We start from the raw sequence: 54,301 nt of genomic DNA, 5'->3' as shown, positions 1-54,301 counted from the left end.
CAGGCCGGTATTCTAACCAACTGAACTACCACTCCGCAGTGGTATGTGCATGGGGTAATGCACTTACAAATTTTAATCATGATATCAAATGGCGGAGTGGACGGGACTCGAACCCGCGACCCCCGGCGTGACAGGCCGGTATTCTAACCAACTGAACTACCACTCCGCAGAGATATCATTATACTTGTTATTACTTAATTTGTTGGCGGAGTGGACGGGACTCGAACCCGCGACCCCCGGCGTGACAGGCCGGTATTCTAACCAACTGAACTACCACTCCAGCATACAAATTTTGTAATATAACATTGTTTAAATAGTTGGCGGAGTGGACGGGACTCGAACCCGCGACCCCCGGCGTGACAGGCCGGTATTCTAACCAACTGAACTACCACTCCAGCGCATATTTAAACTGTTATTTTTTCTTATTGGCGGAGTGGACGGGACTCGAACCCGCGACCCCCGGCGTGACAGGCCGGTATTCTAACCAACTGAACTACCACTCCATAATAAGAATATGTTTTACAACCATACGTTGTGTAAGTGTTGGCGGAGTGGACGGGACTCGAACCCGCGACCCCCGGCGTGACAGGCCGGTATTCTAACCAACTGAACTACCACTCCAGCTTTTACTTACAAGTTTTACGAAAATGGCGGAGTGGACGGGACTCGAACCCGCGACCCCCGGCGTGACAGGCCGGTATTCTAACCAACTGAACTACCACTCCATATTTTCGTTGCTGTTTAGGTCTCCCTGACAGCGGCGTGAATAATACGAACCAACCCCTATTTCGTCAAGGGCTTTTTTGTTTTTTTATAGGTTTTTTAGTCATCTGTCATCGAAAGGTTTAAAATTTCACCTGATCTGTCATTTTTTGAGCCATTTTTACCGACTTGATTTTTTTCTGTGTCGGCAACACCACCTTCACTTGTTTTCTTTTTCTTTAAAAAAGGCAGCTTCACTTTAAATTTAATCGGTTTTTTCTGAACAAATATACGAATTAACAACCAACCGAGTAATAAAATGAGCGTATTGCAGCCTACAATTAAACTAATAATTGCCGATGTGGCCATTTTTTCTTCAACAGGCTCACTCTCAATCATTTTATCTGGCGTAATAATTGTTGCCGAATCAATTTCGGGCACCGCTTCTATGGGTCGTTCTATCTCAAATTTATACGTTGGTAGCGTTGCCATAAATTCACGGCCATTAATATTAGTGCCAAAAACAGACAGTTCAACACTATATCTACCCCAATCATAATTTTTAACACTAAGCTGACGTGAGTCTTTAGCTGCAGCATCTATGGTAAACATTTGCTCTTCGTTATTGGGATAGTAGATTTTTCCCTGGATGATGACTGTCTCTGGCTTAACAATACTTGGGTCTATATTTATAGTTAACAGATGCTCGTCTGTGTCTTGTTCTGCTAACGCGACTTCGGTTATAAAAGGTGGCTCGTGCACTTCTATTGTATTTTGCACAATGCGGCGCTGCAGCAGAGGTGTTGCCACGTAAAGCTCTGGTGTCCATTCACCCGCAGGAAAATCTAAAGTAAACTCGCCGGTAAACACACCATCTTTAGGACGCTCATCAAATCCACGTCCATCGTCTTTAAATTCCGCTACTTCTTGAATGCCTGCGCCAAAGTTAGCAAAGTTTTCATTGTTGGTACTTACAAAGTCAACATTAAGGCTCACAACATCCCTAAATAGGTTTGTGTTAATTGGCTCACCGTCGTTTAGTATTTTCCCGGTGATTTTTATTGTCTCCCCCCTAAACAACATTGAAGGAAGAGGCTCTGCCTCAAGAGATATTTCGCCTAATACAACTATTCTGCTGTCGGGTAAAATACTGCCTATTACTTGCCAAGGACCCGCCATAGGTTTTTTTATGGTAACTAAATCGTAGCTGAGTTCGTCAAACCAATCTAAGTTAGGGTTTTTAACTGAGTCAGTAGCAAAGTACTTACTGCCATCGGGCCGCACTAAAATAACAGCAGGTGCACCTGATTTTCTAAAAAACAGCAGTGTTATTTCATCTATTTTGCTATCTATGCGAAAACGATTATCAAGTAAAGGGATCTCATTTTGATGCCCATCGCGCTTGAGCACTTCTACTTGCTTTACGCCATATGCATTGCCAGTAAATAAACTAGCGGCACATAACGCTGTTACAAAATACATCGTTTTCATTAAATCGCCTTATTCTGCGCGCCATATACATTGGCCGCCTTCTTTGTTTACAAGATCTAATCGTGCTTCGTGTGCGCTTTGCTCAGCGTCGCTTGCTCGCAATACAACTAATGGGGCTCTATCGCTATTTAAACGCTTTATACCGCCTTTCTGTTGCTCGCTGCCGTCATCTTTGTTTTGATTCAAATTCAGCTTTGTTTGACCACCCGTCATGGCAAGGTAAACATCGGCTAAAATTTCAGAATCCAGTAGCGCGCCGTGAAGTGTTCGCTTTGCGTTATCTACATCGTAACGACGACATAATGCATCAAGATTGTTCTTTTGACCTGGATGCAAGTCACGCGCCATTTTAAGCGTGTCGAGAACTTGACAAAAAGTCTCTGTTTTAGGATAGCCCTGATTAAGTAGTGCAAATTCATTATCCATATGGCCAATATCGAACGGCGCGTTATGAATAACTAACTCTGCCCCTTCAATATAGTCGAAAAACTCTTGGGCAATTTGATGAAATAACGGTTTATCACGTAAAAATTCGTTAGTGATACCGTGAACGTCGATTGCTTCTTCTTCGCTTGGGCGTTGTGGGTTTATATAAACGTGAAAGTTATTGCCTGTTAAACGGCGATTTACTAACTCCACACAACCAATTTCTATAATACGGTGCCCTTGTTTAGGGTCGATGCCGGTGGTTTCTGTATCTAAAACTATTTGTCTACGTGCCATATCGAATTTAGCCTGATTCTGGTATCTTTCTATAATCACTTTATTGTACATAAGATCAAGGTAAAACAGTGCAAAAAACCGTAGAGATTTACACCGACGGCTCATGTTTAGGTAATCCAGGCCCCGGCGGTTATGGTATTTTTATGATTTATAACGGCCACGAAAAAGAAATGAGCCAAGGTTATAAACTCACAACAAATAACCGAATGGAAATGCTCGCGGCTATTGTAGCCCTAGAATCACTCACTCGAGAATGCGATGTAAACCTAACAACCGATAGCCAATATGTTAAGCAAGGCATTGAATCGTGGATCACTAACTGGAAAAAACGTGGCTGGTTAACATCAGCTAAAAAGCCGGTTAAAAACGTCGATTTATGGAAACGCTTAGATAAAGCCTGTAGCGAGCACAATGTAACTTGGAAGTGGGTTAAAGGGCATAGCGGCAATAAATACAACGAAATAGTTGACGATTTAGCGCGCGATGCCGCTGGCAGTAAAGATTTACTAGAAGATGTAGGCTACCAGCCTTAAATTTATTCTAAGCTAGTTGTTATACCAATTTTATTAAAAACATGTTCATTCTATCGCATTAAATAACTCACTAACTGCGTTAAAAATTATTCATATAGAACAACTATATGTCACAATTTTCGCCTTGTTAATGTGCTATTTTCTTAGCGCTATGATAGATCACTTATTTAATGCAATTGGTATTATTTTTTTGCTCGCACGATTTAAAGTGTTGCTTTGACGTTTGTCTAAGCCCTGCCCCTTTTACTGGTGCAAACTGCGGCCTAGCATGCCACTTAGGTTTTATCGGCGTAAGTGGCGCAACTCTTTTTCGTGCCACCAGCATATAAACACTGCCCATTGGTTTTAAATACTGTTTTGCAAAAGTCCGCCAAAACTCAAATCTTGATAACCTGTTACCTCTTGCCAGTGATGAATAAATAAAACGTTCGTCACTTACAATTTCAAAACCCAATAAATTTAGCCAATCTTTAACCCTCGCAGGGGTAAAAAAGCGCCCCGTCCATGGTAACTTCTGACCACTAAAAGGCAGCATTTGTGCAAGCCCACACAAACTAAACGGATTAAAACCAGTCACTAGTATATAACCGCCCGGAATAAGCGTGCGATGTGCTTCTCGTAAAATGTGATGTGGGTCTGAATGATACTCTAAGCAGTGGCTTAGTATACAAGCATCAATACTGTGCTCGTAAAATGGCAATTCATCTATGTCAGCAACTACCCCAGTGTAAGGCCCAGGCTCTGCAACACACACTTGGTGTTTAATCGTACTTATACTTGTGTTTAATTCGCCACTTAAATTACCCAACTTAAGCATATGATAGCCAAACATACGCGGAAGCCATTGCTCCATTTTACGTTCAATATCTGTGCGTAAATAATCCCCATGAGGAAACTGCTGCCACGACAGTGGTTTGGGTCCTTCTTGAAAACTAAGGGCTGGTTTCATTTTTTGAGCTCGTTATACTATGCGATAAGTGTCACTTTATAGAGCAATTTACCATGGTGCAAGTCAAAGCAATTAAAGCCTTTTCTGATAATTACATTTGGTGTTTAACTACCGATAACAGTAACCAAGCATGGGTAGTCGATCCAGGCCAAGCACATCCCGTATTAACGTACTTAGCTGAGCACAAACTAACGCTTGGTGGCATTTTAATTACGCATCATCACTACGACCACACTGATGGCGTAGCTGAATTAGTTGACGCCTATCCAGATATATCGGTTTATGGCCCTGCAAATAGTCCATTTAAAGGCGTCACTCACGCACTCACTGATGGACAAAGCATCAGTGTGCTTAATATTAACTTTACTATTTTAGCAACTCCTGGGCACACGCTTGATCATATTTGTTACACAAATGATGAACTTGCTTTTACAGGCGATACATTATTTAGCGGCGGATGTGGGCGCTTATTTGAAGGCACGCCAGAGCAAATGTGGAAATCTTTTAATAAACTAAGAGAGCTGCCTGCAAGCTGTGTTGTTTATTGCACGCACGAATACACGCAAGCTAATCTTGCCTTTGCCGAAGCAGTTGAACCACGCAACCCAGAACTCCTTGCGTACAGTAAAAAAGTAGATGAATTACGCAGTAATAATCAAATTTCTCTACCGACCTCTATTGGACAGGAGCTAAAAATAAATCCATTTATGCGTAGCGATTTGCCAACCATTATAGAGTTAGTGCCAGAGAAATTTATCTCGGTTACAAAAAACAATGAACCTTGGGGAAACTTTGCGAGTCTGAGACAGTTCAAAGACAATTTTTAATGCAAAAACTAATACTTTAATATTTATTTCATTAGAATCATTAACTTAAGATATAGTGATGATTCTATTTCTGCGTTTTAAAAAGTCATTAAGTGGCAATGTTAACTCATAACAGGTAGTATTCGCCGAGTTTTTTACCCGATGTATTGGTATTTATGAATAAATCTCCCCTATTAGTAGCCTTGGCGTTAGCGCTAAGTGGTTGTCAAACTGTGACAACATTAGAGTCAGACTCTCAAGTTGCCACACAAGCAAACCAACAACTCGAAGGCGCAAGTCCTAACGACATTAACAATGCATTGATGGTAAACGCACAATATCAGCAAGTTGACTCTGATGAGCAAGAAGCGCCCGTGTTTGATGATGTGTGGGAGCGAATTCGCTACCAACTTTCTATCGAAATACCGCAAAACCGCCCTGTTGTTACTGAACGTAACTATTACGCTCGCCACCAAGCCTATTTAGATCGTATTTCTAAACGTGCAGAACCTTACTTACACTTTATTGTTGAAGAAGTAGAAAAGCGCGAAATGCCAATCGAAATTGCACTACTGCCTATTGTAGAAAGCGCATTTGACCCATTTGGTTATTCTAATCGCAGCGCATCGGGCATTTGGCAGTTTATGCCTGCAACCGGTGAGCGATTCGATTTAAAACAAAACTGGTGGTACGACGGTCGTCGCGACATAGTGCAGTCGACTCGCGCAGCACTTGACTACTTGTCGTATTTACATAAAACACTTGAAGGCGATTGGCTAAATGCGATTGCTGCTTATAATTCAGGTGAAGGGCGCTTGATGCGCGCTATTAAAAAGAATCGTAAAAAGCATTTACCTACCGATTTTTGGTCTCTTGATTTACCTAGCGAAACAACAGCCTACGTACCAAAGTTATTAGCACTTGCCGATTTATTAAAACGCTCAGATGATTTTAACGTTACATGGCAACCAGTAATTAATGCACAAGTGGTTGAAGTGGTTGATGTTGGCTCGCAAATAGATTTAGCACTTGCTGCTGATATGGCCGATATGACGCTTACTGAGCTATACAGATTAAACCCTGGTTTTAACCGCTGGGCAACTGATCCTAATGGCCCACATTCTTTATTACTGCCAGTAGATAAAGCAGAGCAATTTAGCCAAAAACTAGCAAACACTGATGTTAAAAACAGATTACGCTGGCAACGTTATATTGTGGCTCGAGGCGACAGCTTATCAGTAATTGCCAAAAAGTTTACAACGAGCTCAAGTGCAATCCGATCGCTTAATAAACTCAAATCAAATACGATTAAAGTAGGCCAAGAGTTACTAGTCCCGCTTACTGATGGCGCTATAAATAGCGAACATTTACCAAAGCAGATGCGTTTAGCTGCTAATAAAGCAACTCGCACAAAGCTTTCGCACACAGTAAAAAGTGGCGACACGTTATGGGACATTAGCCGCGAATATGACGTAACTATGGATGAGTTGGCTAAATGGAATAAGCTAAAGAAAAACTCTGTACTGCGCCTAAATCAAAAACTTACTGTGTATAAGTCAGCTAATAAACCACAAGCAACGGCAAGTACCAACCGTACTATTACATACAAAGTACGCCGTGGTGACTCACTTGCACGTATTGCGTCTAAGTTTAATCTAAGCGTTAACGAAATTATTAAGTGGAATAATTTAGCCGGTCAAAAATACTTACAACCTGGCCAAAAGCTAAAACTTAAAGTAGATGTCAGAAGTAGTTAATTTATAAAACTATATTAAAAGTAAAAAGGAGCGCATGCGCTCCTTTTTTAATACTTTAAAATTAAAGGATTAAGCAGGTAGTTTTTCTAGCCATACTTTTAACCAAGGCTCGGCTACCGGCCACGGTTCGAAATCTTCACATGCATCTATTTCTAGGCGGTTGCCCACAGGCTTTGCTTGTAAATCGCGAAGTAGCTCGTCAAAGCTTCGCCCTGCGCCACAAAATGTATCGCCGTAACATCTGTCACCCATTGCAATTACACCAAATGGTTTATCGGTAAGCATTGGGAAAGTGCTATTCATTGCAAAGTACAATCCGGCCAAATTACTCGGTACATCACCTTGGCCTGTTGTGGAGGTAACAATCAAAATATGCGATGCATTTTTTATATCATCTAGTGATGCTTCAGTAATTACTGTAGCAGTATGACCCGCTTGCTCTATTGTGGCTGCAACTTCATCGCTTAAACGCTCTGCACCGCCATTAACGCTGCCTACAAAAATACTAATATGTGCCATTAATAATCCTTTTCTTGCTCTGGCCAACCTAGCTGCTTACATATTTCAAGCATGTCTTCACCTAGTGGCGCTTTAATTGTTATTGATTCATTACTATAAGGGTGCACAAAACTAAGCTCTGTTGCAAATAACATTAGGCGTCTTAGCTCAAAATGCTCCCTAAAAAATTGATTATGCTGATTATCACCGTGATTTACATCACCAATGATAGGCAGTGATAAGTGCTTTAAGTGTCTGCGAATTTGATGCTTGCGCCCGGTTTTTGGAAAACACTCAACTAACGAGTAACGTACTGTTGGATACTTACCTATAGGGATAGGCAATACAGCTTGGTGCAAGCAATTAAACTGGGTTTGCGCTTCTTGCGGTGCTTTATCTTGATCTGCAAACTTATCGGCTATTTTATCAAGTTCTTCTTTAAGCGGTTTATCTAAAAATACTGACTCTGGCGCAAAACCGCGTACTAAAGCCAAATAGCGCTTAGCAATAGTACCTTCAATAAATAGCTGGTTCATATCGCGAGCTGCTTCAGAGCTCAGTGCGAACAGCAATACGCCCGACGTAGGTCTATCGAGCCTATGTACTGGAAATACATGTTGCCCTAGCTGGTCGCGCAACATTTGCATAGCAAACTGGGTTTCGTGTTTATCTAAAAACGAGCGATGCACTAATAAACCTGAAGGCTTATTTATAGCCACATAGTTTTCATCTTGATACAAAATAGTCAGCTCGCCATATTCAATAGGCGCTGGACGCTCACTCATTTGGTTCTCCTAAAAAGGTATCAAGGGCTGTTAGTAATTCAATAATTTCATCGCTTCCGGCTTTATTCACAAGTGTCATTTGCGCCATAGGGGCAATAGCAAAGTTACGCGGCAGTGGTTGCCTATGTGTTATTAATTGCTGTATTTTGTCAATAAATACAAACTGTAACCACTGCTCAAATGCCATTGTATCGTGACAAAAAGGAGTATTTGAAAGCAGTGCCTCAGCGTCTATTGGCTCACTTTGCCAAAGCGCGTGTTTTTGTAAAAGTGCCGTTAGCTGCACTAAATAAGTTTGGGTTTGCTGGTACATAACCACCCTCTTTTATATATGTAATGCAATTATACCCTGTTCCCTCACAAGCGGCTATGACGTATAATTAATGTAATTTTGCAGTAAAAACAGTTGAGAAAACAATGAGTGATCAAATAGCTACATTAGGTCAGCTTTTAGATGGTGCGGGTACTCAGTGGCGTGCTTTTGATATTGGCAGGCACATTACTAAGCTTGATAAAAAACAATTTTTAGCTATTGAACAAGCTCAAGTGCCTTACCCTTATCCACTTGCTGGTCATGCATGGCTCGCTATTCAATTTTGGGATACTAAAGCCAGTAAAGAACCGTATGTATGGTTTTTAAAATTCCCCCTTGATGAGCAAAGTATGCTGGTAAGTGCTAGTCGCGATCACTTTGCTGATATGGTTATTCAAGCGCTAGGCACTGAAATTACAGGCGAGCAAGCCGATGGAAAGCTTGATAATAACCCTTATGTTTTTACACCAAACGCAAATAAATTAGCGGCATTTAACGCCCAAGTAAAAGTACTATTAAAACAGCCTGCATCGCAGTATTACGAGCATGCACAATTGTACTTTAGCGGTAAAATTGGTTTTGATAATTGGCAAAGTGTTGCACTACAGGGTATTGCCGATTTTGCACTACGCTTAGACAGCGATACAAACTTAAGTAATCTGCAAAAAGCATGGGCGCATTTACCTATTGAAGTACTACAACCACTCAGTGCCATGCTTGAACACGTTGAAATACCAACATCAATGAGTGAGTTACTTGTTGATTACACCCAGGGTGCAATTAGTAACAACGACATAGTGGCTATAACCGCAGCACTAAGATCAGCTTCAAAAGGTCAAGCTCAAGGGTTATGCGCTCAATTAGTCGATACTGTACTAAGCTCACAGGTAAGACACGACTCTGACGTGTTACTAACAATAGCTGGGCGGTGTTTTAAACAATTAGAAAACCCTGAACGCTTACATGTATTTATGGATAATTGCGCACATCATCAAAAAATTGAAGAATTGTTTCCAAGTATTTTTGCTGACTTAGTTGCAATACCAACTATTCGCCCGCATTTACTAGGCTTATTACGTAAAGAAAATCGTAGCGAAACCCTCGCGCGTGCAATTGGAAGGTTATTCTCTTAAATGGCAAGTTTATGGACGTTCATACTTATTGGTAGTGTAATTTACTTATTTTGGCTTAACCGAAAGGTTGCTGAAGCGGCGAACGTTCATGCTAAACGTCAAAGTGAGCAACTGCAGGTGCAGCTAATGAGTGTTGCATGCACAAAACGCCGCTTTGGTTTTTTAAAGAACGGCAAGCCAGGCATTAAAAGTGAATTTATATTTGAGTTTTCAAGCGACGGTGAAAATGCTTATCAAGGTGTGTTAATTATGGAAAATGAGTTTTTGAAAAGTGTGGTTGTTCCACCCCATAAAATATAAAACTTAATATACTTTAGGAGTATGTGTCTTAAATTAATAAATTTAATTCAACACAAAAAACTAAGGCGTAACTAAAGTTACGCCCCAATTGGACTGCATCCTGCTAGATATCCATTATCTTAAATCCGTATTATCATCCCCTGAACGAGTAAACAACCTTGTTTACCCTCACATTGCATCCTGCAATATCCATGGCCACCTTGGCAAACCCACGAAATCTATCGTTTGGCTACATCCGCAGCATCATCCTTGGTAATCCTTTAAAGTAGCTCCTGCCCCTTTTGCATCCTGCAATATCCATAGCCATCTTGGCAAACCCACGAAATCTATCGTTTGGCTACGTCCCGTAGCATCATCCCTGGTAATCCTTTAAAGTAGCTCCTGCCACTTTTTGCATCCTGCAATGTCCACTTGCCATCTTGGCTGTCCTGCGTAAACTAACGCTCCTGCTACTTCCTGTAGCGTCATCCGTGATTATCCTAAAGTAACTCCTAGCTACTAAGTGCTTCATGCACTTCCTTATTCTTCCTTGTATCCGTTTTAGCTTGTCCTTTATGCTTCCTGCTAGCGTCTGCTATGTTGCCTATTCCGTATCCTTGGCAGTAACTCAATCATTGAGCTATGTCGTCTTGACGAAGAGAAGTTTAAAGCAATCAGGGGGGAGAAATAGGACTTAACATTAAATAAATAAACGTCACAAAAATGAAAAAACAAAATAAACACTGCAGAACAATAACTTAGAACAAAAAAGGCTGCTTATTAGCAGCCTTTAAGTGATAATGCTTACGATGATGTGAGATATATCTCACGGTCTTATGTCCGTTTGGGCGCATTGGCTTACATTATAATTCTAAATAGTTGGCTCAATTATTGGTTTAAACAGTAACTCGCCCTCTACTTGGTTAAAAGTAAGGTGTTTAAATGCTTCAAACTTTTCAGTTTTAAAAAATTCAATGTGCTCCTTACGTGTTACAAATACAGCCATCCCTGTTGACTCAGCGTTGCATTTAACTAAGTCGTCAAGCCCGCGTAGTAAGTAACGACCAAAGCCTTGTCCATGAAAATGCGGATCTACGGCAATAAAAGCTAAAAAATAGTAATTGCCTTTTTGTTTAAGGGCGTCTCTAATTGTTTGTTCTTTATCTATTAATTGATTTGTTTGTAAGTAGCCCGCACTCAGCATTAATTTTAAACGCCAGTGCCAATAACGCTGCGCTTGTAATTGGCTATTAGATTCAAATACACACGCTACTGCTTTTAATTTATCGTTGCGGTATAAACCAATTAATGGCTGTTTTTCTTGCCAAAAACTACTGAGTTCTTCGCGAATTAATGATCGTAATTTTTTTTCGTAAACTGATTTATTTTCGTCATTGTAGCTAAGCATGTTTAGTAATACAGGATCGTCATGATAAGCCTGATAAATTAGGCTCGCTGCAGTACTAATATCTTCTGCAGCTAAATACTGTACGCTGAACGTATCAGCTGGTGTGGTTACACTCATTGTATTTCCTTTATTATTTTAGCTATAGGCTGTTTAACTTTAAACCTAACTATATACCTAAAATTATTAACCGTAAATTCAGCGAGAGTTTAACTAGCAGGAGGTACAGTTAGGTACTAGTATGAATTTTCATTCATTTAAAGGAGCAATATCATGGATACGACAAAACACGACATTAACACACTTTTTGCACAGCTTGGATTACCAAATAGTGATGAGCAAATAGATGCATTTATTGCCTCACATGAATTAGAAGACACAACACTACTCCAAGAAGCTTCTTTTTGGGATGAGGCACAACAACACTTTTTAGCTGAATCCCTCGCACAAGACGGAGATTGGAGTGAAGTAATTGACGAGTTAGATGTACGCATTCGTCAAAGTAAGTAATTTTATTTAATGTACCCTCCCTTATTTATTGCTAACATAGCATCTGCGCAGCATTTATATGCTGCGTATTTATTTTATTAAAGAGTTATATATCTAATGAATTCAGTTGTATTTGATGCAATCAAAGCCCTTCTCGATGAAGGCAAAACCCCTACTGTAGCACTAACTAAAAGCCGTTTGGCGCAACCGGTTCCAATGCCGATGATTATTGCAGCAGTAAGCCAATATAAAAACAATCCTGATTCAATTAATAACTTCATGAGAAACCCACAGCAGTCAGATAATACTGAGCTTAAAACAAGTCAATTAGATAGAATTGAGCAAAAACTCGATAAACTTCTTGCGCTGCTAGAACAAAAATAATTTGAGACTATAAATGTTCGTTGTTGATTTAACTTTTGATTGCTACCAAGACACCACCCTAGAACAAGCCGAACAAGCAATAAATCGCTTAGTAAATGCACTGCGTTTTAATGGTCAAATAATGGGAGAAGAATTTCCAACCGTTTTAAAAGATGGATTTTTTATTACACGCGTAATGTGCCCTACTGAAGATGCAATGCACCCGCTAAATAACAGCCCGTTTGTTAAGCACAGTATCGAAAAGTTACATAGTGCTGGGCTACTTGCGCCAAAAGTAAAAGTGATCGGACAAGATATTCACTCCAACGGCGCTGATTGCTGCAAAGAACCATCAAGTTATATTTTATATACAACCTATGTGCATACGTGCAGCCCGCTTTATTGTGGTGATGACTTTTTGCCTGTGCCGCTATTTCGTATTCCGGCAATTGCTAATGGTGACTATAAAACGCTTATAAAATGGCAAGAAGATTGGCAAGCCTGCGATCAAATTCAAATTAACGGCGCAACCCGTTGTGAATTTCCGGCGCTTGAAGAAATATCGAGTATTAAAAGCGACTTATATAGACGCGGAAAAGACATAACAAAGCGAATTAGTTTTTTAACTAAAAAGCCAACCTATTATTATTTATACCGTGTAGGCGGCGTAGATAAAGCGTCTGAACTTGAACGAAAATGCCCTAGTTGTAATGGCGATTGGAAATTACCTGAATCGTGGTTTGGGTTATTCGACTTTAGGTGTGAGCCCTGTGGCTTAGTGTCTAATATATCGTGGGATTTTCAGTAGTTACACTAAATTAATGAGCAACAATAGCTTGGTGCTAACTGCACCAAGCTGATTGTTGAATAGACTCTAAACCTCTAATGCCTTTAAAAAAGCATTAATGTTGGGAGCAAGTACATGGTGTGTGTTTTTGCCAACATGCTCTAAACATACTTCACCAGTGTGCACCAAAACACTCACTAGTAAATCATCTTGATCTGTTAAACCAATAAATACTGTTTCTGGCTGCTTGAGCTTGCGTTTCATTAAAACGTGACCCGTTATATTTTGCTGTAACAAATTAAAGTCTTCTTCGTTCCATGCTTGTAGTAATTCAACCTGGTGCCCATCAATACTTGCTAAAATACTTCCACCGTACATATGTCCGTATAGCTCGCTAAGCGCTTTTGGAAACTCAAGCTCAAGTGCACTGGCTAAATCATTAAGCGAACCTGCAGGTTGATGACGCGCCCCCTGCCATTGAATGTTTCCTTGCTCGTCAACCTCACCAACTTCACATGGGCTTGGCCATTGCTCGTCGTGCGCAATAAGTGGGTACTTTGCAGTGTTTTTAAGGGTATTTTCGCTAAATTTTTGATGAAGTTGTTCTATAAGCAATGCAACAGACATACTGTGAAACTCATTTAAATTAGATATAATGTCCCCATTGTAACTATTTAAGAGCAAACATGACAGATTACAGCAATTCTCCAGACCTTAAAGGTAGCGTATTAGGCCAATCTACTGAGTATGTAGATGTGTACACGCCAAGCTTGCTTTTCCCTATTGCGCGCAAATTAAATCGTGATGCTTTAAATATTGACGAAGCAGAGCTGCCATTTAAAGGCCAAGACATTTGGACAGGTTACGAGCTTTCATGGCTAAATACTAAAGGTAAACCGCAAGTTGCCGTGGCCTTATTTACCTTTGAATGCCAAAGCAGCCATATTATTGAGTCAAAGTCGTTTAAACTTTATTTAAATAGCTTTAACCAAACCCGATTTGAAAGCATTGATGTAGTAAAACAGCATTTAATTGATGATTTATCAAACGCGGTTAACAGCCCTGTCAAAGTGACTTTATATAATCCTGATGATTACAATTGCTTACCGTGTACAGCGCTGCCAGGTGAATGTATTGATGATTTAGATATTGAGATTAATAATTACGATATTGATGCTAATTCACTTAAAGCAAAGAATGATAACGTAGTAACAGAAACGCTCTACAGCCACTTACTTAAGTCGAACTGTTTAATTACCTCCCAGCCTGACTGGGCAAGTGTGATCATAAGATACACAGGCGAGCAAATATGCCGTGAGTCGTTATTGCGTTATTTAATTTCATTCAGAACACATAACGAATTTCATGAGCAGTGTGTTGAGCGTATTTATAGCGATTTAACAACACAACTTAATATTAAAGAGTTAGAAGTTTACGCGCGTTATACTCGTCGCGGCGGGCTTGATATAAACCCGTATCGCTCTACACATTATAACGATACGCCATTTGCAGTTAAAATTAATCGTCAGTAGGTTATTTTAAACTGGAATATGAGTATAAAAAAAAGGAGCCAAGGCTCCTTTTTTCATTCTTTAATTAATACCAATTCCATTAAGTATGTGATCTAAATTTTACGCAGAAAAAATAATTCAGTTCTAGGCGTAAATTGATGTAAATGGTTGTTCCCTTTGCGAAATTTACAACAAAGAAATGGGTTGTTTTAGCAAGTAAAATAGATCAGCTATTTATTGGAATTGGTATAACTTCGCGCTTAGTGGGTATAGGCATACCACACACATCAACGTAATTATGTGCTTTAACAAACCATGGCTCAACACGGTTTTTACGAGCATTTATTAAGTTTTTAAACACCGATGAGTTTGTTTTCATCACTTTAAATATACTTTTATCGCTTTGTACATCGCCAAGCACTTGTATATTTGTAATTGGGTTAAATGCTTTTCCTTCAGTTGGTATGCGCGTTAAACGGTTAAAATGCTCTATACCCTCTAACACTCGACCAAACACCGTAATGTTTTTATCAAGGTAGCGCGGGCCTTGCCCTATTGTTACAAAAAACTCCGTACTCGCACTATTTATATCGTTGTCGCGCGCCATGGCAAACACGCCACTACAATGCACTTGCCATGTTTGCGTATGTGCTGAGTTTTGAGCTACTGCAAAGCCGTTTAAAAAGCCAGTAACTGGTGCATATCCGTCGCCATTTAGCTCAGTAATTAAAAGTGGTTTGTTTGTTGTTAAATAAAACTCAGCAGGGACTGTTTTATCTGCCGTTTTAATTAACTTTTTACCCGAGCTGTCCCCGCCTTGCGCTACAAAACCTTCAACAAACCGATAAACGCTGGTATTTTTATAAAACCCTTCTCGCGCTAACTTTTTAATATTTTGAACGTGCTTTGGGGCAAGTTGTTCATTAAGCTCAATATACGCATCGCCCGTTGGCAGCGTTACCTTTAAAATATTTTGAGCATCCACTACTCGCCAGTCATTATCTGTTGCACTAGCAATTACCTCACTCGCGCTCAATAAAGGTAGCTCTTGTTTAGCAACATCATCACCTAGTTGTTGAGCACAACCGCTCAATAAAACACTAAGCAGAGCTGGCAATATAATTTTTTTCATCGCTTATATCCTTATAATTATTATAGCTTTGGTTATTCCCAATCAAACTTATATAGCACATCAACATTTTGATATAGGCCGCTCGTTATTTCTATGTATAACTGTGAAAGTAACTGATAACGCACAGCCACTTCACTGAGCGAATCAAATACACCCACGCTATATTTAACTTGTAAGCTGGGTGCTACGTAACCAGATATTTCTACTTTGGTGCTATCACCACTACCTGATGAGCTTAAACTTACATCTGACAGCCCAAAGGTTTCACCTACCTTAGAAACAACCCCTTCGCTGCGGCTAACCCCTTGAGAGAGTAATAACTGTGTAAGCATAGCATCGCTTGACGAACTTTCTCCATCACCTAAAGGTTGGCCATTAAGTAAATATGCAAGTGCTTGTGCTTGATCCATCGCAGGCTCAGAAAATATTTTGAGCGTTGGTTGTTCAACATTACCCGTAAGCGTAACCCCTGCAATGACACCATTTGCAGTCGTATCGGGGTTACGTATTGCTTTAATATTTAAAAATGGTTGTTCAATTGAACCGCTAAAACCGACTTGCCCGGTGCTGATTATTAAATCTTGCCCAAAGGCTAAGTAAGTACCTTCAATTAAGTTAAGCTCACCTGTGGCTATAATTGGTGCTCCTTGACTCATTTTTATCGCTAAATCACCCGCAACTTTTGATTCCAAGCCAAACGATTCTACTTTTACATCGTTTTTGACAATCACTTTTAAATCTATGTCGTAATCAAACGGAACTGTTTCGGTGGCCTCGGTTTTTTGATCAACAATAATTTCATCATCGCTAACTTGCACTGCGCCCTCTGGGAGCTCTTCAATCATTATACGACCGTAAGGCACAACTACCTCACCAGCAAGCTTGAGTGCATTATTAGCCAAGCCTATTTTTAAATCCGGCGATACTTTAAAAGTAACCCCTTGCTGCGCACGTACATAAAACTGCTCGCCAACTACCGCCACATTTACAGCAGGTTGCGCACCTTGCCAATCAACGTCACCGGTGAGGTTTATTTTACCGCCCTGGTTGTCGTTTAAGTTGCCTTTTATTGTGGCTGTTGTTTTATCAAACAATACGTTTATATTTGATTTTTGCAGCGCTATAGGCAATTGCTCGCCCTCTAAACTAATATCGCTCACATTAAGCTCGCCATTTAATAATGGATCTTTTAACGTACCTGCTAACGCGACTTTTCCACTAATATCACCTTTTAACTGCTCAAGGGTTTCAAGAAATGGTTGTAAGTCTGAAAGGAGTATTTTATCAATATTAATAGTGCCGTTAAGCGCTTGCGTATTTTGTATGTCGTCAATATCAATTTGTGTGTTTATTTTACCAAGCACACTTGATTCTAAATTAGCTTCAAGCTTGCCAACTTGAGAGTCCGAAAATGCACTAACAGTTAGAGTTTCGATTGGTAATTTAAAACGATCTTCTTCCGAGGTAAGCACCGCTTCTAAGTCGCTAGAATCGATATTTGCGCGTAATGTTTTAAGCGCACCACTTTGCCAATTAAGCGCTACATCGCCAGTTATATTACCGCGAGTACGAATGCTATTAGGTAAAAAGTGCTTAAGCTCCTCAAGAGCTAAATTGCTTAGTTTAGCATTTAGCTGACCGAGGTTTTTTGATTGGGCTAAGGTGTCTATGCACAATTTACTTTGCTCAGATGCCCAACAATGTGCACTTACATCAAAGTCGCCACTTTGCGTATTAACCATAATGGCAATATTTTTAGTATTACTAAAACTAAGCTTTTTATCGCTGAGCGTTACATTACTAAGCTCGCCATTCCAAGTGGTATTATTAATTTTGCCATTAACTTCAAACTCTACACTGCCTTGCTCAGCATCTACAGATGCCGTAAGTTGGTGATCTGTTTTGTCGCCGCTAATATCAATTTTAACGCTATTAATTTGCTGTTCGGCTACAAGCGCCGAACCAACACTTACCGAAACATCGGTTTGCCAATCGGCTGCGGTATCTAACTGCCCTTTTACTGATAATTTATTAATGTTTATTTCATCAAAAATAAAGCGATCGAGTATTAGCGCTAAATCAACAGAGGGCGTTAACCTTTCCCCTCTCACTTTTAAATTTGCGTTGCCATCAGCAGTAAATGGAATATTAGCTTTTTCATCACTTTTAAGCGTTACTTTGCCATCAACCTGCCAAGTGTCATCAACTTGCCCGCTTAGTGCTAATTTATTGGTGCCGCTACTTAAATAAAAACTATCAATATTAGCTTTTAACGTGTTGTCGAGCTTAAAGTTTGAGGCAAATTCTAGTGGCACGTCGTTAAGTAATCCGTTTAACTTTGTATTATTCATTTGTAGCTGCCACTTGTCGTCAGCTGCATTAAACGAGCCTTTAAACTGTCCTGAAATATCACTGGTAGCGGCATCAGTTAAGTACTGCGCTTTTAAGTTAGCAAGCGTGCCATTAAAGTTAGCCTGTATGCCTTTTTGCCAATCAACATTGGCTTTTATAGTTGCACTGCTTTCGTTCGCTTTAATGCTTAGCGCTTGTAAAGTTGCTTTGGTGAGACTGCCTTTTAATTGGGTATTTAAGTCAACAGCTGGGTACGCGCCTAATTGGCTATTCCCCTGCAGGCTAAGCTGGTAATCGTCGGCATTACCTTGTGCATTGAGGCTTACATTTCGCACTTTAAGCTCATTACTTTGTGTATCAATAAGCCACTGTTTAATTTTGCCATTTAACTCAAACGGATAGTTTTTTTGCTTTAAATTTGCCGTTGCCGTTAAACTAAGTGGATATTGCCCCTGCGTTTCTAAATCTAAGTTTAGATTTGATAAGTCACCATTCAACTGCAAATTGGCTTGGTGCTCATCACTTTGTAAAACAACATCCCCTTTTACGGGCAAGTTCCCTGCAAGCTCAGCGTTAAGATGCGTATTAAGCTGCCACTGTTCATACTTTGCTGAGAATGACTCTAAATTAATAACCGCATCTTCCACACTTAATTGCAGCGAGATGTTTTCAATAACATGTTGGGCTTCGTTTTGCTCAATCGTAATGTTAGCTATTTCAAAGTCTTCAACAACTAAGTCAAGTGGCGAAGTAAATTCTATATTAGGTAATGCGGGTAGGTGCGTTAAAGGCGCTTGAGTATTTTGCGCCGTTTGTGTTTTCGCATCTTGTTCTTGCTCTTTTAAAGCAACAAGTATGGTGGGAATATTCAGGCTTTTAACCGTCAGCTTTGAACCCTCTGCTTTTGCTGAGAGTTTAAAGTGATTAACGCTTACGTTTGCACTTGGGTGCTCTAGAGTAAATTTATTGATCGCAATGTTTTTTACAGCAATATTAAAAGGTAAGCTGATTTTTTCAAGCGGCTCTGCAGCGGCTTCTTCTTGTGACTCTGCAGTTTTTGGTAATGTTAAATTTATAGATTTAGCACTTAAGTTATCTATACAAATTCCATCGCACTGCCACCAAAACAAATCAATTTTCAATTGTTGTGCATTAAAATCCAAGCCATTGCTAGTAAAGCGCACATTAAAGGCATCATTATAAATAAAACGGCCATCTTTAATTACGATATGTAGTCCATCTACCGCTTTGTTTGCACTATAAGCAATAAATTGATTACCGGGTGCGGTAAATAACAAACAAAATAGTGCAACAACTAACGTGACAAAAATAGCACTTACGGCGGCTGTTATCTTTTTTAATACTGACATTAAATTTCTGGCCCTATGGTAATACTTAAACGTGTGCTTTTACTTTCTTTTGTTAATCCCCAAGCGTGGTCTATACGCACTGGGCCAACGGGTGTTAAATAGCGAAAACCAAAACCAGCGCCTACTTCAAAGTCATCAGAAAAATCATTCGTTGCTGTACCACCGTCAACAAATAAAGCCGCGCGCCAGTTTTGAGCAAACTGATAGTTGTACTCTATTGTACTGGTTAGTAAGTATTTACCACCGATGAGGTCGCCATCATCATTTTCTGGCGATATTGATTGGTACGCAAAACCACGAACACTTTGATCGCCACCTGCGTAAAAACGCAGTGAGTAAGGTACGTTTTCAATATCATCAACAAGCATTGCACCAACATTTGCTTTTAAAAACACTAAATGCTTATCTAAGTATGTACGTAACCACGCATGTTGCATTTGCACCCTAATCAGATTAGTACTCGAAAGCACATCATCTAAACCAAACTCAGCAGATATAAGCCACTGCTCTCCCCAGTATGGAGTCGTGCCGCCTTTTGATTTTTTGCGGGCGTAGCTAATACCCGGCATTAACATTTCGGTACTTTCTTCCTCTTCATCACCGATGCGGTAGGTTTCTTGGTCGCGGCGTAAAAATGCAGTACGCACCCACTTATTTTCGGTTAACCATTGGCGCTGAATTTGCCCCGTGAGTATTTCACTGTAGGTATCGTTTGTTAGTTCATCCTCTAATTTATATCCAGCAGAAAAACGCCATAAATCATCATTCGGATCATCAACTGGAATGGTATAAGCCATGGAAATATCTTGCTGCTTTTGCGCCACATTTAAATTAGTTTCGAGATAATGACCGTCTTCTGTGATCCACGGTTTACTCCATTTAAAACGCACTTTGGGCCCTAAGTCAGTACTAAAACCGCCGCCAATTTCATAGCTATTTGCAGGCTTATGCAACACATCTACCTTAATAGGTACTTGGCTATTTTTACGCGCAGCAATATCGGCGTAAACGCGCACGCTTGCAAAATAAGGGGTGCTTGATAAATCCAAATTATAGTCAGCAATATGTGTTGATTTATAAGGTTGACCCTGAGTAAAAGGCGCAAGCGAGCGTATGTATTTTTCAGCAGGCGTATTACTAGCTATTTTTATATCACCAAACTGGTATCTAACCCCAGTATCAATTACAAAAGTAATAACAGCACTATTTTTATTAAGTGACACTTCTAATTTGCGCGCTGGCCACTTTGCATCAAAATAGCCAAGCTCCAATAGCATAGATTCTATTTTTTTATGAGCAGAGTCGTATCTACCATGATTTAAAACATCACCTTGTTTTAAGTTGGTATTTTTAATTAATGCCTGTAATTGTGGATCATTTTGGCCATCGCCGTTTAGCGTAATATTAATTGCTTCTATGCGAGTTGCAGGACCTCGCTCAACTTTAACAATTAACTCGCTGTCGTCTTTATCATAAATAACCTCGACGGTCGGGCTATAATAACCAAGTGCTTTAATGCTATTTTGTACTTGCTTTTGGGCATAACGACGAAGTGTACGGGTTGGTTTTTCACCAATTAATTGCTTGAGATAAAGGGCTACGTTATTTTCTAAATCACCACTTAACCCTTTAATTTCGTAATCTTCTATGATTTTTTCTGCCGCATAGCTATTTGTCGCAATTAAAGCGCTCACAACACATATGCAACGTAAAAACTTAATAAACAAGTAAATATCCTTACTTTTAATATCTTACATAAAACTGGCTGATTACGCGCATATTAGCATAGCCATAATGAGCAACACATTAACTTAATGACAATCTAACGCGTAAATTTAACTTTGAATAAGTATCAGCATAATTAAAATTAGTACGCGTTAAGACAATATTTTAGTTACAATAGTGCCTACGAATAAAAAATTAATTTTAAATGAGTTTTTAATGCAATTCCCTGATGATGATAACGGCCAACTTTTAGCCGAAATAGCCGCTGCTGGCATTGATTTAAATAAAATGCACCAAGTCGATTTTTTTATTTTATTTGAACAAGAAGCCGATGCTGAAAAATTTGCTAAAGAAATAGTCTCTGATGCATTAGTTCAAAATGCTGAACTTGAAAAATGTAAAGACACTGGCGTTTGGGAAGTAATCACTCAAGTACAAATGGTGCCAGAGCACACCCTTTTAGGCCAAGCTGAGCAATACATTGAAAGCATTGCAAATAGCTTTAATGGATACGGTGACGGCTGGGGATTAATGGACGGTGACGAAGCTTAGTTGCCTTTTAATTGTATTAGTTCAATGTACCCTATCAGTTAAGCTTAGCGGCTTAACTGATTTGCCTTCCTAAAATTGCCTTTATAGTCAAATAGCTTATCAGCCACTTTCCAACCATACTTTTTGCTTTTTCGTGCAATAACAAAATCTGGTGGTACTAATTCAAATTGTGCGCTTAGTACTTGCGCTGCAGTTTTAAAATTAATAGGTGTTTGTCCAAGCCCTACTCGTAGACCAAATTGCTTATTAAATATAAATTGCCCGCCTTTATTTGCGAGGTTATATACCTCATCGCAACTTGCGCCATCTTCATCAAAATACGTTACTTTAATAAGTTCATCTTTAATTTGAGTAACCGATAACCCACTACATCGAAGCACAAGTGCGTCTTTTAAGTTTAATGCATTACGTAACTTATCATCAGGGTCGGCCATTACCGCGCCGCAATCATGGCATTTACGTGCCGCAATGTCATTTTGGGCGCCGCACTGCTCACATTCTTTAAACCTAAAACGATAATCGCACTGCTCTTTTGTACCTTCATCATCTTCTAACAGGCCTTGGCAACGCCTGCCAAAGTGCTCTATTACTTTGCCAGTGGAGTCTGTTTTACCCCAAAATATATTTGCAAACCCACAACCTGGGCAAAGTACCTGCACAGGTTCATTATCACTATCGCCTTTTTTATCACCTACTTCTGGGTGAAATAAATTAAAACCATTGCCAGCATAATCTATTACTAAGCAATCTGTTTTCGATTCAGATAACCTTAAACCTCGCCCCACAATTTGTTGATATAAACTAACCGATTCTGTAGGTCTTAAAATAGCTATAAAGTCGACATGTGGCGCATCAAACCCTGTAGTTAATACCGAAACATTAACTAAATACTTTAATTGCTTAGCTTTAAATTGCTTAATGATTTTATCGCGCTCAGTGTTTGGCGTATCACCTGTGATTAGTGCACTTTGATGAGCTGGCAAGTAGCTTAATATTTCCTGGGCATGCATTACCGTGGCGGCAAAAACCATAACACCTTCGCGCTCTTCACTGTATTGAATTACTTGCTGTAATATAGCTTTCGTTGCGCGCTCACTGTTTTTTAAAAGCGCATTCATGTCATCAGTCGTGTATTGCCCAAATGCATTGCTATCTAATGACGAAAAATCATAATGGCTAATTGCTGCATCAACTTCGTTAGGGGGCGTTAAATAGTTTTGTTTGATCATATACCTGAGCGGCAATTCAAAAATACAACTTTTAAACGGACTTTCTTGAGTACCCTTAACAAAACCATGATAATGGTGGTGGTATATCCACCCCATTCCTAACCGATAAGGTGTTGCTGTTAAACCCAATACTTTTAACTGAGGGTTATACTCTTTTAAACTGTTTATTACTTTACCGTACTGACTTTTTTTATCCCCATTTACCCTGTGACATTCATCAATAATAAGTAATGAATAATGCTCATTTAATTTATTTAAATTACGAGAAAGTGATTGCACACTGGCAAAGGTTACTTGATGGTTTAATGATTTTTCTTTTAAGCCTGCTGAAAATATACTCGCCTCTAAGCCAAAACTTTTATATTTTTGTGAATTTTGCTCTACCAGCTCTTTTACATGAGCAAGCACTAATATTTTTTGCTTAGCTATACGGGCAAGTTCAGCAATAACCAAACTCTTACCTGCGCCGGTTGGTAGTACAATAACGGCAGGATCATTACTCTTTCTAAAGTGTAAAACGGTGCGTTCTACGGCTTCTTGTTGGTAAGGTCTTAGTTTATAGCTCATGGGAAAACAAATAGGTTCGAGTGAGGAGATTTTAGCAAATAATAGCTGGGAGTTTTAAACTTTAATTATATTTTATTGAGGGGTAAACAAAAAAGAGAAGCCGAAGCTTCTCTTATATTTAGCTTTAAGCTAAAAACTTTTCAAGCTCAACACCTTCAAACGCTTTAGGACGACGGCCACGCCCAGTCCATTCAATAGTCTCACCATTAAGTTCCATACGGTACTTAGGCTTAACTTTGGTGCGCTTGTCTGATGCTCCATCTTGTAAATCTTCTAGCGTAAGTCCTTTTTCTTTTAAAAGATCCAAAACTTCCTGTTTCGCTTTTTGCTGCTGGGTATATTTTGAAATTGCATCATTGATAAGCTGTTGAGCTTTTTCAAGCTCTGTTAATGATGCTGTTTTAATAAAAGATCGGACTTCTTTCATCTATATCTCGCTAAATTGTGTGATTGGAATTATTTAATTATTCCTACTTAGTATAATGCCAAGTAGTTATTTTTACCATTCAAAGACACCTGCTGCTTTAAGCTTTATAAAAAAATACTTTTACAATAGTATAATTATCAAATTTAGAGGCTATAAAATGACAATGCAATAATTTTAACCGAGTAGACTCAATAACTAGAGATTACCCTTTTTTACCGTGGCTAAAAACACTAAGTTCATATTTAGCCTATTTATTAAATCAGGCGACATTTGTAAACTTATTTATTAAATAGTCTAGCCCTAAATATATTTACACATTTAGGACTAGCTTTATGAAAACTACTAAAACTAAAGACGTTAAGTGTACTCAACGATACTAAATCGAAAGAAAACCCACCACAAAAAGTTAAACGTTTAGGCCGTGAGATAGAAGACTTACCCCTAAAGCAATTTTGGTATTTATAGGTGCAACATAGTTATAAAGTTGACATGTGGCGCATCAAACCCTGTAGTTAATACCAAAATATTAACTAAATACTTTAATTGCTTAGCTTTTAATTGCTTAATGATTTTATTGTGCTAAGTGTTTGGCGTATCACCTGTTACTAATGCACTTTGATGAGCTGGCAAGTAGCTTAATATTTCCTGGGCATGCATTACCGTGGCGGCAAAAACCATAACCCCTTCGCGCTCTTCACTGTATTGAATTACTTGCTGTAATATAGCCTGCGTTGCGCGCTCACTGTTTTTTAAAAGCGCATTCATGTCATCAGTCGTATATTGCCCAAATGCATTGCTATCTAAGGACGAAAAATCATAATGGCTAATTGCTGCATCAACTTCGTTAGGTGGCGTTAAATTATTATGTTTTATCATATACCTGAGCGGCAATTCAAAAATACAACTTTTAAACGGACTTTCTTGAGTACCCTTAACAAAACCATGATAATGGTGGTGGTATATCCACCCCGTTCCTAACCGATAAGGTGTTGCTGTTAAACCCAATACTTTTAACTGAGGGTTATACTCTTTTAAACTGTTTATTACTTTACCGTACTGACTTTTTATCTTCATTTACTGTGGCATTCTTCAATAATAAGTAATGCTCATTTAATTTATTTAAATTACGGGAAAGCGATTGCACACTGGCAAAGGTTACTTGATGGTTTAATGACTTTTCTTTTAACCCTGCTAAAAATATACTAGCCTCAAGACCAAAGCTTTTATATTTTTATGCGTTTTGCTCCACTAATTCTTTTACATTCGCCAGCACTAAAGTTTTTTGTTTGGCGATACGGGCAAGCTCAGCAATCACTAAACTTTTACCCGCACCTGTTTGTAAAACAATAACAGCAGATTCGTTAGTTTTTCTAAAGTGCAAAACCGTGCGTTCAACCGCCTCAATCTGGTAAGGTTTAAGGGTGTAGCTCATAAAACAATTTAGTCCTCAATAGAATAGGTAATTATTTGACAAAAATCACTATCATACTCCAACATAGAAATATTATCTCGACAGCATTAAGACTTATCTAACAATACCCTGATTTTATGGGAACTATATTATTTATATATAAAAAATACCCTTAACCGGAATGGTTAAGGGTATTTTATTGTTTGCTAAAATTCTCAGCTTTCTAAATAGTAGCTAAACTTAAAACTTATAAGTAGCCTGAAGGTAGGCAAAGCGACCGATATTGTCATAAATCGCTGAGCCTGCGCCTGTACCGGTTGTTGAGCCCGGTAATCCACGGTTAAACAAGTTATCAACACCTAGCTTAAATCCAACACCACTATCAAAGTTATAAGCAACTGATGCATCAGTTATGAAGTAAGAGCCATAACGCATTTCATTTGAAGGGTTAGGGTTTGCTTCTATTTGTGTCGGATTGTATAGCTCAACGCTGTTAATAAAACGAGTGCTGAAATCTACAACAAGGTTTTCATAAGTATAATCAACAGAAATACTACCCTGCCATGTTTCATTACCTAATACACCTTCATAATCTGTGTAATTTTCAGGCTCAGCTGAGAAAGGATAATCTTTTGCTTCAATCAAATAAGTACCGATAAAACTAGTACCAAAACTACCACCTAGGGCATCAAAATCATAACCCACCTCAAAGTCAACACCCGAGTTAAGACTACGTGCAATATTAAGTGCAAAGCCCTTTAGTAACGTAATTTCACTTGTATTTGGATCACGAGTTATAAGACCACAGAATTGGTTGTCAATACCAGTTGGTGAATCTACACAACGATCGATAATTGTTTGGAAACCAATACCACTAATTGTGTCATCGATATCAATTTCCCAGTAATCGGCTGTTACGCTGAAACCCTCTAACCATTCTGGCTGGTAAACAATACCTGCGGTAATAGATCTAGACTCTTCAGGTTGCAGATCTGGATTACCACCAACTAAAGTCTCAAGCGTTGCGCTATCATAACTTGAGTCAAAGTCAGCAGGTACACCAAGCGCTGCACAGTTAGCTGCACGAACAGCTCGGCCTGCATCACTTAATTGATCAAGCTCTGAAACCTTACAGCTATCGTCAACATTTGCGAAAGACTGGCTTTGGCCAGAGAATAATTCGTCGATATTTGGCGCACGCATTGCTTCAGATACTGTAAAGCGAGCACGTAATTCAGGCGTAATAGTCCAATCTAAGCCTAATTTCCAGCTTGTAGCATCGCCTATAGTTGAGTAATCAGCATAACGTACAGCTGTGTCAAAAACTAACGTATCAATTAAAAATACATCTTCAATTAATGGTACTGATAGTTCAAAAAATGCTTCTGTTACATCGTAACCGCCATCAGTCTCACCAAGTGCATTAAAGAATGTAGCCCCTGTTTTAGCAAATGGGTCCTCAATGGTCACACTTGTTTCATCACGGTACTCAACACCGCCTGCAAAACCAACCATACCCGCAGGTAGCTCATAAATTGCAGAGTTACTAAATGTTGCATTAAATACTGTTTGCTTGATTTCTGATGTGCCAATTGATGTTGTTGTAACATAGTCAATTGCTTCTTGGCTAATTGCGCCGTCACCCATTATATTTGCCGCAACACAACCATCAGCACGCGCAGCTTCACTACGACACACGATATTACCACTGTCATCAAACACAGCATCAATTGCATTAGCATAGTTGTCGTATATTACATTGGCGCCATTAATGCGCTCTATCTCAGACTTACCATGGACTAAAGAAATATCCATAGACCAGTCATCAGTAATATAACCTTGGATACCTGCAACAAACCGTGTAGTTTCACGTGTATTTTCTTCTAAACGGCGACCAACATCGTTGTACATTTTATTTACACCGATCATTGATAACCCTTCATCATCCATCAATGCCGCAGTGTCAGCCGATAAAAATGCATTATCTCGCTGTATCATATTTGCGCCACTAAAGAAGCGGAAGAAAGGTTGGCCTATATTTTCACCTTCTGTTTTAGAATATTTAGCTTGAAAATATGCGTTTAATTCATCTGTTACGTCATAATTTGTTTTAAAGTTAAAGTTAACGCGATCAAACTTAGGTTGTATTTCTGAATATTGGCGTAAGTTAATGAAATCACAACCAGCGCTTCCACAGAATTGGCCATCATCAATAGCACCTGTATAAACATCGTTTAATGAGCTATCACCATTAAATTTACCTAAAATACCACCTGTATTTGGATTCCAAACAGTTCCTTGATTTGAAATTAAATAATAACCTGCATTTGGCACTACGATTTTATCTGGATATGCTTCACTATCGAGTTGTCCGTCAGGTCGATCTTGACCTGTAACAACATCATATGGCATAGATGCATACGATGTTGCAGTCCAAGGGTTATCTAAAGCATTTAATGAGTTTTGTGTATTATATTCTACAGAGAATGCAGCATTACCACGTCCTTCAGCAAAATCTTTACCATAAGAAAAAGTATATTTTTCATTTTGATAAGAACTATTATCAGCAAAGCCTTTCGTTGCAGATACATTAAAACCTGTAATATCTTTCTTTAGTATAAAGTTAACAACACCTGTAACAGCATCTGCGCCATATACAGCAGACGCACCACCAGTAATAATCTCAACTTTTTCAATCCAAGAGCTTGGAATGGTATTCGTATCAACCGAAGATGTTCCTGGAGCACTAGAAACATGACGTTTACCGTCAACAAGTACTAATGTACGTTCACTCCCCATACCGCGTAAGTCTAGTAAACTAATACCCGCTGTGCCGATAAAACGGCCAGAGTTTGCAAGTGAATAAGTAGTAGCTAAGGCTGGCAGTTTATTTAATACTTCACCGATATTCATCGCACCAGTGCTAACCAAATCATCCCCTGTAATTACGGTCACTGGTGATGGTGAAATTGCACCTTCACGTAATATACGTGAGCCTGTAACTTCAATTCTTTCTACTTTTTCTGCATTTTCTTCTGCAGCAAATGAGCTTGCTGAGAAGGCAGCTGTTGATGCTGTGCCAAAAGCAATCGCTAAGCGAACTGCCTTTGAAATTTTATTGTTTAACATTTGATTCTCCCTAGAATACTATTTTATTATTTATGCTTAATTTTTAAAATTAATGCGCAATAAAGCCACTTAATAAGACTAAAAATGCCTATATGAAGGCACAGTAGGACTTTATTGTGTGACGGATGATAGTACTAGAGAAACAAAGAGGTCAACACATTATTAACTTTAAACCAGCAAAAATAACAAATGTATCTTTCACCACTACATTAAAATCAACAGTAAGGAGCTGATTTTATTGAAAAAGTAATATGTGTATATTTAAAGCTTATATCACCTTAAAATAAAATACTTTAATAACAATAACTTGAGTGTTTGTAAAGATTTGTAACAAAGCATCATTAAAATATATAAAAACATTCATATTTAGTAGACTTATCTAAAGCTGCAGGTTTAAAAAAGCGTCTCTTTTATTTAAGGTGAAATAAAAAATAACCTTACTATCAATTAGATAACCTCACTTTTATACCTTAACAATAAGATGTATATGACTTATAGTATGCTTGTAAAATTTATTATAGGAATGGACCCAATTAATGTGTAAACATACATAATTACTTACTCCTTCCTTATTTTGCAATCTGAGTTGTAAATTTTATGTTTTCTAACTTAGATATGTGGAAAAACCTTTTGAAGTAATCACTTAAATTTTATCCTGATCTTTTTAGGATAGGCAGATTATAACCAAGCTACCTGTGTAGCTTTTATGTAAATACCTACTACTGCCTGCATTTAATTTGTTTGAAAAATTCAGTTTAGAACTATTGGTACACATGTCAGATTATAAGTTTGGTTATATTATTTTGTAATTTGGCCTACATCGTGTTTAACCTGATTTATTGAGCTAGCCAGCTGCAAATCATAAATAAACTTTCTTTGATATGTCGTAAAAATGTTCATTATCATTTTTATACTCGAAAAGAGCATCGACTGATGAGTGTTTGTTTAATGAGAGGAAATTATGAACTCAATTGTGAAGGTAGTGCTTGAACATTTGGTTATTAACTGGCCAATATTATTCCTTAATACTTGTTCTAATAATATTGAAACCATCTCTTTATTTACTAATTTGGTAACATTCATCTGAGTATCACATTAACCGGTAAATCAAAGTTAAAACATCCAAAATTATCAGATAAGCTACATGTATTTGATACGGCCTTAACTGTTAATATTGAATGTACTTAAGAAGAGTTACTCCCTATTAAGTGTAATGCGGGATACCCTCTATATTCATATTTACAGATACTTTTGCCGGGAGCCTCTACAATGATTATCGCTAGAAATAGAACAACTAAAGTTTATAATTACTCAGAATAAATAAGCTATAAATTATAAATCACGACAAACACTTAAAACACTTATTACAATTAAAATCAACCACCTAACTAAACCAAGAGATAAATCATATATAATAATTTTGTAAAACATACGTTATTGAAATACGATAAAACACCAACTAAATACAAAGTTACCACGTTAACAAGGTTTGGCAGATAGTCGAAAATCAATGAAATAATGTAGCCTGGAGGAGGGGTAAGTTTAATAGCAAATAGTTTACTTAATATAGATAACCTGTCCGTATTATTATTAGTACTAACACATCAAGATTTCAAAAATAAGTTAAAATATTGCAATTAAACTTAGTAGTAAAATTAGTTCCTATCTTGGTAAATATTTCCTCTTTTGTTAATTTCTCTCATTGCCTCTTGATTTTTTTTGCGTCTTTCTTCTGCCAACTCTTTTGACATGCATGTACGCTTTTTAATATTACTACCTGTCACCGCTATTTTTTCGCATACCATATTTTCATTACTGCTTAGAGAGTCTTCACTCAGTGAACTACAACCAGATAGAAATAGTAAATTTGAAATGATTATCAGCTCTATTTAGCTATCAACGATATCGACCATACGAAAACTAAAGCCATATCACCGCAGACGAACGGTATCTGCGAACGCTTCCATAAAACGATATTGCAAGAGTTTTATCAGGTAACATTCCGTAAAAAACTATATAGTTCACTGGATGAATTACAGAAGGATCTAGACGAATGGATGGTTTACTAAAATAATGACTGAACTCATCAGGGGAAAATGTGCTGTGTAGAACAACATTAGAAAAATTATTAGACGGAAAATCGATTTAGGCTGAGAAAAGTTTAGCTCAAATCTAAACTGACAGTCACCGATTAATAAACGGGTAACTGTCAGATCGAGTCTGATCTAGTACATTTAATAACTGGCGAGTATCTCATTTAGAGCAAATTCGATGGGTGATTGATTTCTTATTAATCACACTAATACAGTTAATAGCTTTAAATTAAAAAACCCATAGTGAAATTCACTATGGGTTTTATTTAGCTGTAACTTAAAGTTAGAACTTCAGATTAAAGCTTACATGAACAAAGCGACCTAGCGTGTCATAAAAACCTGCAACTGTGTTTGCATTAGAAGATACAGTATTACCAACTAACGGTGGCTCTTTATCGAAGATATTATTCATACCGCCAGTAAAGGTTAAGTGCTCGTTGTATGAGTAGCTGCCAGAAACATCAATAAAGTTATATGCTTCAATACCACCATCATCAATTAACAACGTATCTGCAGTTCCTTCATAGTCTACAGTACCGTAGTAACGCCATTTAACACCTACACGCCAATCATCACGTAAGTAATTTACATTAGCTGTGTGACGCCATTTTGGAGATGCGAAACAGTCAGTACTAATAGTTCCTGAACAGTCATAAGCTAAATCCGCATCACCTAAAATAGGTTCAACTTCTTTTTGAATGCTGTAGTAACCATTAATATCAAAGTTTAATGCGCCTTCTTCTAAATCCATTTTGTAAGCTGCTGTAAAGTCAACACCTTCCCATGTTTGGCCGCCAATGTTATCGCTCAAGTTTGTAACAAAACCAGCTTGACCTAACCATAAGCTACCAGATGGGCTACGAGTAACATTGTCACAGAAGAAGGCATCGCCTGTTTCAGCACAGTTATTGATAATTCTTTCTGCACCTACAACACCAATTACTTTTTCAATTTCAATCTTGAAGTAATCAATTGAGAAGTTAAATCCATCTAATGGATTTGCAACTAAACCGATAGTAATTGTATCGCCTTCTTCTGGTTCTAGTAACTGATTACCACCCGCGAACTGGTTATACTGACCCGCTGGAGACTCACCAATACCGCCGTATTGTGAAGCACTTACGCCTGTATTAGCACATTGACTTTGTGAGAATACAGGGGTATCGCCTGAACACGAATCCGCACCACTCCATAAGCTAATACTTTGTGCAGAGAATAACTCACCAACATTTGGTGCACGCACAACTTTTGCATAACTTGCTCTTAATTTGTATGCATCTGCAATCGTGTAATCTGTACCAATTGAGTATGTAGTATCTGAACCTGTTGTTGAATAATCAGACCAGCGAGCAGCGGCTGATACATTTAACTCGTCAAGTACAGGAATTTGCAATTCACCATAAACTTCATTTACATCAATAGCACCGTACAAACTTGGAGATGGACCACCTTGACCTAACAGTTGACCTTCTTCGTATACCGTATCTGAAACACGTTCGTAATCTTGCTCACGACGTTCAAAACCGAATACTGCAGCGATAGGAGCTGATGCAGAAGGTAGGCTCCAATCAAATTCACCGGTAACGTAACCACTGTAAATAATCTGTGTTACTAAACCGGTTTGTGTTCCAACACCAGCTAATTGTGCAGCTTGCTCTGCGGTAACACCATCTAATTCAAATACGTTATATAACAAACAACCATCTTCAGTATCACACTCTGTACCTACAGCGCCAACGCGTGGAGCAATTTTTGGCGAAAGTAAGTCATTTTTATAAACTGAGCTTGACGTTGTTGCAGAGTAGTTATAGCTAATATCGTAAGACCAGCTATCGTTAATCTCACCTTCCATACCTGTCAATATTCTGTATGACGTATGCTCAAGGTTATCCTCTCGCGGACCACCTTCAACGTTACGTTTACCAATGTATGCAACGAATTGATCATCGCTGCCTTGGCCAAATAACGTTTGTAGTTGTTCTTTTTGAAGATCAGATAATAACGGGTTGTTATAATCGAATAGAATTTCTTCGTTATAAAAAGTACCAGATTCAGCGATTTGGCCTGCTGTTCTGTTGTGCATAAATGAAAATTCTAAATATGGTCTAAAGTGTTCATTTATTTCATAATCAATAAATGTACCAAACGTAAAGCGCTCATTTGGACGTAAAAAATGGTTTACCGGTGCAAAGTTATAACGGTAGCCATCATCTTCCATAAAACCTTGGCCATTTGGGTTCAAATAACCAAAAAGATTCTGATCGTAATCAACTTCACCGTCTACAACCGGGTAAATATCAAAATGAGGATTTGGAGTAGTAGCAGAACCACTACATGACTGGCCATTGCCACCTAAAGCACACGATGAATAGTCTCGAGTACCTTGTACTAATTCGTTTTGACGGTTATAAGTAACATAACCTACGGCATGACCTTTACCACCATCAAATCCACCACCAACAGTAAAATCGATGCTATAAGCTTTACCATCGATTCCAGTATTACCTGTATCGTAGTCATAACCTTTGTCATCCATCAAACCTTGCATGTACTTGTTATCGTTGTTGTGCTGAAAGCCTGATGAGCCCACATTTAGTGAAATACCATCAAACTCATCATCCATAACAAAGTTAACAACACCAGCAACGGCATCTGCACCGTATACTGCAGCTGCGCCACCTGTTAGTACATCAACGCGTTTGATTAAAGAGGCTGGAATTTGGTTAATGTCAGCAACTTGAGAGGTAATACTACCAGCCTGCATTCTGCGACCATTTATTAACACTAGAGTTCTGTTTGAGCCTAAACCACGTAAATCAACAGTTGCAGTACCTGTTGCGCCATTAGCTAAGAATGAGCTTTGAGCGGCTTCTATTTGCGGAAGTTGGTTTAAAACATCTTCAACACGAGTAAAACCACTTAGCTTGATTTCTTCTGCAGTCATTACTGTTACAGGGCTAGATGTTTCTAAGTCAGTTCTTTTAATTCTAGAACCGGTGACTTGAATACGTTCTACTTTTTCGATTTCATCTTCAGCTGCAAAAGAGCTTGCTGAAAAAGCAGCTGTTGAGGCTGCGCTAAAAGCAAGTGCGATACGCACCGCTTTAGCTACTTGATTATTTAACATTTGATTCTCCCTGGTGTCACTACTTAATAGTAGCAATCATTATTTATTTTATTGTTACAGATTTTTAACAGTAACTAAGGCAAATAATAAACAAAAAACATTGAAAAGCCAACAAAAGTTAACAGGATTTTGCAGAAAAGAATAAATAACGCAATAAAAAGGAAGTTTAAGAAGATTTAGAAGATAAAAACACCACAGCGTTGCTATTTTGGGTATTATTAAAAAAGCTCATCCTGATAATTTAACCCAAAATAAACATTGTAGTTCGAAATAAGATCGACCATTTCAATTAGCGGTACAATCTGCTTTTCTAAATAAGTTGCATAGTCATAGCTATGAAAGCCTTGATACAGTTCAACTCCGCTTGTGGTGTAAACGAATGTAACAAATTCACCTCTATTAACTGTAAATTCACTATTTTTTTTCTGGTGTTTTTTAACTGCTTGAACATGAGGGGGGATATTTTTCTTATAATCGATTAAGTTTTGACCTAGTCTCTTCTTAAAAACGAGTAAATGATCAAAATCACCTTGGTATAACTTTGTTGTATAGTCTTTAACAAGGTCATTTATGCTCAATTTTCCATCAAAAAGACTAGTAAATAGTTCGAACTGGAACTGTTGAGCAAGTTTAGTCCAATCACTTCTTACTGTTTCTAATCCTTTAAATACTAGTTTTGATTCGTTTGGTTTAATTAATTTACCGACATAGCGCTTTTTAGAGCCAACTAGCTTCCCCCTTATGGTTGGCAAAAAGAAAGGGCTATAAAGAGATTCAAATTCTATTTCTAAATGACTTGTTAAGTTATGCGTTTGTTTAATCTCGTTAATCCAATCTGTAGTTATCTTTTTAGCTAAAAACACGCCAATCTCATTACACTCGTCGTGAGTTAAATCATCGTCCAGCTTAATAAATGTAGAATCGGTATCACCATAAATAACGCTATAGCCAAGCTCTTCTATCCATTTTTTAGTTTGTAGCATTATTTCGTGCCCTCTTAATGTAATAGAGCTAGATAACCTGGGATCGTAAAACCTGCATCCTTTTGAGCCTAAAACACCATATAAGCTATTCATTATTATTTTAATTGCTTGAGAAAGCATTTGATCTTGATTGTCTTTGGCGAGCTGTCTTTGTGAGGCTAAGCTTTTAATTAATAAAGGTAAGTGATGTTTATCGCGCGAGAATAGGGCTTCATTAAAACCCTGCACACTATGGTTTGGATTTTTTAAACCTTCTATCAGTCCGAGTGGATCAATGTAGAAAGTTTGCATAATACTGGGGTACAAGCTTTTAAAATCTAAAACAATGACATTTTTATAAAGCCCAGGAATAGACTCCATTACATAACCACCAGGGCTTTCAAATGTAAGCCCATGATCGCCCATATTAGGAGCAACATAACCGCTGCGATGCAGCATTGGTAAATACATATTGATAAAAGCAGCGACAGAGCCGCCCTTTTTTTCAAGCTCTAGCCCTGTGAGCTTTGTTCTTATAATAGAAAAGTCGAGTAGCTTTAATTTATCAAAAATTTTATTTACCAAAATACAATCTTGTCGATTATATTTTGCTAAAGAAAGCTTATCTTCATTAAATTGCCTAATAATTTCCTGCAGACTATTAGCCGTGTCGATTAATTTGGACTCACCCAACACTTGATTTGAAACATTAGCTAGAGAAAAACTCTCAAAACTATATGTACCGTTTTTTAATGTGTCTATTCCATCAACCACACATCGCCCGGGAATCGATACTCGAGTAAAGTGTCCTTTTCGAACATATAAAGGTTGATCTTCCCTACCCAGTAATAACTTAATGCCTAGTGCTTCAGCTCTTTCATGAATAACCGAAAAATCGAACTCAATTACATTCCAGCCAATTATGACATCAGGATCGCTAAGCTTAATAAAATGCTCTACCCCCCTTAACAGCTCAGCCTCATCTACACACCAAATAATATCAAACTCAAGGTTTTCAGTTTCCCTATCTGGCTCGCCAATCATTAAAACACAGTCTAGATTGCAGCCCACAAGTCCAACAGAAAACAAAACGCCACTTTCGTTACATTCAATGTCTAAAGAGAGCTTATTAAGGGCTGGGGAATACTCGTCATTTGCTTTTAATTTTGCCTCTGATACTAATGTATAACCATTTTGATAAAAAACATTACCCGTTATCCAAGCTCCTCCTTTTATAAAGCGCTCCATTAAATAACGCTCTATTGGTCGAATATCTTCTTCAAATAATACAACTCCACGTTGCTTTAAAGCTTTAGCAGCAGAATAAAAATGTTTTAGTGAGTTGAAATAACAAGCCGACATTTCTTCTTGCTGAAAGTTTTTTAGTCTAAGACTTTTAACATTAAAGATAAGTGATTCAGCGGCTAATATTTTATGCGCTATTTCAGCATCTTTGCTTTTAATAAAAAACAGCGCATTCTCGTTAGCTGATACTGTTTTTATAGGCCCTTTGTCACTGCAAAACCATGCTTCGTAGCATATGCCGCTTGCAGTATCATACGCATGAGAAGAAACAATAAAACCGTCTGTTAAGTACACTATTACTAAACCTTATACATATATATGTAAGTTTTTACTTAATTCAAAATGCTTTAAAACCATACATCCAACCTAAATAAACACTCAGATACTTTATTTGCTAAATTAATCTCATCACTTCTTGTAGTTACACTCTTATAACTCTAAAATCCATAGCACTGTAATTATATACATACTTTAGGTAAATCATCCCATGCTTTCTGACTCACTAAAAAAAACAATTAGGCAAGTACACCAGCATGTGGCTAGTAACCTAAAAGATTATCGCCCTCGTAGCAGTCAAAATTATCTTGTAGCCGAAATAGCAAAAACACTTGCTGGCGAATACCATAAAAAGCAGCGCATTTGCGTAATTGAAGCAGGCACCGGTACCGGTAAGTCTCTTGCCTATTGTTTAGGCGCGTTGCCTCTTGCCTTAGCGCAAAAAAAGAAGCTAGTTATTTCTACCGCAACCGTTGCACTGCAAGAACAATTAATAGCAAAAGAGCTCCCATTTTTTAAAAAGCATTCAGGCCTCGACTTTAAATTTGATTTGGTAAAAGGTCGCCATCGTTATATTTGCGCTCACAAATTACATAATGCTGTAAACGGCGATAGTCAAACACAAATGGACTTTATGCCAACGCTTACTTCACCATTGAGCGCAATGGAAACCAAGTGTTTGAATGAGCTATATAACGCATATGTGAATAAAAAATGGCAAGGCGATAGAGACAGCTGGGCCGATACTGTACCCGACAGAGTATGGAACTTAATAGCGTGCGATAAACATTCATGCCAACGCCAAATGAAGGCCCATCAAACGTGTCCGTTTCAGCTTGCTCGTAATCAATTAATGCAAATGGATGTGCTGGTAATTAATCACTCTTTATTACTAGCTGATTTAGACTTAGGCGGCGGTAAAATTTTACCCGAGCCCGACAACACCATTTATATAATTGATGAAGCGCATCATTTAGCACATATAACACGCGACTTTTCATCGGCCGCAGCAACAATTAAAGGTACAATAGAATGGCTTGATAAGCTCACCAAGTTTAGCGGAAAAATGGCAAAGGTTTTAGTGGGGCAAAGAGCCATTGGCCAAAACTTTAAACTTTGCGACAGTATTAATGACGCGAATAAAGATTTAAAAGTAGTTCGCGATATTCTCGATAATGCTGACTTTGAATATTCGAAAGACGATACTTATCGCTTTGAGCACGGTGAAATTCCACAATCGCTGCACAGTAAAGCAAAAGACATAAGCGAAGCCACGCAAGATGCGCTGCGCTGTTTAAACAAAATGCACGACACCCTTACCCAAGATGTAAGCGACGGCGACATAAAACCTTACGTTGCCGACCCAATACTAGGCGAAAGCGGTCAATACATAAACCGCTTAGAGCAACTAAACAAACTATGGTTTAGTTACGCAAAAAAAGGCGAAGGTGCTCCCCATGCACGGTGGATAAAACGTCTTGAATATAAAAGCCATCACGACCACTTATTAAGCGACTGCCCTATCGAGGTCGGTTATTACTTAAAAGATAAATTGTGGCGAGAATGCGCGGGCGCTGTTTTGTGCTCTGCGACATTAAGTGCACTGGGCTCGTTTGATCACTTTGCTTACGAAACAGGACTTGCTAAAGAAGAAGGCGTTAAATTTATTAAAGTACCTTCTCCTTTTGATTACCCAAAACAAGCCACTTTACGTATTCCGGTATCTAAAGTAGAACCTACCGATAAAGACTTTAGTGATCACCTAGCTAAAACTTTACCAGAGTACCTAAATGATAAAAAAGCGAACCTTGTACTATTCGCTTCTTACTGGCAAATGGACCACGTAACAAAGTTTCTTAGAACAAAAGGTTTTAACTTATTAGTACAAGGTGAGATGTCGCGAGAAGCATTGCTTAAATTACACACTAAAAATGTAGACGAAGGCAAAGGCAGTATTTTATTTGGAACCCAGAGCCTTTCGGAAGGTCTTGATTTACCAGGTAAATATTTAGAGAACCTAATAATTACTAAAATTCCGTTTGCTGTACCTACTTCGCCAATAGAAGAAGCGCAAGCAGAATTTGTACAAAGCAAAGGTGGTAACCCGTTTTTAACGATTACCGTGCCAGATGCCGCAAAGAAATTGGTACAAAGCTGTGGTAGACTGCTGCGAAAAGAGAGTGATGAAGGCTGTATTACTATTCTCGATAGACGCTTAGTTACTAAGCGATACGGTAAAGCCATGCTCGACACCCTACCACCTTTTAAAAGACAAATAGATTATTAATGTTTGAACTCGCACTCGATCCAACAACCTGGGCTGTTTTATGTGCTGTTGCACTTGCCGCAGGTTTTATAGACGCTATCGCCGGTGGCGGTGGCATGTTAACTGTACCCGCTTTATTAACTGCTGGCTTACCTCCACATTTAACATTAGGCACCAATAAATTAGCGGCTAGCTTTGGCTCGTTAACGGCAAGCTATACATACTATAAAAAGAACTTATTTAGTCCTAAGTTTTGGGCAGCCTCCATTATTGCTACCGCAATAGGTGCATTGATAGGTACTGTTATTGTTGATCATTTAAGTATCGATTTTTTAAACAAACTACTCCCCATTATTATTATTTTAGTTGCTGGCTATAGCTTATTTGGTAATTTAAGCACCACCGAAGGCGATGAACTTCCTAAACTAAACAAAGCGATGAAAATAAAACAATGGCTACAAGGTTTAGCATTAGGCTTTTTTGATGGTTTAGCAGGCCCAGGTACGGGTACATTTTGGACTGCTTCTAATGGCATGCTTTACAAAATGAACCTGCTACTCAACTGTGGTTTAGCGCGTTCAATGAATTTTGTGTCTAACTTTATATCTTTAATTACCTTTGTTGCACTCGGCCATGTAAACTTTTTACTTGGCATAACAATGGGCTTTTTTATTATGCTAGGCGCATGGTTTGGGGCGCATTCAGCAATACGTTTTGGTAGCAAATTTATTCGCCCAGTATTTAATACTATGGTTATACTTTTAGCATTAAAACTAATTTACGAGGCTTACTTTTAATATGCATTCAATGGCTTTAGATAAACTACGCCAACAAGTTGCAACGCTAAAACAACAAGCTGAGCAATTTGATAAAGCTAAACTTTTTTCTAAAAATCGTTACATGCAAGCACAACCTAGCTTGTTTGACCGCGCAGTTTTTAGTACCAAAAGCATGAACCTAGTCGATTACGTAATAGAAATAGAAGATGAAGTTTCGAGGTTACCGCCAAGCGAGCATCGCCATGCTTATACCTACGCGCTTGAACGTATTGCAGCTCAAATACAAGCTGTATTCAATGTTATTAAATCTACCCCTATTTGGGTTAAAGAAAACAAAAGCCATTATAAACCACGCCCTAAGCAAACCGTTTATAAGCAAGCTGTGCAAAAAATAATGCAATCATCCCATGAGCTTTACGACGAATTAAAACAAAACCATGAGTTTGAACGCCGTTTAGTGCTCATGATTGAAGAGCGAAAAATGCAAATGGATAAAGCCTCGCCTGCTAAAGCACAAAAGCTTAACCTTGAAATATTAAGCACACACGCTCGATTAGGCCGCTGCAGAAAAGCAATTTCTGCCACCGAAGATAAAATTCAACAAGTAGAAAAACAGCAGCTGCGTTAAGGCGCACTTTACTATGCAGCTTTATTATCATCCATTGTATTCAGACCTTATACTCCCAGAACGTCATCGATTCCCTATTCAAAAGTATAAGTTACTTAAAACAGAAATAGAAAACCTAGGTGTTTCGGCTATTCACTTTCAAGAGCCTAAAAAAGCAACCAAATCTCAACTTTCGCTATGTCATAGCCAACGTTATATAGATGACTTTTTAAATGGGACTCTTAGCAATAAAGCCATAAAAAAAATGGGCTTTCCTTATTCAAATGAATTGGTAGAGCGCACATTACTATCAGTTGGGGCAAGCATCCAAAGTAGTGAACACGCGCTAAAACATGGTTTTTCGGCTAATTTAAGTGGTGGCTATCATCATGCATACAGTGATTACGGCAGCGGTTTTTGTATTTTTAACGATCTAGCTATTGCAGCAGCACATTTAATAAATACAGAGCAAGCCGACACTGTTTTAATTTTTGATTGCGACGTACACCAAGGCGATGGCACAGCACAAATCACTCAAAACCATGACCAAATTATTACCTGCTCAATTCATTGTGAACAAAATTTTCCTCGTAATAAACAAGAGTCCACCTACGATTTTGCATTGCCCGCTAAAACAACCGACGCTGAGTACCTTGCTACATTAGAGCAAGCACTCGATTTTTGCGTGCGTATTCATAACCCCGATATTATTTTGTATAATGCAGGTGCTGATATTTACACAAAAGACGAGTTAGGCTTGTTTGAAGTATCACTAGATGGCGTATATAAACGCGACTTTTTTACTCTCAACTTTTGTAAGCAACACCAAATCCCACTAATGTGCGGCCTAGGCGGAGGTTATCAGCGTAATTTGAGCTCACTAATTAATGTTCATAAACAACTATTTAAAGCCGCTATCGATTTATAGCAAGCCATAGTATAGACTCAATTAAACTGATTATTTTAAAGCGGTGGGAATATGCGATTACACGAAGACATACACAACTATTACGAAAAGATTGTAGTCGAGGAAGTTATCAAACTTAAACTTGATGAAAAATATGATGAAGATGTAATGGCTGACTTTTGTTGTACGGTACTAAATCAGCTCCCACCACGATATATTCGCTACGATGTAGATATGGCGTTTTATTTACCGCAATCAGAACGCATACATATGGAACAACGTGTACAAACAGCAATAAATGTTGCCATTAGCCAAATATCAAAAAAGAAAGAGTTAAATGACAAGTCCACTTGATCAAGCCCCTACACATATGAAACTTGCAGTAGATTTAATTATGATACTAGAGCAACACGATGTTGCTCCAGAAGAAGTACTTAAAGCACTTGAAATAGTTAAAAGCGACTTTGAAAAGAAGCTAGAAAAGTCATAACTCTATTCTATTATTTGTATGTCGTGCTCGGTAACGCTACCTTCGTGCTTAGTGCAATCAATTTTCTTGAATAAATCTTAACTTGACCTGTCAGATTCGAATAATAGAACTCAATCGAATCTGACAGTTGTATATGTGTTGACTCAAAGTCGCTGTGTTTATTTTGGGAAAGATCAGAAGCTATCTACATAAAACACCATATAACATATGTATATGGTGTTATAAGGGGACAAAAAGTCCACTGAGTAAAGCTGTTTGAAACACTTAAAACTACCAAATCAGATTTACAATTGCATCCTCTAAGTGTAGTTTGTACCGTTCCATATCAGCTTGAATTTTTGGGTTTTTCATGACATCACTACAAATAAAAGTTTCTAGTGGCTCCATTCCTAAAAACTGATTTGCTTTGTGCACTGGCAAATACACACCATCTATCCCGACCCCTTCGAAGAACTGCTCATTATCAATGAAAGCTTCCATTGGGGCGTTCCACGTAACAGAAAGCAAGTATTTTTTACCTTGAAGTAAGCCGCCAGAGCCATAGTTCTTTGAACTATCACTTCTAGACCTACCGTCACTTTCATACAACTTCCCGTGTCCGGCGGTGAAAACCTCGTCCATGTACTTTTTCACAGTCCATGGAGGCCCCATCCACCATGCTGGCATCTGAAATATTACCAAATCTGCCCATAGCCATTTAGATATTTCTTCATCAACATCATAACCTTTATCGATAGTCGTATTACTAATATTGCAGTTTCTCTGTCTAAAGAAGTTTTCAGCAAAGGCTGCAAGGGAACTATTCAGTTCACCTTTAGAGTGAGCGAAACTTTTTCCGCCATTTAATATTAAGATATTTTTCACTAGGTGCTACTTCCAATTCTTTATTAGCATTTCACTTACAACCCACTAATTAATAAAGCTCTTAGAATTAATCGATTTGATATCTTTTAGTTCGGACAGAATTTCTTCACCAACTTTTCGAGCAGATTGTGGGTTTTGACCAGTAATTACTCGCTTATCATTCACTACATTTTCTACCCACGCTGCACCATAGATGTGCTTTGCACCTCTAGAAATTAAAGTATCCTGTAGTGAAAACGGAACCACATCTGTTAGTCCAATATTTGACTCTTCTTCGTTAGTAAACGCAGCTAATTTTTTTCCTTCAACGACGTATTGTCCGTTACTAAGTTTTACATCTGTAAAAGCAGCTGGCCCGTGGCAAATAGCACTTACAACACCGCCTCTTTCATATATTGAAGCGGTTAACTTATTGATAAGTTCATTGTTCGAGAAGTCCCACATTGTTCCGTGTCCTCCTGCATAAACTACCGCTTGATAATCTTCACTGTTTACATCTTCAATTGCTATGGTGTTTATAATTGAAGCCATAAGTTTTTTATCATTGATAAACCTAGCATTATCTTCGTCTGAAAAATCTAGACTTTCAGGGTCTATTGGTGCCATTCCACCTTCAATGCTAGCAACATCAACTTCAAAGCCTGCATCAGCAAGAACATAATAAGGGTGCGTTAATTCACCTAGCCAAAATCCAGTTTTCATATCTAACGAACCCATCTTATTGTGGCTAGTCAATACGAAAAGGACTTTATCCGCAGCAAAGCTTGGGGCAGCGAAAACTAGCGTCATGAATAATAATAGAAATTTCATAATATCTTTCTCATACAAATTTAACCAACGGACTCGTTGGTTACATATTTAATACTTTACCAACTACCAATATTTGGCATTGAAGCCCAAGGCTCAGCTTGTGGTAGCGGCTCACCTGCTTGTAACAACTCGACTGAAATATCATCTGGGGAGCGTACAAAGGCCATGTGACCGTCTCTAGGAGGTCTATTTATTTCGATACCTAGTGCCTGTAAATGAGCGCATGTCTCATATATGTTTTGAACCCTGTATGCTATGTGCCCAAAGTTTCGTCCAGAATATAGAGAATCAGGATCCCAGTTATACGTAAGTTCAATTTGAGCGCTTTCATCACCTGGTGCAGCTAAAAAGATTAGAGTGAACTTATCTTTAAAGTAGTCTTTCCTTTTAAGAATCTTCAACCCTAAACCTTCACAGAAAAACCTCAGTGATGCTTCAATATCTGATATGCGCAGCATTGTGTGAAGATACTTCATTTATCACAAACCTTAAAACACACGAGCTGTTTGAATATCGACTGATAGCACTCTATCTTCTAATGAGGCTTGTAATTGAAGATAATGCGGCAGACTCTTATGTTGTTCTAAAGAATCTATGTCACGCCACATTTCAACCAATGTGATCTTTTGTGAACCATTCGTATCAGGGTAAACATCATAACGCTCGCACCCATCTTCAAGCACACTTTCACTTGCGCACTTATAAATTGCGTTTAAAACGGTGTTGTAATGCTGTGTTTCACATAGGATATCCACAACAATCATAACTTCATTGTTCATTTTTAACCTCTATTTTGGTGTATAAGGCTGCTAACACAGCCTTTAGTTCAAGAAGAGAGAATTAACGCTCAATGACGATTTTGCCTGTAGCTAATCCTGACTCTAGACGAGAGTGAGCAGCTTTAACTCCATCCAAAGTGAAAGGGAAAACACTATCAATCAAAGGTTTAACTTGGCCTTTATCTACAAGCCCAGCAAGTCGGCGTAGAATGTCACCGTGAGTATCTCTATCGATATTGTGAATAATCGAAATCGCCATAAATACAAGATCTAACCTAAGAGCCTTAAAGTGCATTTCAGTTAAGTTATAATCAGCATAACCAATTGTAGAAATAACATGCCCTTTCAGTTTTGCAGCGATTAGTGAGTTTTGCAGAACTGGCCCACCCACTGTATCAAATACAGTATCGAAACCATGACCATTGGTTAATCTTTCAACATATTCCTTTGGTTCTTCTTTAGGGAATAGAACCGTTTCGTCTGCACCCAATTGTTTTGCAATTTCTGCGCGTTCTTCATCTACAACAGTCGTTGTAACATGTGCACCTAGCGCTTTCGCAAGCTGTAGACCGATGTGGCCTACACCACCTGTACCACCATGAACTAAAACTTTATCGCTCGGCTGGATTTCAGCTCGACCAATAATTGCTTCCCAAGCGGTAATTGCTACTAAAGGCAAGCTAGCCGCTTCACCAAAGCTAAGCGTTTTAGGTTTGTGTGCTAATAATACAGCGTCAGCTTCAACCTTATCAGCTAGAGTACCTGGAATGCCAACAATACCACCGACACAACCATACACTTCATCACCAACTTTGAAGTTAGTTACACCTTCACCAACTTCACTGATTACACCCGATACATCCATGTGAAGGATTGCAGGGTAAACCATACCAGCAGTACCTTCACTGCCTTTACGGATTTTAGTATCTACAGGATTCACACTTGTCGCTTTTACATCAATTACGACATGACCACGTTTTGGTTTTGGTGCATCAACTTCGATTTCGTGTAGAACATCAACATCACCATGACCATTAATTGCAATTGCTTTCATAAAATTTACCTCTTTGTTATTGACGAAAGTGATGTTATCAACATAATTAACTACCAGAAACACACCAAAGGTTTAATGATTAATTCCGAAAGGTTGATAATGTGATTGATTCCATAGAAGAGCTGAAGATATTCAGTACGATTTTTGAACTCAAATCTATCCGAATGGCTGCTGATGCTCACAATCTAACGGCTGCGGCAGTAAGTAAAAGGTTGATAGCGCTCGAAAACAGACTGAGTGCGAAATTATTTTATAGAACAACTCGGACTCTTAGTCCGACATTTACAGGTGAGAAGCTATATAACCATGCACAAAGACTGTTAAGTATTAGTGATGAGATTAAACATGACCTTGACCCAACTAATACGTTAAAAGGAAAAATAAAAATAACTGCGTCGGCTTCTTTTACGCAAAGCTATTTATTACCTGTGATTAGCAGCTTTTTAAAAAATTTCCCGCAAGTTAATATTGAAATCATTTCTACTGACAGCTTGGTAAATTTAACTGAACAAGGTGTTGATTTAGCTGTTAGGCATGGCCCTTCGCGGGACTCATCGTTAATAGGTCAAAAGCTATCCGATACAAAGAGAGTCTTATGTGCAACGCCGAGTTATTTAGAAAAGAGAGGAGTGCCACATTCACCTGAATATTTAACAGAGCATACTTTATTAACCGTTGGTAATGAAACTAATTGGTCATTCATTAGAGAAGGTGAACGGAAAACAGTTAAGTTAAACCCTGCCTTTTCTTCTAGCTTAGGAGACAGCGTTTTGAGTATGGTGGAATTAGACCACGGTATCGCGCTTTTGTCAGATTGGCACATTAAAGAAAGTGTTGCTCAAGAGCGCTTAAAGGTTATTTTGGAGGACTGGGAATGCGACCCCTCAATTTCAATTAACCTGTTATATCCTTCTAGGAAAAACCAATCGATAATAGTTAAGAACTTCATTGACCACTTGAAAAAGTGGATAAAAAGTAATCCTCTTTAAATATAAACTTTGCTTTTTTGGAACTCTACCACTGCAAGACGGTTGCTATTAGAATTTAGAGGCTTTCCAGCTAACGAGACTGTAACTGATAATTTTACAAAAATGCGCTAGAGAGGCCGCCCGTTATTCGCTCATAGCTGCTTGTCAGATAAAGTCTAAACTATTTGCGTTTACTGTCAGATTAGATGTGAGCTACTACATTTAACTTCACCAAATGTACGTCTAGGCGAAGTTGAACGCCGACAGGTCATATTTTGTGCTTTAACGCCAAATTGCGTTATATACAACTCAACTGTTTCGTCTATTTGTTGTTTTTGCTGCGTAGTCGCTGCACTGTAAAATGCATCGTATTGCGCAGACCAATTCTCAACCCCTCTTCTTTTGCAACACCTAGCCAGCCCATTCCGAGTTTAGTAGATTGCTCCAAGTATTGGCCTTTTAAAAACATGAATGCCAACGTATATTGTGCACTTTTATAGCCAAGTGCTGCCGGCTCTTTTAAATCATAAAAAGCTTGCTCGTACAGCCCCTTTTTATACGCTTTATACCAATTCGCTTAATTAAGTAATCTATTTTGAGGATGGAGAAACTTGTTGATAGCTAGGCAAAAAATTCGCTATTTAGTTGTTCTAAATGAAAATTTTTTAACGCAGGTAGCGACACGTTTAGCCCCGCAAAATGATTAAGTATTATTGCGGATTGGTATTAATACCATTGTATTCTTTTTTCTTCATTGTATTGTCGCTGTATAGGCTAACAGGGGTCGACCCACACCCACCTAATAAACCTACAGCCAAAATTGCTGCAACCGATATACATTTAGCCATAACTAGTCCTTTATTATTTTTATATGCGAGTACCGAATCTGGCTTACACTCTTTGCAAAGCCTGCTATTGTGTAATCCTGTTTGTATAATTAAAATACTATCATGAGCTTAGCAAGTTTACTTCGGTTATTTTTTCTGGCTGCAATTTGGGGCGCGTCATTTTTATTTATGCGAATGGCAGCTAACAGCTTAGGCCCAGCGGTGTTAATAGAATTTAGAGTTGGCTTTGCCGCACTCACCCTCTTTATTGTGGCGCTGTACTTAAAACGCCGCTTGGCGTTTACTGAGCACACAAAACACTTTTTTATAATAGGCGCGTTTAACTCTGCTCTGCCGTTTTTATTTTTTGCTTACGCAGCCCAAACTATTAGCGCATCCACACTCTCAATTTTAAATTCTACAACACCAATGTGGGGTGTTGTTGTTGGAATTTTATGGACAAAAACAAAGCCCAATAAAAGTATGGTGATTGGTTTACTGCTGGGTTTAATTGGCGTAGTTATTTTGGTTGGGCAAAATCATTTTGTGTTAAATAGCCAATCAATTTTGGCCATTGTAGCAGCATTAAGCGCATCACTTTGCTATGCCATTGCATCGCATTACACTAAAAACGCGCCTAAACTGCCCCCATTCGATAACGCCCATGGCTCAATGTGGGCTTCAAGCTTTATGGTATTACCGCTTATCTTATTTATGCCAATACGAGAAATACCAAGCACCAATATTATGCTAGGTGTATTAGTACTGGGCGTAGTATGTACCGCACTTGCTTATATTTTATTTTTTAAATTAATCGAAGATATAGGCCCTACCTCGGCGTTAACAGTCACTTTTTTAATTCCGCTATTTGGCATTTTTTGGGGGCATTTAATTTTAGATGAGCAAGTTGGGCCAAATACATTATTAGGCGCATTATTTGTCATTGTGGGCACTATGCTGGTTACTGGATTTTTACCACGAAAAAAGCACTTAGCTAAAACAAGCTAAGTGCTTATATCAAGCGCTTTTACCAAAAAAGCTTACTTTTGCGCCTTTTTGCTTAAGTTTTCAATTAAGTCTTGGGCGCTAAAACTGTTGTCGCTTGGCTTTATCCCTTTGCCCATTTTAATATCAATTAAGGTGTGCACTTCTTTGCGTTTATCATTGTTACTTACCTGTACGCCTACGCTGCTTGTTGGGCGTGCACGAGTTTCGCAGGTTAATAAACCACAGCTTCGCTCATATTGCTGGCTTTGTGATGCACTAATAGATGACGCGGGAGCTTGCGATTTAGACTCAACAAAGGTTTCTTTGTTGGTTACAACAAACCAATCGTAGCCTTGTGCTTGGGTAAGCTCAGCCGCGCGTAATAATGCATAGTCACCGGCATCGGCTACATTATTTGATACGCTTTTAAACTCTACTCGGTATTGATCGTCGCTAATTTTTTGCTCGCTGTAACCTTGTGAGCCATTATTTGCGGCGCGATAATCAGGTTTAGATGCACAGCCCGCCATAAGTAAAATACTGATAATTAAAATAGATGTTTTCATAGTTCACCTCGTTTTATACACATTATTATTTGTTTAACTGCCACTTTGCGCTAATTGCTTGCTGCTCTTGCGCTCTATCGAGTGGTGCGCCGCTGATCATGCTATCTATAACAGCATCTAAGTCACTGTTATTAGACGCCGTTTGATATTGCGCGCCATTGTTACTTTGCTGCGTAGCTGTTTGCGCTTTAATTTGCCAACCGCTTTGCGTTTTACAAGCAATGCTTGTTTGCGTTGTATTATTTGAGCTTAGTGCATACTGCCTACAAAGCTCACCTTGCTGATTTTTAAAACTTAGCTGTGCGCTAAATACTGAGCCATCACTTTGCTCAAACACACCACTACTTAGCTGCGTATTAAGGGCTGAAGCTGTATTGCTGGCTACTAAGTTTTGCGCCTCACTGGGTTGTAAATAGCTCGTCATTGCAATACCAAATACCACAGCTACGCTTGCTGCTATTGCTATACTTTTATTAGCCGATTGCTTAACCTTTTGCCAAGGCGTTAACGTTACTACATTACTGTTTAACGTGTTTTTTGTCGTTGCTATATCAAGCTTTGCAACCGTTTTAGCTAATGACTCACTAAGGGGGGCGTCGTCAATACTTGTTGCGTGCTCTTTCACTCGCATGTCTACTTCGCTTAGCTCTGCAAGTCGCATTACTAGTTCATCATCGGTTTCAAGGGCTTTACGCACTTGTTCCATTTCGTGCTCGCTTAGCTCTGAGTCTAAAAAGGCGCTAAGTGTTTCGTCGTTAATGTTCATACTTGCTCCTTTTTAAAGTCGGGTTTTATTAAGTTATAAAGTGTACTGCGTGCTCGTGATAATTTACTCATTACACTGCCTATAGGTATATCTAGCGTATGTGCTACGTCTTTATAGGCCATGCCCTGCACTGCCACCAGCGATACGATGGCGCGTTGCTCTTCGGGTAATTGCCCAAGTGCTGTATTTACATTTTTAAGTATTTGTTTGTTTTCGAGTGTTTGGTGCTCATTACTTGTAATTGGCTCTGGTAATATATCGGCCTGGGCCGTATTTTGCCTTACCTTGCGTGAGCGGTATTCGTCTATCCACACATTGCGGCAAATTTTAAACGCCCATTTAGCAGGCTCAACGTCATCTGGAATGCCTTTTACTAATAGTTTTTCAATTGTTATTTGCACTACATCGTCTGCATCTGCTTTACTACCCGTTAGCGAATAGGCAAAACGCCTAAGCATGGGCAATAAGGTTTTTATAGTTTCGTTCATTGATTTTTACCCCTTTTATAAAGAAGACGATTCAAAAAAACATTTATTCCCAAATAATCAAAATAATCAAAATAATTTGAATAATGAAATATTTTTATGTGTTAAACGTTAACTAACTAGCATGATAAATTTAATAAAAGTAACCCACTATGAATATTAAAAACACACGCGTTAAACACATAATAGCCGCTTCGCTTTGTATATTTAGCGCAACGAGTTCAGCCAATATAGTAAGAGTCGATCAGGTGCTTGGGCAGCTAAACCCAATAGAGCAGCGTATTGAGCAAACTATAGAGCGAGCACAGCGCCTGCCGCTTCCGGTGCCTGTTCCACAAATATCGATTGATGAACTAAAAGCGCAAATTAGTGAGCCAATTAGCAGCTTACCCAATGTGCTTAACATTAATATAAATAGCCAAAACACCGCATTTGTTGAAGTAGAGCTTGAAAACGGCTTTAGAGCAATAGAGCGCCAATGGTTATTAATGGCAAATAGCCAACAACTTAATACCCTAAAGCAGCAAAATGTAACCATTGTATCGGTAAAAAATTACAACGCACTTAACATGAGCTTAGTGCGCTTTAATGTACCCCAAGGTGTTAACTCTAAAAGTGAGTTATTAAAAGCACTTAACTTAGATGAGTCTGCAATACTTGACCGAAACCACATTTACCAAGCGCAAACAGGCGAGCCTAGCGTGAAAGTAACACCAAATAAGCCTGTTGCTCCTTACTGCACACAAAGCGTAAAAATTGGCATGATCGACAGCGCAATTAATACCAAACACAACGCTTTTAAAGGCGCAAATATCACCACGCAAAGCTTTTTACCTAAAGGGTTAAGCTCGCCAAATTTACACGGCACCGCCATAGCGGGGTTAATTACAGGTAAAGGAGTAATGCTCAGCCCGCTTTTAAGCAGTGCAGAGCTATACAGTGCCGAGGTGTTTTATAGGCAATCTGAATATGCACAAGGGGCTACATTATTTGCCATAGTAGAGGCACTTAACTGGCTAGTTAGTAATAAAATCCCCGTAATAAATATGAGCCTAACAGGGCCAAATAACGCAATTTTAGAAGCAAGTATTACTGCAGCATTAAAACAAAACGTATTAATTGTAGCTGCTGCGGGTAACCAAGGGCCGGCGTCGCAGCCGTTATACCCAGGCGCGTATAAAAGCGTGATAGCGGTAAGTGCTATTGATTCAAAAAACCACATTTATAGATGGTCAAATAAAGGCGATTACATAGACTTTGCAGCCCTTGGTGTAAATGTTGTTACAAGCCAAGGCAATGGAAAATTTGGGAGGGAGTCGGGTACGTCAATGGCGGCGCCGCATGTAAGCGCGGCATTAAGTTGTTTATTGTTAAAGCATGGGAATAATAAAACCAAAGCACTTAACGAGCTTACATCGCTGGTCGTCGATTTAGGCGAGCAAGGCAAAGACACCACCTTTGGTTATGGCGCCATTTACCCACCTAAAAGTGCACTTTAACTGACGCCGATAAAACCGATTGCGTATAGGTATTACTACTAAGCTTTGATTGATAATCGCCATATTCAGCCTCGGCTATGAGTGTTACGTGCTCAAACACAGCTAGGTTATAAAACGCATTAACTACATTTCGGTGCTCATCTCGCGACGGTATTTGCTCAAAAAAATCATCCGTTGTTTGCTCATCGTAATCTTTATTTTGATAACGCCAGCCAGCCCCTACTTTGTTAGCCACATTAAAGGCCGTAAATTTGTGCGTAACTTTAGTAGTAAAGCCGTAGCCGTTAAAGTCGTATTGGTTGTCGTCGGCGTTTTCTTTATCAGCACTTAGCGTTGCCATTAGCATGGTTTGGCCATTATTTATAAAATGATAAAGCGCTACATCGGCACCTACACCATCGGCATTACGTGCTTTTGCAGTAGCAAAACGTTTAGCTTTGGTTTTTATGCTCATACGCAAATACGTATGTGGGTTTAAAAAGTGGCCATAGTAAGCACTAGCTTGATTAAAATGTAAAAATGTTTCGCCATCTACATTTGCTTTTGCGCCATCGTAACGAACCCCTAGCTCATGGCTATTAAAGCTGTAGCTGCCATCTAAACCATATTGATGAAGGTCTAAATCGTATTGATCAAATTCATCGTAGTCTTGTTGTTCAAACCGATAGCTTGAGGTTAATTTGGCGCCTTTGGTTAATTGCCATTTTGCATTAACACCGGCTGCGGTTTTTATGCCACTGTCGCTTTGTGACGAAATATCGTCAAGCTCCTGAACAGAGAGCGCTGAATTGCTCAATACCCCAACTTCTGCATCTGCATTTAGCTCAAAGCTACTTTTAAAGGGTTTATTTTGCTCAGGTGTTTTAACGTGGTTGGTTTGTGCAAGCACCGCTTGGGCACTAAAAACACACAATGTGGCGGTTATAACTGCTTTCATATTTATTCTCCAACAGGCCGAATAGGTTTCCCTATTCGGCATTTGTGCAAACACGCGGCGTATTAAAGGCCTAGGTCTAAATCGTTAGTAATGTTGGTTACTACTTCACTTGCAGTGCTAAGTGCTACATCGTTATTAATTTGATCAGTAACCGCCGCACTTACCTGCCCGCTAACACTTTGCTGTACCGTGCTTTGTAAACTACTAACCGTACTGTCTTGCACACTGGCAATTAAAGATTGCTGAACACTGCTTACTACTTCATTACTGGTGTTAATTGCATCACCCATTTGAAGTGCAGAACTCACTGAGTTTGCAGCCGTATTAGTAATTGCTAATTGGTTTGTAAGCTCACCCGCATTAAGCGTATTAGTTGCATCAGCTTGTGTTACTGAATCGGTTGCGCTACCCACATTTGAAAGTAAAGAGGCATCGGCTGGTGTATCGGTAGTATCTGGCTGAGCGCCTTGTTCAGAGGGAACAGAAAGTAATGACGACTGGCTCACAGCGGTTGTTAAATTACCCGCCGATGAGGTTAGCTGCGCTGTTGCATCGAGCGCTGTATTGGCTGTGGTAATGCTTGTGGTATTTAAAGACGAGGCCGATGCATTTAATGCATTATTTAAAGATGAGCTACCAGCTGCAACTAATGTATTTGCAGGCTCTGCGGCCTCACTGCTTTCTTGCACTGGAGTTTGCGTGTTATTCGCCGTTGAATCTGTGTTTTGCGAATCATCAGCCGTTACTTGTGTATCGTTAGATACGTTTGACTCGTTGCTACCACTGGCTGTTAAACCATTTTGTGAAAGCGCAATAGATGTAGATGTTTGTTGCTGCGCCGACGTTGACTGAGATAGTTCAATATCAGCGGCGTGCACTGCACCTGTAAAAGTACACACACCGCTTAACATCATTACGCTTACAATTTTATTTAATTTAGTCATTGTTTTGTCCTCTAGTTTGTCGGATTGACATAAAGAAGACGATTTACAAAAACACTTTATTCCAAAATAAATTAAAAAATTACAATAAAATCACTTATTAACTAAATTTCAAATACTTAAAGGTAAGCCAATACCCTACGGCGTTTGCGTTTCACTATTTTGTATCAGCAATAACAGCTCGGCAGTGGCGGTTGCGTCGGCCAATGCGCGGTGATGGCTGGTTAAATTTAAATTAAAATGCGCGCTAAGGTTACCAAGCGAATACGACTTTAACCCTTTAAACGCTCTGCGCGATTCAACCACGGTGCACATTTTTGGCATTTTAAAAAAGTGCCCTGCAATCTCGCATTCTTTTTTAATAAAACCGTAATCAAAGTTCACGTTATGGGCTACAAAAATACTGCCTGCAAGTTTATCTAGTAGAGGCTTGGCTATATCGGCAAATACAGGCGCGTTGTAAACCATGCCATCGCTTATGCCGGTTAGCTTAGTAATAAACCCGGGGATATGGCGCTGCGGATTAATAAGTGTCGTCCAAGTATCAATTACTTTACCGTGCTGCACTTTAACTATGCCAATTTCGGTAATCCGGTTACCGCCTTTTAAGCCACCCGTGGTTTCTATATCAACCACGCTGTAAATACGGTTAGGGTCTACAAACCACTTAACTGCAGCAATATGTACTGTAAAGCCCACATTTTTTAAATTATCAATGGTGGTTAATTGGTTGCGCCTAAGCTTATCGCCCGGGGCTTTTACTTCTTCAAAATGTACTTGGCCATTATTAATAACCATTAAGTCGGGGTAGCCGTCTTTTAGCTGTAAATAATGTTTACTCATAGCCGTTAAATGAGTAATTAATGCCTCAAGTGGGCTGTTTAAAATAAGCGCCTCTAGTGGCTCTAATAAATTGCTGCGCCATCTAAATAAGCCATTGGGCTGATCAAAGTATTGCGCTGCATTTTTGCATACTAAATTAAGTAATGCTTGCGACGTTTGGCACTGAGCTAAGCGCTCGTTTATCTGTGTTTGCTGCGCTTCATAAAAATTACCAAGCCTTAATACTTGCGGATAAATATCAAACTCATTGCATGGCGGATAAGGCGACTCCACAAATAACTCGTGCCAAAATACTAAACCAAACAAACTTTGCCAAAGCGTGTTTTCGGTATTAAATACAGCCATACCTTGGCGAGTATAATAATCGTTTACGCCCTGCTCTACTTCACCTCGGTACAGTTCATCTATTTCTAGCACGCACTGAGTGTCGGCAAGCATGGCACTTAAACGCGAACGTGTTTTTTTATTAAACTTACGCATTAAAAAATCGTCAGCAAAATAAAGTAAATCATCAGTAAGTGGGTTTTCGATAATGGCTTCTAACCGTGCTTTTACCCACTCTTTATTGCCAAGCCTGTATTGCTCTCTTATTTGAATTTCTTGTGCTTCGCTATCATCCACGCACCCTTCAAGTAAACTAAAAGCAAGTTCGCTATCAACTGTTTTTAGCTGCCTATAAAGCCTAACTAATAGTTTGTTTTTTAATACAACGGCAATTGCACCATGTGCAGCTTGCACTAAAACC

General features: G+C 38.8%; 47 protein-coding genes, 6 tRNA genes and 3 pseudogenes (1 of these 56 running past the window's edge). 20 read left to right on the top strand and 36 right to left on the bottom strand.

Annotated elements, in window-relative coordinates; genetic code table 11:
* Positions 1–89 precede the first annotated feature (89 nt).
* The 8 genes from H5118_RS14770 to dnaQ all read right to left on the bottom strand — a co-directional run bounded on the left by H5118_RS14770 (position 90) and on the right by dnaQ (position 2,916).
* Positions 90–166, bottom strand: a tRNA-Asp gene (locus H5118_RS14770).
* A gap of 37 nt (positions 167–203) precedes the next feature.
* Positions 204–280: transfer RNA gene (locus H5118_RS14765), tRNA-Asp, on the bottom strand.
* A gap of 38 nt (positions 281–318) precedes the next feature.
* Positions 319–395, bottom strand: a tRNA-Asp gene (locus H5118_RS14760).
* A 31-nt stretch (positions 396–426) separates the two neighbouring features.
* A tRNA-Asp gene (locus tag H5118_RS14755) sits at positions 427–503 on the bottom strand.
* Between the two features lie 41 nt (positions 504–544).
* A tRNA-Asp gene (locus tag H5118_RS14750) sits at positions 545–621 on the bottom strand.
* 27 nt (positions 622–648) lie between these two features.
* Positions 649–725: transfer RNA gene (locus H5118_RS14745), tRNA-Asp, on the bottom strand.
* A gap of 97 nt (positions 726–822) precedes the next feature.
* Positions 823–2,193: a TIGR03503 family protein gene (locus H5118_RS14740; RefSeq protein ID WP_182749272.1), complete on the bottom strand. Its 1,371-nt coding sequence runs from the start codon at positions 2,191–2,193 to the stop codon at positions 823–825.
* A 9-nt stretch (positions 2,194–2,202) separates the two neighbouring features.
* Entirely contained in the window at positions 2,203–2,916 is a 714-nt protein-coding gene (gene dnaQ / locus H5118_RS14735; protein ID WP_182694170.1) for a DNA polymerase III subunit epsilon, read from the bottom strand.
* Between the two features lie 68 nt (positions 2,917–2,984).
* On the opposite strand from dnaQ, the gene rnhA reads away from it, so the two are divergent.
* Complete coding sequence (rnhA, locus tag H5118_RS14730) at positions 2,985–3,449, top strand: ribonuclease HI (protein ID WP_002963021.1); 465 nt, start codon at positions 2,985–2,987, stop codon at positions 3,447–3,449.
* A gap of 163 nt (positions 3,450–3,612) precedes the next feature.
* On the opposite strand, the gene H5118_RS14725 is transcribed toward rnhA, so the two are convergent.
* Entirely contained in the window at positions 3,613–4,398 is a 786-nt protein-coding gene (locus tag H5118_RS14725; RefSeq protein ID WP_002963022.1) for a class I SAM-dependent methyltransferase, read from the bottom strand.
* Positions 4,399–4,451: 53 nt separating this feature from the next.
* Here H5118_RS14725 and gloB point away from each other — a divergent pair, with 53 nt between their 5' ends.
* Both gloB and H5118_RS14715 read left to right on the top strand, forming a co-directional pair.
* Positions 4,452–5,225 carry a hydroxyacylglutathione hydrolase gene (gloB, locus tag H5118_RS14720; RefSeq protein WP_182716165.1) on the top strand — a complete coding sequence of 258 codons (774 nt, stop codon included), beginning with the start codon at positions 4,452–4,454 and terminating at the stop codon, positions 5,223–5,225.
* Between the two features lie 155 nt (positions 5,226–5,380).
* Positions 5,381–6,961, top strand: coding sequence for a LysM peptidoglycan-binding domain-containing protein (locus tag H5118_RS14715; RefSeq protein ID WP_149602939.1), 1,581 nt, complete (start codon positions 5,381–5,383; stop codon positions 6,959–6,961).
* A gap of 69 nt (positions 6,962–7,030) precedes the next feature.
* Here H5118_RS14715 and H5118_RS14710 read toward each other — a convergent pair whose 3' ends face one another.
* Genes H5118_RS14710 through H5118_RS14700 form a run of 3 tightly spaced genes read right to left on the bottom strand, consistent with a single transcriptional unit; the run spans position 7,031 to position 8,557 of the window.
* Entirely contained in the window at positions 7,031–7,480 is a 450-nt protein-coding gene (locus tag H5118_RS14710) for a flavodoxin (protein ID WP_002963026.1), read from the bottom strand.
* Positions 7,480–8,244, bottom strand: coding sequence for a tRNA pseudouridine(65) synthase TruC (truC, locus tag H5118_RS14705; RefSeq protein WP_182749270.1), 765 nt, complete (start codon positions 8,242–8,244; stop codon positions 7,480–7,482). The genes H5118_RS14710 and truC overlap by 1 nt, the downstream gene beginning before the upstream one ends.
* On the bottom strand, positions 8,237–8,557 hold the full coding sequence (locus H5118_RS14700; RefSeq protein WP_182693623.1) for a YqcC family protein: 321 nt from the start codon (positions 8,555–8,557) through the stop codon (positions 8,237–8,239). Before H5118_RS14700 ends, truC begins: the two co-directional genes overlap by 8 nt.
* A 104-nt stretch (positions 8,558–8,661) precedes the next feature.
* Here H5118_RS14700 and H5118_RS14695 point away from each other — a divergent pair, with 104 nt between their 5' ends.
* Positions 8,662–9,690, top strand: coding sequence for a DUF3549 family protein (locus H5118_RS14695; protein ID WP_182749268.1), 1,029 nt, complete (start codon positions 8,662–8,664; stop codon positions 9,688–9,690).
* Positions 9,691–9,990, top strand: coding sequence for a DUF3301 domain-containing protein (locus H5118_RS14690; RefSeq protein ID WP_002963032.1), 300 nt, complete (start codon positions 9,691–9,693; stop codon positions 9,988–9,990).
* Between the two features lie 850 nt (positions 9,991–10,840).
* Here the strand turns inward: H5118_RS14690 and H5118_RS14685 are convergent.
* Positions 10,841–11,494, bottom strand: coding sequence for a GNAT family N-acetyltransferase (locus tag H5118_RS14685; RefSeq protein WP_154903551.1), 654 nt, complete (start codon positions 11,492–11,494; stop codon positions 10,841–10,843).
* A gap of 153 nt (positions 11,495–11,647) precedes the next feature.
* Here H5118_RS14685 and H5118_RS14680 point away from each other — a divergent pair, with 153 nt between their 5' ends.
* The 3 genes from H5118_RS14680 (at position 11,648) to H5118_RS14670 (ending at position 13,034) form a co-directional block, all read left to right on the top strand.
* Positions 11,648–11,884, top strand: coding sequence for a DUF2789 domain-containing protein (locus H5118_RS14680; RefSeq protein ID WP_002958240.1), 237 nt, complete (start codon positions 11,648–11,650; stop codon positions 11,882–11,884).
* A gap of 96 nt (positions 11,885–11,980) precedes the next feature.
* Positions 11,981–12,247 carry a hypothetical protein gene (locus tag H5118_RS14675; RefSeq protein WP_007378199.1) on the top strand — a complete coding sequence of 89 codons (267 nt, stop codon included), beginning with the start codon at positions 11,981–11,983 and terminating at the stop codon, positions 12,245–12,247.
* Between the two features lie 13 nt (positions 12,248–12,260).
* Positions 12,261–13,034 carry a Zn-ribbon-containing protein gene (locus H5118_RS14670; RefSeq protein ID WP_024599765.1) on the top strand — a complete coding sequence of 258 codons (774 nt, stop codon included), beginning with the start codon at positions 12,261–12,263 and terminating at the stop codon, positions 13,032–13,034.
* 66 nt (positions 13,035–13,100) lie between these two features.
* On the opposite strand, the gene syd is transcribed toward H5118_RS14670, so the two are convergent.
* Positions 13,101–13,640: a SecY-interacting protein gene (gene syd, locus H5118_RS14665; RefSeq protein WP_182749266.1), complete on the bottom strand. Its 540-nt coding sequence runs from the start codon at positions 13,638–13,640 to the stop codon at positions 13,101–13,103.
* Positions 13,641–13,699: 59 nt separating this feature from the next.
* Here syd and queF point away from each other — a divergent pair, with 59 nt between their 5' ends.
* Positions 13,700–14,545, top strand: a complete 846-nt coding sequence (queF, locus tag H5118_RS14660) for an NADPH-dependent 7-cyano-7-deazaguanine reductase QueF (protein ID WP_008169292.1) — start codon at positions 13,700–13,702, stop codon at positions 14,543–14,545.
* 205 nt (positions 14,546–14,750) lie between these two features.
* Here the strand turns inward: queF and H5118_RS14655 are convergent, their stop codons facing one another.
* The 3 genes from H5118_RS14655 to H5118_RS14645 are packed head-to-tail and all read right to left on the bottom strand — an operon-like array spanning position 14,751 to position 21,105.
* Positions 14,751–15,656: a peptidylprolyl isomerase gene (locus H5118_RS14655; protein ID WP_182749265.1), complete on the bottom strand. Its 906-nt coding sequence runs from the start codon at positions 15,654–15,656 to the stop codon at positions 14,751–14,753.
* A gap of 32 nt (positions 15,657–15,688) precedes the next feature.
* Positions 15,689–19,378 (bottom strand): translocation/assembly module TamB domain-containing protein, encoded by a 3,690-nt coding sequence (locus tag H5118_RS14650; protein WP_182749263.1) that lies wholly within the window; start codon positions 19,376–19,378, stop codon positions 15,689–15,691.
* Positions 19,378–21,105, bottom strand: coding sequence for an autotransporter assembly complex family protein (locus H5118_RS14645; protein ID WP_182749261.1), 1,728 nt, complete (start codon positions 21,103–21,105; stop codon positions 19,378–19,380). The genes H5118_RS14650 and H5118_RS14645 overlap by 1 nt, the downstream gene beginning before the upstream one ends.
* A gap of 214 nt (positions 21,106–21,319) precedes the next feature.
* On the opposite strand from H5118_RS14645, the gene H5118_RS14640 reads away from it, so the two are divergent.
* A complete protein-coding gene (locus H5118_RS14640) occupies positions 21,320–21,655 on the top strand; it encodes a ribonuclease E inhibitor RraB (RefSeq protein ID WP_007378192.1) in 336 nt (111 codons plus the stop codon).
* A gap of 44 nt (positions 21,656–21,699) precedes the next feature.
* On the opposite strand, the gene H5118_RS14635 is transcribed toward H5118_RS14640, so the two are convergent.
* From H5118_RS14635 to H5118_RS14620, 4 genes and pseudogenes are all read right to left on the bottom strand, one after another.
* A complete protein-coding gene (locus tag H5118_RS14635) occupies positions 21,700–23,451 on the bottom strand; it encodes a DEAD/DEAH box helicase (RefSeq protein ID WP_182749259.1) in 1,752 nt (583 codons plus the stop codon).
* 124 nt (positions 23,452–23,575) lie between these two features.
* A complete protein-coding gene (locus tag H5118_RS14630) occupies positions 23,576–23,878 on the bottom strand; it encodes an H-NS family nucleoid-associated regulatory protein (RefSeq protein WP_002958250.1) in 303 nt (100 codons plus the stop codon).
* Between the two features lie 468 nt (positions 23,879–24,346).
* Positions 24,347–25,310, bottom strand: a pseudogene (locus H5118_RS14625) (DEAD/DEAH box helicase); the annotation flags it as partial.
* Positions 25,311–25,529: 219 nt separating this feature from the next.
* Positions 25,530–28,418: a TonB-dependent receptor domain-containing protein gene (locus H5118_RS14620; RefSeq protein ID WP_182738938.1), complete on the bottom strand. Its 2,889-nt coding sequence runs from the start codon at positions 28,416–28,418 to the stop codon at positions 25,530–25,532.
* 1,871 nt (positions 28,419–30,289) lie between these two features.
* Between H5118_RS14620 and H5118_RS14615 the strand changes: the two are divergent.
* Positions 30,290–30,567 (top strand): annotated as a pseudogene (locus H5118_RS14615) (integrase core domain-containing protein); the annotation flags it as partial.
* A 227-nt stretch (positions 30,568–30,794) separates the two neighbouring features.
* Here H5118_RS14615 and H5118_RS14610 read toward each other — a convergent pair.
* A complete protein-coding gene (locus tag H5118_RS14610; protein ID WP_182738939.1) occupies positions 30,795–33,638 on the bottom strand; it encodes a TonB-dependent receptor domain-containing protein in 2,844 nt (947 codons plus the stop codon).
* Between the two features lie 218 nt (positions 33,639–33,856).
* Positions 33,857–36,199 (bottom strand): DNA polymerase II, encoded by a 2,343-nt coding sequence (locus tag H5118_RS14605; RefSeq protein ID WP_182749257.1) that lies wholly within the window; start codon positions 36,197–36,199, stop codon positions 33,857–33,859.
* A 193-nt stretch (positions 36,200–36,392) separates the two neighbouring features.
* Here H5118_RS14605 and dinG point away from each other — a divergent pair, with 193 nt between their 5' ends.
* From dinG to H5118_RS14575, 6 genes are read left to right on the top strand one after another with little or no spacing between them, the layout of a single operon-like run.
* Entirely contained in the window at positions 36,393–38,468 is a 2,076-nt protein-coding gene (gene dinG / locus H5118_RS14600) for an ATP-dependent DNA helicase DinG (protein WP_182749255.1), read from the top strand.
* Positions 38,468–39,244, top strand: coding sequence for a TSUP family transporter (locus H5118_RS14595; protein ID WP_002958254.1), 777 nt, complete (start codon positions 38,468–38,470; stop codon positions 39,242–39,244). The genes dinG and H5118_RS14595 overlap by 1 nt, the downstream gene beginning before the upstream one ends.
* Position 39,245: 1 nt before the next feature.
* Positions 39,246–39,854: a primosomal replication protein gene (locus H5118_RS14590; RefSeq protein ID WP_002958255.1), complete on the top strand. Its 609-nt coding sequence runs from the start codon at positions 39,246–39,248 to the stop codon at positions 39,852–39,854.
* A gap of 13 nt (positions 39,855–39,867) precedes the next feature.
* Entirely contained in the window at positions 39,868–40,761 is an 894-nt protein-coding gene (locus tag H5118_RS14585) for a histone deacetylase (protein WP_182693839.1), read from the top strand.
* Positions 40,762–40,812: 51 nt separating this feature from the next.
* Complete coding sequence (locus H5118_RS14580) at positions 40,813–41,094, top strand: late competence development ComFB family protein (RefSeq protein WP_002958257.1); 282 nt, start codon at positions 40,813–40,815, stop codon at positions 41,092–41,094.
* Positions 41,078–41,230: a DUF2496 domain-containing protein gene (locus H5118_RS14575; RefSeq protein WP_076914928.1), complete on the top strand. Its 153-nt coding sequence runs from the start codon at positions 41,078–41,080 to the stop codon at positions 41,228–41,230. The genes H5118_RS14580 and H5118_RS14575 overlap by 17 nt, the downstream gene beginning before the upstream one ends.
* A gap of 270 nt (positions 41,231–41,500) precedes the next feature.
* Here H5118_RS14575 and H5118_RS14570 read toward each other — a convergent pair whose 3' ends face one another.
* The 5 genes from H5118_RS14570 to H5118_RS14550 form a co-directional block, all read right to left on the bottom strand.
* Positions 41,501–42,094 carry an NAD(P)H-dependent oxidoreductase gene (locus H5118_RS14570; protein ID WP_182712604.1) on the bottom strand — a complete coding sequence of 198 codons (594 nt, stop codon included), beginning with the start codon at positions 42,092–42,094 and terminating at the stop codon, positions 41,501–41,503.
* A gap of 45 nt (positions 42,095–42,139) precedes the next feature.
* Positions 42,140–42,904, bottom strand: coding sequence for a type 1 glutamine amidotransferase domain-containing protein (locus tag H5118_RS14565; RefSeq protein WP_220486985.1), 765 nt, complete (start codon positions 42,902–42,904; stop codon positions 42,140–42,142).
* A 56-nt stretch (positions 42,905–42,960) separates the two neighbouring features.
* Positions 42,961–43,380, bottom strand: coding sequence for a VOC family protein (locus tag H5118_RS14560; protein WP_182712605.1), 420 nt, complete (start codon positions 43,378–43,380; stop codon positions 42,961–42,963).
* A 12-nt stretch (positions 43,381–43,392) separates the two neighbouring features.
* Positions 43,393–43,683: a putative quinol monooxygenase gene (locus H5118_RS14555; protein WP_182693737.1), complete on the bottom strand. Its 291-nt coding sequence runs from the start codon at positions 43,681–43,683 to the stop codon at positions 43,393–43,395.
* Between the two features lie 61 nt (positions 43,684–43,744).
* The gene (locus H5118_RS14550; RefSeq protein WP_182693738.1) at positions 43,745–44,737 is read right to left on the bottom strand and encodes a zinc-binding dehydrogenase; all 993 of its coding nucleotides are present in this window, start codon (positions 44,735–44,737) and stop codon (positions 43,745–43,747) included.
* Positions 44,738–44,838: 101 nt separating this feature from the next.
* Between H5118_RS14550 and H5118_RS14545 the strand changes: the two genes are divergently transcribed.
* Positions 44,839–45,726 carry a LysR family transcriptional regulator gene (locus H5118_RS14545; protein WP_182733825.1) on the top strand — a complete coding sequence of 296 codons (888 nt, stop codon included), beginning with the start codon at positions 44,839–44,841 and terminating at the stop codon, positions 45,724–45,726.
* A 176-nt stretch (positions 45,727–45,902) separates the two neighbouring features.
* On the opposite strand, the pseudogene H5118_RS20855 reads toward H5118_RS14545, so the two are convergent.
* Positions 45,903–46,279, bottom strand: a pseudogene (locus H5118_RS20855) (sel1 repeat family protein); the annotation flags it as partial.
* Between the two features lie 136 nt (positions 46,280–46,415).
* Positions 46,416–46,553: a hypothetical protein gene (locus tag H5118_RS14540; RefSeq protein WP_002958262.1), complete on the bottom strand. Its 138-nt coding sequence runs from the start codon at positions 46,551–46,553 to the stop codon at positions 46,416–46,418.
* A 102-nt stretch (positions 46,554–46,655) separates the two neighbouring features.
* Here H5118_RS14540 and H5118_RS14535 point away from each other — a divergent pair, with 102 nt between their 5' ends.
* Entirely contained in the window at positions 46,656–47,540 is an 885-nt protein-coding gene (locus H5118_RS14535; protein ID WP_182749254.1) for a DMT family transporter, read from the top strand.
* 32 nt (positions 47,541–47,572) lie between these two features.
* Here the strand turns inward: H5118_RS14535 and H5118_RS14530 are convergent, their stop codons facing one another.
* Genes H5118_RS14530 through H5118_RS14520 form a run of 3 tightly spaced genes read right to left on the bottom strand, consistent with a single transcriptional unit; the run spans position 47,573 to position 49,339 of the window.
* Positions 47,573–48,085, bottom strand: coding sequence for a CC0125/CC1285 family lipoprotein (locus H5118_RS14530; protein WP_002958265.1), 513 nt, complete (start codon positions 48,083–48,085; stop codon positions 47,573–47,575).
* Between the two features lie 25 nt (positions 48,086–48,110).
* Positions 48,111–48,851 carry a hypothetical protein gene (locus H5118_RS14525; RefSeq protein WP_182749252.1) on the bottom strand — a complete coding sequence of 247 codons (741 nt, stop codon included), beginning with the start codon at positions 48,849–48,851 and terminating at the stop codon, positions 48,111–48,113.
* Positions 48,848–49,339, bottom strand: coding sequence for an RNA polymerase sigma factor (locus H5118_RS14520; RefSeq protein ID WP_182749250.1), 492 nt, complete (start codon positions 49,337–49,339; stop codon positions 48,848–48,850). Before H5118_RS14520 ends, H5118_RS14525 begins: the two co-directional genes overlap by 4 nt.
* A 149-nt stretch (positions 49,340–49,488) precedes the next feature.
* Between H5118_RS14520 and H5118_RS14515 the strand changes: the two genes are divergently transcribed.
* A complete protein-coding gene (locus H5118_RS14515) occupies positions 49,489–50,835 on the top strand; it encodes a S8 family serine peptidase (protein WP_182749248.1) in 1,347 nt (448 codons plus the stop codon).
* On the opposite strand, the gene H5118_RS14510 is transcribed toward H5118_RS14515, so the two are convergent.
* The 3 genes from H5118_RS14510 to H5118_RS14500 all read right to left on the bottom strand — a co-directional run.
* Entirely contained in the window at positions 50,819–51,772 is a 954-nt protein-coding gene (locus H5118_RS14510; RefSeq protein WP_182749247.1) for a surface lipoprotein assembly modifier, read from the bottom strand. The genes H5118_RS14515 and H5118_RS14510 overlap by 17 nt on opposite strands.
* A gap of 62 nt (positions 51,773–51,834) precedes the next feature.
* Complete coding sequence (locus H5118_RS14505; protein ID WP_182749245.1) at positions 51,835–52,716, bottom strand: hypothetical protein; 882 nt, start codon at positions 52,714–52,716, stop codon at positions 51,835–51,837.
* 135 nt (positions 52,717–52,851) lie between these two features.
* A protein-coding gene (locus H5118_RS14500) for an exonuclease domain-containing protein (protein WP_182749243.1) crosses the window boundary here: on the bottom strand, positions 52,852–54,301 show its 3' portion. Its footprint extends 752 nt past the window's final position; only the last 1,450 of its 2,202 coding nucleotides appear in the window; the start codon falls outside the window, past its right edge; the stop codon is at positions 52,852–52,854.

Origin of the sequence: Pseudoalteromonas sp. SR41-1 (genome assembly GCF_014164015.1) — a bacterium.
GTDB lineage: Bacteria > Pseudomonadota > Gammaproteobacteria > Enterobacterales > Alteromonadaceae > Pseudoalteromonas > Pseudoalteromonas distincta.
The sequence above is the reverse complement of the archived record's forward strand: the minus strand, read 5'-3'. Positions and strand labels throughout refer to the sequence as shown.

Coding starts and splice junctions, on each gene's coding strand:
- H5118_RS14740 (WP_182749272.1), bottom strand. CDS start 2,193: ATGAAAACGATGTATTTTGTAACAGCGTTATGTGCCGCTAGTTTATTT.
- dnaQ (WP_182694170.1), bottom strand. CDS start 2,916: ATGGCACGTAGACAAATAGTTTTAGATACAGAAACCACCGGCATCGAC.
- H5118_RS14725 (WP_002963022.1), bottom strand. CDS start 4,398: ATGAAACCAGCCCTTAGTTTTCAAGAAGGACCCAAACCACTGTCGTGG.
- gloB (WP_182716165.1), top strand. CDS start 4,452: ATGGTGCAAGTCAAAGCAATTAAAGCCTTTTCTGATAATTACATTTGG.
- H5118_RS14715 (WP_149602939.1), top strand. CDS start 5,381: ATGAATAAATCTCCCCTATTAGTAGCCTTGGCGTTAGCGCTAAGTGGT.
- H5118_RS14710 (WP_002963026.1), bottom strand. CDS start 7,480: ATGGCACATATTAGTATTTTTGTAGGCAGCGTTAATGGCGGTGCAGAG.
- truC (WP_182749270.1), bottom strand. CDS start 8,244: ATGAGTGAGCGTCCAGCGCCTATTGAATATGGCGAGCTGACTATTTTG.
- H5118_RS14700 (WP_182693623.1), bottom strand. CDS start 8,557: ATGTACCAGCAAACCCAAACTTATTTAGTGCAGCTAACGGCACTTTTA.
- H5118_RS14695 (WP_182749268.1), top strand. CDS start 8,662: ATGAGTGATCAAATAGCTACATTAGGTCAGCTTTTAGATGGTGCGGGT.
- H5118_RS14690 (WP_002963032.1), top strand. CDS start 9,691: ATGGCAAGTTTATGGACGTTCATACTTATTGGTAGTGTAATTTACTTA.
- H5118_RS14685 (WP_154903551.1), bottom strand. CDS start 11,494: ATGAGTGTAACCACACCAGCTGATACGTTCAGCGTACAGTATTTAGCT.
- H5118_RS14680 (WP_002958240.1), top strand. CDS start 11,648: ATGGATACGACAAAACACGACATTAACACACTTTTTGCACAGCTTGGA.
- H5118_RS14675 (WP_007378199.1), top strand. CDS start 11,981: ATGAATTCAGTTGTATTTGATGCAATCAAAGCCCTTCTCGATGAAGGC.
- H5118_RS14670 (WP_024599765.1), top strand. CDS start 12,261: ATGTTCGTTGTTGATTTAACTTTTGATTGCTACCAAGACACCACCCTA.
- syd (WP_182749266.1), bottom strand. CDS start 13,640: ATGTCTGTTGCATTGCTTATAGAACAACTTCATCAAAAATTTAGCGAA.
- queF (WP_008169292.1), top strand. CDS start 13,700: ATGACAGATTACAGCAATTCTCCAGACCTTAAAGGTAGCGTATTAGGC.
- H5118_RS14655 (WP_182749265.1), bottom strand. CDS start 15,656: ATGAAAAAAATTATATTGCCAGCTCTGCTTAGTGTTTTATTGAGCGGT.
- H5118_RS14650 (WP_182749263.1), bottom strand. CDS start 19,378: ATGTCAGTATTAAAAAAGATAACAGCCGCCGTAAGTGCTATTTTTGTC.
- H5118_RS14640 (WP_007378192.1), top strand. CDS start 21,320: ATGCAATTCCCTGATGATGATAACGGCCAACTTTTAGCCGAAATAGCC.
- H5118_RS14635 (WP_182749259.1), bottom strand. CDS start 23,451: ATGAGCTATAAACTAAGACCTTACCAACAAGAAGCCGTAGAACGCACC.
- H5118_RS14630 (WP_002958250.1), bottom strand. CDS start 23,878: ATGAAAGAAGTCCGATCTTTTATTAAAACAGCATCATTAACAGAGCTT.
- H5118_RS14620 (WP_182738938.1), bottom strand. CDS start 28,418: ATGTTAAACAATAAAATTTCAAAGGCAGTTCGCTTAGCGATTGCTTTT.
- H5118_RS14610 (WP_182738939.1), bottom strand. CDS start 33,638: ATGTTAAATAATCAAGTAGCTAAAGCGGTGCGTATCGCACTTGCTTTT.
- dinG (WP_182749255.1), top strand. CDS start 36,393: ATGCTTTCTGACTCACTAAAAAAAACAATTAGGCAAGTACACCAGCAT.
- H5118_RS14595 (WP_002958254.1), top strand. CDS start 38,468: ATGTTTGAACTCGCACTCGATCCAACAACCTGGGCTGTTTTATGTGCT.
- H5118_RS14590 (WP_002958255.1), top strand. CDS start 39,246: ATGCATTCAATGGCTTTAGATAAACTACGCCAACAAGTTGCAACGCTA.
- H5118_RS14585 (WP_182693839.1), top strand. CDS start 39,868: ATGCAGCTTTATTATCATCCATTGTATTCAGACCTTATACTCCCAGAA.
- H5118_RS14580 (WP_002958257.1), top strand. CDS start 40,813: ATGCGATTACACGAAGACATACACAACTATTACGAAAAGATTGTAGTC.
- H5118_RS14575 (WP_076914928.1), top strand. CDS start 41,078: ATGACAAGTCCACTTGATCAAGCCCCTACACATATGAAACTTGCAGTA.
- H5118_RS14565 (WP_220486985.1), bottom strand. CDS start 42,904: ATGAAATTTCTATTATTATTCATGACGCTAGTTTTCGCTGCCCCAAGC.
- H5118_RS14560 (WP_182712605.1), bottom strand. CDS start 43,380: ATGAAGTATCTTCACACAATGCTGCGCATATCAGATATTGAAGCATCA.
- H5118_RS14555 (WP_182693737.1), bottom strand. CDS start 43,683: ATGAACAATGAAGTTATGATTGTTGTGGATATCCTATGTGAAACACAG.
- H5118_RS14550 (WP_182693738.1), bottom strand. CDS start 44,737: ATGAAAGCAATTGCAATTAATGGTCATGGTGATGTTGATGTTCTACAC.
- H5118_RS14540 (WP_002958262.1), bottom strand. CDS start 46,553: ATGGCTAAATGTATATCGGTTGCAGCAATTTTGGCTGTAGGTTTATTA.
- H5118_RS14535 (WP_182749254.1), top strand. CDS start 46,656: ATGAGCTTAGCAAGTTTACTTCGGTTATTTTTTCTGGCTGCAATTTGG.
- H5118_RS14530 (WP_002958265.1), bottom strand. CDS start 48,085: ATGAAAACATCTATTTTAATTATCAGTATTTTACTTATGGCGGGCTGT.
- H5118_RS14525 (WP_182749252.1), bottom strand. CDS start 48,851: ATGAACATTAACGACGAAACACTTAGCGCCTTTTTAGACTCAGAGCTA.
- H5118_RS14520 (WP_182749250.1), bottom strand. CDS start 49,339: ATGAACGAAACTATAAAAACCTTATTGCCCATGCTTAGGCGTTTTGCC.
- H5118_RS14515 (WP_182749248.1), top strand. CDS start 49,489: ATGAATATTAAAAACACACGCGTTAAACACATAATAGCCGCTTCGCTT.
- H5118_RS14510 (WP_182749247.1), bottom strand. CDS start 51,772: ATGAAAGCAGTTATAACCGCCACATTGTGTGTTTTTAGTGCCCAAGCG.
- H5118_RS14505 (WP_182749245.1), bottom strand. CDS start 52,716: ATGACTAAATTAAATAAAATTGTAAGCGTAATGATGTTAAGCGGTGTG.